The sequence below is a fragment of the Haloferax gibbonsii ATCC 33959 genome (assembly GCF_000336775.1).
Taxonomy (GTDB): domain Archaea; phylum Halobacteriota; class Halobacteria; order Halobacteriales; family Haloferacaceae; genus Haloferax; species Haloferax gibbonsii.
The window spans coordinates 1-57,424 of sequence record NZ_AOLJ01000017.1 but is presented as its reverse complement, the minus strand read 5'-3'; the positions used below and the strand labels follow the sequence as shown (position 1 = coordinate 57,424).

The window sequence follows — 57,424 nt, the reverse complement described above, 5'->3', positions numbered from 1 at the left end:
CTCGAAATCGGCGGTGAGGGGGCCTCGGATGCGGAGTTTCCGGGAACACATCACGTCGCCGACGTAAATTCGCTTCAGCGAATCTTTAGGAATTATCGTGTCGAACGTGTGCACATGGCATCCGAAGACCGCTTTCGCCCCGCCGTCGACCTCGCGGACCTCCGCGAGTCCGGCCGCGAACTGGTCGCGCTGGACGGACGCTCTATCGCCCTCTTCGACCACGAGGGGTCCGTCAGAGCCGTCGACAATGCTTGCCCGCACATGGGTTTCCCGCTCGCTCGCGGCTCCGTGGACGAGGGCGTGCTGACCTGTCACTGGCACCACGCCCGGTTCGAACTCTCCTGCGGCGACACCTTCGACCCGTGGGCCGACGACGTGCGGACCTACCCCGTGGAGGTGCGCGACGGGACGGTTTACGTCGACCCGAACCCCGACCCGGACGAACCGCCGGCGGTCCGCTGGTCGAACCGACTGGAAGATGGCCTCGAACAGAACCTCCGACTGGTCGTCGCGAAGTCCGTCATCGGCCTCCTCGACGCCGACGTCGAGCCGACGGAGCCGCTTTCGACCGGCGTCCGGTTCGGCTGTCGCTACCGGCGCGACGGCTGGGGGTCGGGTCTCACTATCCTGACCGCGATGGCGAACGTCCTCCCCGACCTCGACCCCGACGACCGAAAGCGCGCGCTCTATCAGGGACTCGTCCACGTCGCGGGCGACGCCTCCGGCGAACCGCCGCAGTTCGAACAGGACGCCCTCGGCGCGACCGACACCGACTTCGACCGCCTGCGGTCGTGGTTCCGCGAGAACGTCGAGGTCCGCGACCCCGACGGGGCGGAGCGCGTCCTCCGGACCGCAATCGCGGCCGGCCGCGACGACGCCGAACTCGCCGGCATGGTCGCCGCCGCGGCCACCGACCACCGATACCTCGACACGGGGCACGTCCTCGACTTCGTCAACAAGGCCTGCGAGGCGCTCGACCACGTCGGCTGGGACCGCGCCGACGAGGTCCTCCCGGGCCTCGTTCGCGGACTCGCCCGCGCCGACCGGGCCGAGGAGTCCGCCGAGTGGCGTCGCCCAATCGACCTCGCGGGAACGCTCGACGACGTGTTCGACGACCTCGACGACCACGCCGACGCCGGCGCGGGCGAGACGTGGTCCCGACCGGACGGCCTGCTCGACACCCTCCTCGGCGACGACCCGCACGCCGTCGTCGACGCGCTGACCGAGGCGATTCGGAGCGGCGCGACGCCCGCCCAACTCGCCGATGTCGTCGCCTTCGCCGCCGGCACGCGGGTCGCGCGCTTCTCGACCACCAACGAGTTCGGCGACTGGAACACGGTCCACCACACGTTCACCTACGCCAACGCGGTCCACCGGCTCGCCGAGCGGACGGGCGCGAGAGAACTCTACCGCGGCGCGTTCGACGCCGCCGTCAACGTCTACCTCGACCGGTTCCTGAACACGCCCCCGGCCCCGCTTCCCGACCCGACGCCCGACGCCGACCCGGCGGAAGCACTCGAAACGCTGTCCGCGGCCTTCGACGCCGAGGGGCGGGTGAACGACGCCGGACGGGCGACCGCGGGGTTCCTCGACGGCGGCGGCGACCCGGCGAGGCTCCGCCGCGAACTCGGGGGCGCGCTGCTCCGCGAGGACGCCGGCTTCCACACCTACCAGGCGCTCGAAGCCGGGTTCAGGCAGGCGGCGACGCGGCCGCCCGAGGAGGCGCGGACGCTCCTCGTCGGCGTCGCGCGCTACCTCGCGGCGCACTCGCCGACGCGCCGGGAGCGAGAACAGACGTTCGGCATCGCCGCGCGGCTCCAGCGCGGCGAGTCGGTGTACGGCGAAGACGTCGACATCTGAGGCCGCGTCGGGGTCGTCGCGTCGACCTCTGACGTCGTCGGCGAGGTCGTCGCAGCCGGCTCTTTTCGACTACTGCTCGGCGATTCGCTCGCCCGCGTCGACGCCGCTCCAGAGGGCGGCGTGGACCCGGCCCTCGCCGACCGTCCAGTCGCCGGCGAAGTAGAGGCCGTGGGGCTCCCCGCGGCGGAGTATCTCGCGGTCGGCGACGCCGTCGGGGAGGGCGTACCGCCAGCCCTGGTCGTCCACCCAGTCGGGGTCGCGCAGGCGCTCGTCGTCGAGGAGTTCGGCGACCATCCCGGCGACCTCGTCGGCCGCGTCGTCGAGGGGGTCGTCGTAGTGCGCCTCGGACCACTCGGGGCTCGGTTGGACGACGAGCAGGCTCTCGCCGTCGGGGACGTGGCCCTCCTTGCACTCCTCGCGGGCGACCCAGCCGACGGGATGGGTCTTGTCGGGGTTGACGAGGGCGTACCACGGCTCCTCGCGCTCGAAGGGGTAGTGGAGGACGACGGTTCGAACCGTCCGGTACTCGACGCTCCCGATGGCCTCGCGGAGCGCGACCATGCACTGGTCGCCCCAGCCCATCTCGGTCAGAATCGCGGCCGTCTGCGGGGCCGGCGGCGTCAGCAGCACCGAGTCGAACGGGCCGTGGCGCGTCCCCGACTCGTCGACGACGGACCAGTAGCCGCTGTCGGGGTTGTGGTCGATGGCGGCGACGCGCGTCTCGCGCTCGACGGTCGCCTCCGTCTCCGCGAGCAGGCGCTTCGCCAGTTGGGTGATGCCCTCGGTCCACGTCCACTTGTGTTGGTCCCGGTGGTCGCCCTCCGAGATGACGCCGTCGCCGTCGAACGTCCAGACCGGCTCGTCGATGTTGACCAACCCGTCCGCGCCCAGTCCGCGGACGAGCTGCGCCGTTCGGCGGTCGTAGTCTTTCACGTAGTTCGCGCCGTGGTCGTACCGACAGCCCTGTCGGCGGCGCGTCGCGGCGCGACCGCACACCCCGCGGCTCTTCTCGAGAATCGTGACGTTCGCGTTCGCGTCGCGGAGCGCGTAGGCCGCGCCAGCCCCAGCGGCCCCGGCTCCGACGATGCACACGTCGCGAGTCATCTCGCCACCCCGCGTGTGAGTCCAGCCAGCATTGGTCAGACGTGAGGCTTCGAGGCGCTAAAAGACTCGCAACGCGGCGGGATTGGGGACCGTGTTCGCGCTCGCGGCCGCGGCCGGAGGCGAAAACGATTCACGTCGCGCCGCCGGAGTCCGGGTATGTACGACTCGGTCATCTTCGACCACGACGGCGTGTTGACCACGCTCGTCGAACTCTCGCCCCTCCGCGACGCGACGTGGGACGCCTTCGCCGAACTCGGCGTCACCGACCCCGACCCGGACCACGTCGAGCAGGTGGTCATCCACGTCTCTCCCGAGGACGTGCGCGCCGCCGCCGAGCCCTACGACCTCGACCCCGAGACGCTGTTCCGCGTCCGCGACGAACGCCAGTCGGCCGCCCAACGGCGGGCCATCGCCGACGGCCGGAAAGTCCCCTACGACGACTTCGACGCGCTCCGCCGCATCGACGCGCCGATGGGCATCGTCTCCAGCAACCAGCAGGCCACCATCGACTTCGTCGTCGACCACCTCGACGCCGCGGACCTGTTCGGCACCGCCTACGGCCGCGAGCCCTCGATGACGAGCCTCCACCGCAAGAAGCCCGAACCCTACTACCTCGAACGCGCCATGGCCGACCTCGGCGTCGACTCGCCGCTGTTCGTCGGCGACAGCGACAGCGACATCGCCGCCGCGGAGGCCGCGGGCGTCGACTCCGCGTTCATCCGCCGGGGCCACCGCGCCGACCACACGCCGACGCCCGACCCGACCCACGAAATCGCCGGCCTCGACGACCTGCTCGAACTCGACGGCGTACCCGTCGTCGGCGACGCGTCCGCCGCGTCTGGTCCCGCGGCCGACGGCGGCCGCGAGGGCGGTGAGTCGTCTCGATGACCCGGTCGCTCCCCCGCATCGGTCTCGGGACGATGGGCCTCGACACGCCCGACGAGGCCGCCGCCGTGACGACGGCGCTGGAGCTTGGTTATCGCCACGTCGACACCGCACAGATTTACGGCAACGAGGCGGTCGTCGGCGACGCGCTCGCGGCCGCCGACGTGCCCCGCGAGGACGTGACGCTCGCCACCAAGGTCTGGGCGGACAGCCTCGCGCCCGCCGACGTTCGCCGGACGACCCGCGAGAGCCTCGACCGGCTCGGCGTCGACGACGTCGACCTCCTGTACGTCCACCGCCCCGTCGACACCTACGACGCCGAGGCGACGCTTGCGGCCTTCGACGAACTCGTCGACGACGGCCTCGTCCGCGGCGTCGGCGTGAGCAACTTCACCGTCGCCGAGTTGGACGAGGCGCTCGACCTGCTCGACGCGCCGCTCGTCGCCCACCAGACGGAGTACCACCCGCTGTTTCAGCGCCCCGAACTCCTCGACCACGCCGAGGAACGCGGTTACGACGTGGTCGCGTACTCGCCGCTTTCGGGGGGCCGCGTCCGCGACGTGGACGAAGTCGTCGCGGTCGCGGAGAAACACGACGCGACGCCCGAGGCGGTGAGCCTCGCGTGGCTGGCCGAAAAGGGGCTGTGTCCCATCCCGAAAGCGTCCAGCGAGCGCCACCTCCGGGCGAACCTCGACGCCGTCTCGCTGGAACTCGACGCGGCCGACGTGGCGGCCATCGACAGTATCGAATCTGAAGTCGAACTGTTCCCCGAGTGACGAGTCGTCCGCCGGCGCCGTCTCGAAGTCTCAATTTCGATACTAGTCCCGGAACGATTATAATAAGACGGGCGAGTGTCCGACCATGCGGATTCCGAGTGGGGTAAGCGGGTTCGACGAGCTCATCCAGGGTGGCTTCCTCCCGCGCCGACTGTACGTACTGAGCGGACCGCCGGGGAGCGGGAAGACGACGTTCACGGCGCAGTTCATGGCCGAGGGGCTTCGTAACGGCGAGAAGTGCATGTACATCACCATGCACGAGACCGAAGACGAGCTGATAAACGACATGTCGAGTTTCGACTTCGGCTTCGAGACGCTCGCCAGTTCCGAGGGCTTTCGCTTCATCAACCTCGTGAGCCCGAAGGGGAAACACATCCTCAACCAGTTCTCCCAGACCGGGGGGTCGTCGAGCGTCCAGAGCCTCACCGACAAAATCGTCGCGTTCGTCAACTCCCGGCAGGTCGACCGCCTCGTCATCGACTCGACGATGTTGCTCCGGCTGTTTTTCGCCAACGGCTCCGAGGAGATGACGCGGTTTCTGACGGCGCTCAAGCAGGGCGACGCCACGACGCTTCTCATCTCCGAGATGACCGACCCCTCGTCGTACTCCGACGAGCACTTCCTCGCTCACGGCGTGGTGTTCTTCCACAACTATCTGGAGGCGACGGGGATGACGCGCGGCATTCAGGTCATCAAGATGCGCGGGACGAACATCGACTGCGACATCCGGTCGCTCGACTTCACCGACAACGGACTGGTCGTCGACCCCCGGTCGAAGGTCGACCTCTGAGGTAACCACAACAATGTACGAACGGGTCTTCGGAACGGACTGGCGGACGATTTCGGACGAGGAGGCCATCCGCCGGATGTACGCCCTCGGCGTCTCCAGCGCGCTCGGTCACCCGAACCGCGGCGAGTTCGAGCGCATCCGCCGGCAGGCCGGCACGGCCTACGGCCGGAGCGTCCTCCAACTCGCCTTCGAGGAGGGGAAACAGCGGGTCGCCCGCAACGAGTCGGAGTACGACTCGAAACAGGACGTCTGGGAGGCGCTCGTCGACGAGGAGACATCGCCCTCCACGGCGGGGCGCGCCGACGTGACGATGCAGAAGCCGACGGACAAACAGGGCATTCCCAAAGCCGTCGGCCGAGCGTCCGTCCTCGACGGCGGCGGCGACGACTTCTCTCGGATTCGGCTGCCGGAGTTCCTCCGACGCGGGTAGCCGACCGACCTCCGACGCGGGTAGCCGACTGACCTCCGACGCGGGTAGCCGACGAGCCTTTGGGCGTTCGAACCCTCTTTCGACGTATGAGCGATAGCGAATTCAGCCTCTCGGAGTCAGAGTGGCGCGAGCGACTCTCGGAGGACGCCTACCGCGTCCTCCGCGAGCAGGGGACCGAGCCGCGGTTCTCCGGCGAGCACGTCGACCGGAGTGACGACGGCGTCTACCGCTGTGCCGGCTGTGGAACGGAGCTGTTCGACTCGGAGACGAAGTACGACTCGAACTGCGGGTGGCCGAGCTTCTACGCCGCCGAGGACTCGAACATCGAGCTTCGACGCGACCTGAGCCACGGGATGGACCGCACCGAGGTCGTCTGTTCGACCTGCGGCGGCCACCTCGGCCACGTCTTCGACGACGGCCCGGAGCCGACCGGCAAGCGCTTCTGTATCAACTCGGTCGCGCTCGATTTCGAGTCGGACGAGGAGTAAGACTCGGCGGTTCGGAGACCGGACCGACGCACTCGCCGCCGCCCTCACGCCGCCCTCACGCCGACCGCCGATGTGCGTCTGTCGGGGTCTGTTCTCTGTTTTCCTCGTCGCCCGGGGACAGAAGAGCCGGTTCCGAACCAGACCGCGGCTTCGCGGTGCATCCGCCCGAGGTTAGGCTCGACTTAGGCCGAAAACCGCCCGACCGTCGGGTGCGAGCCGACGGTGCCCGCGCCACGTCGAGAATCGCGGTATCACGGCGGTAGGGCGGGTCTAACGCTCGTCTCCTGCGAGTAGCCGACACGTACCAAATTAGGATGGCGACGTACGAGAGGTATGTCTCGCAGCTACCCGGTCCGCCGCCACCCGACTCGGCGGAGTCCCCCGTTCACGCCCTACGCCCTCGTCGTCGCCGGCCTCGTAACGTTCTGTATCGCCGTCCTCGCCCCCGTCGCCGACCTCTCGGCGGGCATGTCGGTGATGAACGTCGCCGCCAGCGGGACGACCCCGACGCTCGACGGCGGCACGCTCGTCCTCAGCGGCGGCCTGCTTCTCATCAGCGCCGCCTCGACGTTCTTCGGCGTCCTCCTGTTGCTCCTGCGACTCTGAATCGAGGGGTCCGGGCCCGGGCCGGAAACGCGACGAGAATCGGGGATTGACCGACCCCGGCGAGAATCGGGGACAGACGCGAGACACGGGACCACGGAACCCGCTTTACGGTTGCGACGCACTCGCTCGCCCGGCGCGGGCGGATTACCGCCGCTCGATGGGGGTGGCGAGCACGGGAATCTTCGACTGGACGACGACCGACCGCGAGACGCTTCCGAGGATGTTGTCCTCGAAGCGCGCGTGGGTGCCCATCGAGATGAGCGCCGCGTCTATCTCCTCGGCGAACGCGAGAATCTCCTCGGCCGGGTCGCCGCGGCGGAGTTCCGTGGCGGCGTCGACGCCGTACTCGGCCATCGTCTCGGCGGCCTCGGCGAGCGCGGCTTCGCCCTGCGACCTGAGTTCCTCGTACACCTCGTCGACGCGCTCGTCGGCGAGCGTCAGGAAGGCGCGTTCGTCGACGACGTAGAGCAGGGAGACGGCGGCGTCGCGCTCTGCGGCGAGTTCCGCGGCGTCTTCGACGACCGGCTGCATCGAGTCGCTCCCGTCTATCGGCACGAGGATTGTGTCGTACATCAACTGGGAGTTAGGCGGGGACAGTATCACCCTCTTCGCCAGTTCCCGCGCGATGGGAACTACGCGGGACGAGGGACGGACCTCGCGGGGAGACGCGGCTCCGGAAACGGAAGCGGTGCGGGCGGCTACTCGTCACCGGTCGCGTCGTCGGCGTCGGTCTCGTTTTCGGTGCGCGCGTCACTCTCCGGTTCGGGGTCGCTTTCCGACGCCAGTCGCTCGGCGTACCGCTCGGCCCGCCGTTTCCAGTCGGTAACCCGTCGGGCCGACACGTCCGCGGCCGCGGCGAGTTCCTCGTCAGACGCCTCGCGGAGCGCCGACACGGTGTCGATGCCCGCCGCCCGGAGCCGAGTCGCGTACGCCTCGCCGATGCCGCGGATGTTCCGCGGGTCCTCGGGGTCCCGCGCTTCCTCGTCGGCGGCTTCGGCACCCACGCCGCCCGCCGAGACGACCGTCGCCAACTGTTCGGTCATCGCGTCCACGCGACCGTCGAGGCCGTCCACTCGGCCTTCGACCTCGTCGATGCGCGCCGCGAGGTCTTCGTGGGTGTGTTCGTTCTTCCCGTCGGCGACGGCGCTCACGCCCGCGACGTCCGGGTCGACGCCGGCTTCGGCGATGGTCGGGTCGGCGTCGTCGTCGCGGTCGGCCGTCTCGCTGTCTCCGGTGTCGTGTCCGTCGCCGTCGGCATCGACTTCCCCTTCACCCTCGTCGTCTCCGGACGCGTCGTCCGCGTCGTCGGTGTCGTCGTCTCGGTCTCCGACGCCACCTTCGGCGAGCGAGTCGCCCGGCTCCACGTCGTCGGGGAGGACGTACACCAGCGCGTCCGCCGGCACGTAGCCGACGACCTGTTTTCGCTTCTTGTCGGCCGTGAGGACGACCCCGCCGGAGTCGAGCGCCTTGTAGCCGCCGCACTCGAAGCTCGTCCCGTCAGTGAGATATACCTTCATAATCGATTATTCGCTTTGCGGCGAGATGAGTGTTGTCGCCCCGCAGTCGGGGGTTTATCACCGTTCGCAGCGCCTCACGACGCATGGACGTGTTCGTCATCGGCGGAACCGGACTGCTCGGCACGGGAATCGTTCGGCGACTCGTCGCCGCCGGCCACGACGTGACCAGCCTCCAGCGGGGCGAGACCGACGACGACCTCCCGTCGGGCGTCGAACGGGTCGCCGGCGACCGCGACGACCCGTCGGTGCTTCGCGGCGCGATTCGGGACGCGAGCCCCGAAGTCGTCGTCGACATGGCGTGTTTCGACGCCGAGACCGCCCGCGAGGCAATCGAAATCTGCCGAAGCGTCGTCGACCGCTACGTCTTCTGCAGCACCATCGACGTGTATCACCGGCCGCCGCCGAGAAACCCCGTCACCGAATCGAGCCCGCGGAACCCGCCGGTCAGCGACTACGCGGCCGGGAAAATCGCCGCCGAAGACGCGTTCTTCGACGCGCACGACCCCGACGGGTTCGAGGTGGTCGTCCTCCGCCCGTGGAACACCTACGGCGAGGGCGGGACGCTCGTCCACACGCTCGGCACGGACTCGTCGTACATCGACCGAATCCGTGAGGGGAAGCCGGTCATCGTCCACGGCGACGGCACCTCGCTGTGGGGGCCGTGTCACCGTGACGACGTGGCGCGGGCGTTCGTCGGCGCGGTCGAGCGTCCGGGCGTCGGCGGCCGCGCCTACAACGTCACGAGCGAGGAGACGATGACGTGGAACCAGTACCACGAGCGCGTCGCGGCCGCGCTCGACGCGCCCGAACCCGACCTCGTCCACGTCCCGACCGAGGTGCTCCGCGCGGTCGCGCCCGACCGGACGCGGATGCTCCGGGACCACTTCCGGTACAGCACCGTCTTCGACAACAGCCGGGCGCAGGCCGACCTCGGATTCCGCTACACGGTCGCGTTCGAGGACGGTGTCCGCGAGGTGGTGTCGTGGCTGGACGACCACGATGAGGTCGAGCCCTGGGACGCCGACCCGCTCTCGGACGACCTCGCGGCCGCGTGGCGGGATTCGACCGACGCGTTCGTCGCGGGGTTCGAGTCTGGCGAGTAGGCCCGTCGGTCGTCGCGGTGGCAAGCCGAGAACGGGGGAGGCCATCGCTCCCGCGTCGTAGGAACGAGCGTCGCCTTTTCACCGATTCCGCCCCGATATGTGGATATGCTCCGAGCTCTGCTGGCGGCGTTCGGTCTGGTTGAACTGCTCGTTCCGGACAAACTAATCGCCGTGTTGACGCGCCTCGCCTACGAGGACGGCGGCGAGATGACGGTGAAGCCGTGGGTGGTGACGGCGGCGCGAGTAGAGGGAGCGGTGTTCCTCCTCGTCGCGCTGTTCGGCCTCCGCGGTCGGTGCGGCGGTGAGGCCGGTGAGAGCGGCGAGGCCGGCGAAGACGAATAACTGCGTCTCGCGGGCGTCGCCGACGTCGGTGAACCGGCCCGCGAAAGAAGCGACCGCGGCGAGAGAATATGAGACTGTGCGCGGAAATCGGTCGCCGAGCGACTCGTGTTCCGCCGCGTCGGTGCGACGCGTGCGTCCGGCTCAGGCGAGTCGCGCGAACGCGAGCGACCCGCTCGTGTTCTTGATGTAGACGCGGACGGTCTGTCCTTCCTGCGCGCCGGGCACGAAGATGGTGTACTTCCCGCGCTGGGCGACGCCGTCGCCCTTGCGGCCGGTCCCGGTGATTTCGACCTCGTAGGTGCGACCCTCTTCGACGGCCTCGCGCTGGCGCTTGTTGCTCACGCTGGAGCGCTTCTGGACCGGGCGGAACGCACCACAGGCCTCACAGCGAAGCATGTCGACGCCGTCCTCGGTGACGAGGCGGGTGTCCGGCAGGCCACACTCCGAGCAGATGACGTACTCCTCGACGTAGCCGTCGATGGCCTCCTCGAAGTCGTTGATGGAGAACGACCCGCTGTAGCGGGCGCGGTCGCCTTCCAGCTGACCGCTCGTCCCGAGCGTGCGCTGGATGGCGCTGTGGAGGTGTGCGGGCGTCCGCGAGAGCGCGTCCGCGATCTCCCCGAGGTTGGTGAGGCGGGTGAACGCGCCGTCGGTCTCGCCGGACGGGTCCGGCACTTTGAGGCGTTCCTGTTCGACGTTTCGTTCCGGTAGGACGTTGAGCGCTCGGTCGAGCGCAGTCTGATACTCCATAGGGGTTCGAGTGTCTGGCGACGTATAGCCGTTCCGTGACCGTCCTCCCCGCGGCACCGACGCGTCGGCGTTCGTTTCACCTCCTTCGACGGCGGAACCGAGCGCCACGCCTTCGCCGCTGGCTCTCCAACGCTCCTCCATGGGCTACACGTGGCAGTACTACGACCTCGTACTCCTCGGCATCCTCGGGAGCCTCGTCGCCGGCGTCGTCGCCGGCCGACTCACCTCGATGGAGCCGCAGACGACGCTCGTCGGCTTCAGCGCCCTCGCGGCCGTCGTGATGGCGCACGGCCTGTTCGTCAACGGTCCCGTGGACGAGCCGGGCGACCTCACGGACGAGGTCGAGGCGCTGAACTGAGCCGGGCGACCTGACGACCGTCGGTCGTCCGCTCACACCTCGTCGTCTCGCCGCGCGCCTCCTTACTCGCCGTCGACGACGCTGTTCGTGAGCGTTCCGACGCCCTCGTACCAGATTTCCACGTCGTCGCCGGCCTCGACCAGTCCGGGGTTCGCCGGGCTGCCGAACGAGATCACGTCGCCCGGCTGGAAGGTGTAGCGCTCCGAGAGGAACGAGACGACCTCGGCGGGCGAAAAGAGCATCCGCTCGGTGTTCGCTTCCTGCCGGAGTTCACCGCCGACGTGGGTCGTCATGTCGATGTTCGCGGGCTCCACGTCGGTCTCTATCCACGGGCCGAGCGGCCCGGAGCCGTCGAAGGCCTTCCGGGCGGTCCGGCCGGGCTGGTCGAGCGCGTCGAGGTCGTTGAGAATCGTGTAGCCGCGGACCACGTCGGACACGTCTTCCTCGGCCACGTCCGAGCACTCGCGGTCGATGACGGCCGCCAGTTCGCCGGCGTAGGTCAGTTCGTCGGTCCAGTCGGGGTACTCGATGTCCGCGCCGGGGTCGAGCACCGACACCGGCGGCTTGATGAACCAGTCCGGCTGGTCGGGAATATCGTAGTCCATCTGGTCGACCGTCGCCGCGTAGTTCCGACCCACGCAGTAGAGCGCGGTCGGCTCGCAGGGCGCGAGCAACTCGGCGTCGACGCCGACTTCGTACTCCTCGCCGTCGGCCGTTACGACGCCGTCGTCGTACCGACCCGACACCACTCCGTCGTCGGTTCGAATCCGTGCCAATCGCATCGCTCTCCCGTCGGTCGGCCACTCACTTCAAGCGACGTGTCTCCGCAAGTGAACGGAGACGGGAACGGCCACGGATGCGCCGCCGACGCACCTCAGTCGGACGCGGACTCCCGGTTCATCCGGGGCATCGACCGGTTCTCGCGGTCGACGAGGTTGTGGATGCGCTCGGTGCGCGTCGATTCGAACTGGCGCTGACACCGGGCGACGCCCGACGCGGGGTCGGTGCGGTCGGCGTTGGGGCGAGTCTCGCCCTCGGTGGTCGGGTCGCGGTCTGTTCGCAGGGTCGGTTCGTAGGTCGGGGTGGCGTTTGTGCTCACGATTTTGGATGGTTCGGGTCGGTCGGACGGCTGTGCGGCGACGAGAAGAGTTAGCGAAGTACGCGTACGACCGACATTGTTGTACCCGGCAGTACAGACCAATCTGTAATAAATATTCATGTTCGAACAGCGGCGGCGGTTCGACCCGCGGTTGTGACCGCGTCGCGGCCGCGTTCGTTCACCCGCGAGTCGTACTCACTCCCGCGAGTCGTACTCCTGATAGATGACGTGGCCGCAGGACTTGCAGTGGGAGGCGTCGGCGTCGTGGTAGGCCAGCCCGCAGTTCTGGCAGGTGACGTTGACCTTGTCGCGGTGGCCCCACTCCTTGACGATTTTGCTCGCCTGCCACGGGATGAGGATGACGCCCGCGAGGATGGCGGCGACCGTCACCCACCGCCCCGCCTCGGTCACCGGGACGATGTCGCCGAAGCCGACCGTCGAGAGCGCGACGACGATGAAGTAAAACGCGTCGCCGAACGTCCCGATGCCGGGGTTCACTCGGTGTTCGAACGAGTAGAACATCCCCGCGGCGACGAAGAAGATGGTGAGCACCGTCAACAGCAGTTTCATCACGCGGAGCGTGCCGACCGAGACGGTGCCGAAGAAGAACTCCTCGTCGCGCGTGAAGCGGTAGAACCGGAGGACGCGGACCACGCGAATCGCCCGCAGGAAGCCGATGTTGGCGGCGACCGACGAGATGGGAAGCGCGAGCACCGCCAGCGTCGGCAAGATAGCCAGCAGGTCGACGAACGAGTAGACGTTGAACAGTTCGGCGGTCCGGTCCCGCGCGCCGTAGAGTCGGAGGAGGTACTCCGCGAGGAACACGAGAGAGACGGCGGCCTCGACGGACCAGAGCGTCGACTGGAGCGACGCCGAAAGCGGGTAGGTCTCTACGACGAACACCCCGACGAAAAGCAGGTTGAGTGCGAGGAGCGCGATGTCGATGGCCTTGCCGACCGCGGTCCGGTGGTCGAGAAGATAGAATCTGACCACGTCTCGCGGCGTCTCGCGACGCGACCCCCGCGCGTGACCGTCCATGGCTCGTCTTCGGCGGTGAGATACTTATACCGTTGCTCGCGGGATACTCCGCTCGTTTTCGATTTTGAAACTATATACTCTGAAAATCGATATCGCCGAAGACATCCGGACGAGTCTCTCACCCATCGCTCGAATCGGGCTAGTGCTATCGAAGCAACAACGGGAAAAAGCAGATATAGGGCGTTTATTCTCGCGTCTCGTCTCCGGTTATGCTCGACTTCGGCCGGCGATTTGGGTGTTCTATCCATGTGGATATTTGCTCAATTATATCTATATAGTAGACGAATTTATCACAGATGAAACGAAACTCCCGCTCGATGGGAGAACGCTGGTCACGCCTTCGGGACGCGCTTCCCGACGGCCTATCAGACAGACTCGGCGACCGATTCCCGCGGCCGTCCGTCTCGGCGGCGGTCCCGCGGGCGATTCGCCGCACCTACGCCCGGAAGTTCTTCGCCGCCGTCCTCGTCGCCATGGTGGTGATGGCGGGCGCCGGCGCAGTCACCTACACGCAGGTCCACGACACGCTCGACGCGCAGGTCGAACAACAGCTCACGGCGACCGCGGACCTGCAGGCCGACGGGCTCGAATCGTGGCTCGCCAGCAAGCGTCTCCAGACCCGCACCACGTCTTCGACGTGGCAGTTCCAACTCGGCAACTCGCAGGCGGCCAGTAGCTATCTCTTTCAGCGGAGCGGCGAACTCGGTCAGTCCGACGTGACGGCCATCCACTACGTCGACTACGCAACCGGCGAAATCAAAGAGAGCACCGCCAGTTCGCTGGAGGGCGAGTCGGCCGCCGCGGTCGGCCTCCCGTGGGACGACCTCGAACGGAATGTCAACCCCGAGCCCGAGCGGGTGTACGTCTCCTCGTCGACCTTCCGGTCGCCGGTCGACGACGAGGTGTCGTTCGTCCTCGCGAGCAAGCCACCGGAGAACGCCGAGTCGGTCGTCCTCGTCACCGTCAGCCTCCCGGCCCGGCTCGCGGCGACCGAGCAGACGATGGCCGGAAGCGAGAGCACGCTCTACGGCGCAGACGGGACGACCATCGTCACGACGGCCGAAAACGGGAGTGTTGCACCCCCCGACGACGGCCTGCTTGCGAACGGGGATGCGGCCACCTTCCGAACCTCCGGCGGGGACGTCGTCGCGTACACCGAACTCGACGGCGTGGACTGGACGCTCTCGACGGCGGTCCCTGCCGCCAGCGCCTACGGCGTCCGCGACCGCGTCGGCGGCGGCCTCCTCGCGACGATACTCGTCGCGCTCGGCTCGCTGGGTGCCGTGGCGGTCGTCGTCGGCCGGCGAACCACGCGGACGCTCGACGAACTGACCGCACGCGCCGAGGAGATGTCGGACGGCGACCTCGACGTGGACCTCGAAACCGACCGCATCGACGAGTTCGGAACGCTGTACGACTCCTTCGACGAGATGCGTGCGTCCCTGCGAACGAGTCTGAACGAGGCAGAGACCCTCAACGACCACCTCGAAGCGAAGGCGGAGGAGTACCGCGCAGTCATGGAGCGCTGTGCCGACGGCGACGTCGCCTGCCGGATGGACCCCGACTCCGAGAGCGCCGCGATGGGCGACATCGCGCGGGCGTACAACCGGACGATGGACGAACTCGGGGCGGTCATCGCCGACGCGCAGACCTTCAGCCGGGCGGTGGCGGAGTCGAGCGCGGCGACGAGCACGGGCGTCGCCGAGGTGAACGACGCCGGCGAGGCGGTCGCCGAGTCGATGACCGACATCCTCGACGACGCGGTCCGACAGGACGAACACCTCGACGACGTGGCCGAGCGCGTCAACGACTTCTCGGCGACGATTCAGCAGGTGAGCGCCTCGGCCGCGTCGGTCGCCGACAACGCCGAGGCCGCCGTCTCCCGCGGCGAACGCGGCCGCGACGCGGCCGACGAGGCGATTTTGGAGCTCCGTGCTATCGAGACGGCGACCGACCGCACGGTCGAGCAGGTCGAGGAACTGGCGTCCGCCGTCACCGACATCGAGGACGTGGTGGCGTTCATCGACGGACTCGCCTCGCAGACGCACATCCTCGCGCTCAACGCCTCCATCGAGGCGGCTCACGCGGGCGAGGCGGGTGACGGCTTCGCCGTCGTCGCCGACGAGGTGAAGGGACTCGCCGAGGAGACGCAGGAGGCGACCGGGCGAATCGGCGCCTCAATCGACCGCGTGCGCGAGCAGGCCGAGGCGACAGCCGCGGACATCAGACAGACGCGGATGCGGGTCGGTGAGGGCTCCGAGACCATCGAGGAGGCCGTCGAGGCCATCGACACCATCGTTGACGACGCGACCGACACCTCGGAGGGAGTTCGGGAGATTCGCCGCGCGACCGACCGGCAGGCCGAGGCGACGACCGAGGTCGCCGCCATGGTCGAAGACGTGTCCGCCATCAGCGACCGGACCAGCGCCGGCGCACGCGAGGCCGCGGCGGCGACCGAAGAACAGACGGCGGCGCTCGCATCGGTCGCGGAGCGGGTGGACAGACTCGCCGAGCGCGCCGGTGACCTCCAGGTCGCGCTCGACTGCTTCGACGTTGCGGACGACGGGGCGGCCCCAGCCGTGGAGGCGCTCCCGAGCGCGACGGAAGCGCGGGTCGACGGCGGCGACTCGGCGGCGACCGCCTCAGAGGACGATAGCACCCTCGGGGAGTAGCTCACGCTCGGTTCGCCGCGCCTCCTCGCCCTCCTCGACGAGCGTCGGCTCGTCGACCGGCTCGGAAAACCGGTTCGGGTCCGGTTCGACCCGTTTGAGCATCCGACGAGAACACCGGTCCCTTGCGGCCGCCGGCCGAGGTGATGCCGCCGTACTTCCGCTCCTCGAACGTGGACTCGTCGGGACTGGGGAACTCCTCGCGAATTATCTGTGCGGTGTCTCTGATGTACTCGGCGGCCTCCTTCTGCGAGTAGAGGCTCTCGTTGTAGTAGCGCTCGGCGTACTCGTCGTCGAGCTCCTCGGTGGAGTGCTCCGGCGACTCGTAGAGGACGGACTCCGTGGTCGTGTGGCCGCTGGCGAAGCGGATGTTGACCGTAAAGCAGTCGGGATACCGCAGGATGATGGGGAAAAACAGCATGTCGGTGACGGTGATTCGCTGTTGCATCCGCCAGAGTCCCTCGAAGTAGTAGGCCGTGAGCGCACCGACGCGGTCGTCTCGCTCCCCGCGGTTGTACGCCATCGCTATCTCCTCGTAGTCGTCGCCGGCGATGTGGCGACAGCGCCGCTTGTAACTCTTCGCAATGCCTTCGAGTTGCGTCTCGTAGGCTTCGAGCAGGGGGATGTCGGGGTCGGCGAGCATGTCCGCCTTCCGCTCTTGGGCGTCAGCGATGTTCATCATGTTCTCGTGGAACAGCCGCTCGGCGTCCTCGTCCGGCAGGGGCGTTCTAACCGCCTGCCGGTACAGTACCCGCGTATCCCCGTTGAATGTGACCCGCTGCTCGCTCATCTCGTGAAGATGTAATGCGGCGAGAAGAAATGAATTCGTTGGTAATCCGGACGGTTTCCCGACAGTCGTGAGACATGAAATATAAACCGCCTATTGAAACCGGAACCAGTTGCTATCTGTTCGATGCGTATCAGTCGTCGGTTGACGTGCGACCGTCCGCGGCGACCGACTCGTCCGCCGCGTCGAAAAGCGGGCTCTGGTCGCCCGGCGCGAGCGTGTTGAGCACGAGCGCCGTCAGCGCAGTCACGATGACCGGCTGACTGAAGAACGTCGCGGCGGCCTGCGGGAGCCCCGAAAGCGCGTCGGGTCGCGTGGCGACGCCCAGACCGAGGCCGAGCGAGGCGGCGACGACGACCATGTTCCGCCGGTTGAGGTTCGTGTGGAGGAAGACGAGACGGACGCCGCTGGCGGCGACCATCCCGGCCATGAGCAGGACCGCGCCGCCGAAGACGGCGCTCGGGATGGTCGCGACCGCCGCGCCGACCTTCGGGCTGAGCCCGAGAATGGCGAGGGCGACGCCCGCGATGCCGACGACGTACCGGCTCATCACGCCGGTGAAGTTGACGATGCCGACGTTCTGCGAGAACGAGGTGACCGGGAACGCGCCGAACACCGACGCGATAGAGCTCATGAAGCCGTCGGTGAACAGGCCGCCGCGGAACTCCTCGTCGGTCGGGTTGCGGCCCTCGGCGGCGGTGATGCCGGACATGTCGCCGACGGTCTCCATCGCGGAGACGAGAAACAGGAACGCGAAGGTGACGATGGGGACCGGTTCGAAGCTGACGCCGAACGCGCCGGGGCGGGGAATCGCGAACCACGCCGCGTCGGCGATGGGAGAGAAGTCGACCACGCCGAGCGGGACGGCGACGGCGTAGCCGACGGCGATACCGACGAGCGTGCTCAGGAGTCGCGTGATGCCGTCGGTAAAGAGGTTGAGCGCGATAGCGACGCCGAGGACGAGCGCCGCGAGACCGATGTTGTGCGCCGCGCCGTAGTCGGCGGCGCCGACCCCGCCGGCGGCGTAGTCCATGCCGACCGGGACGAGGTAGAGCCCGATGATGACGACGACGAGCCCCGTCACCAGCGGCGGGAAGAACGGTTTGATGCGGTCGAACTGCCAGCCGATGAGCCCCTCGACGAGGAAGCCGGTGACGAGAATCGCGCCGAACACCGCGCTCAGGCCGTAGTCGACGCCGATAGTCGTCGCCGCGCCGACGAAGGTGAAGCTCGTCCCCATCACGATGGGGAGCCGCGAGCCGACCGGCCCGACGGCGTACGCCTGTACCACGGTCGCGAGCCCCGAAAACAGGAGCACCATCTGGACCACGTAGGCCGTGTCGGCGACGCCGAGGCCGACCGCGCCCGCGACGATGAACGCCACGGCGGTCGCCGGGACGATCATCACCGAGACGTGCTGTATCCCGAGGAGAATCGACTCCAGCAACGGCGGCCGGTCGTCGATTTCGTATTCGAGGCCGAGTTCACCGCTGTCGTCTGCCATCTGTACTCGCCACGAGCGACCCCCGTTCAATAATAGTTTCGCGTTCGAGCGTATTTCACGGATTCTGACACACCATATTAGCCATGTTCGTGCATACTTTTCGAACGGGAGCGGAGAGCGGGCATCGTCCGCGCGCCCGACCGTGAGCGTTGCCCGTTCAGTGAATCTCGACGCCGTGCTCGTCGACGCTGATGTCGATGAGGCTCGTCGCCTCGTAGTCGGTGTCGTCGAGGGCGGTTTCGCCGACCTTCCGGATGGCGACGACGATGTCGGAGATGTCCGCGCCGATGTCGTCGAGCGCGCCGCAGATTGCCGCGAGCGTCCCGCCGGTCGAAAGCAGGTCGTCCACGACGAGCACGCGGTCCCCGTCTTCGATGTCGTTGATGAACATCTCCGACTCGGAGTAACCGGTCGTCTGGTGGAGCGCGACCTCGCCGTCGAGGCCGTACTCGCGCTTGCGGATGACGACGAGCGGGATGTCCGTCTGGAGGGACAGCGCGGTGGCGATGTGGATGCCCATCGCCTCGGGCGCGACGATTTTGTCCACGTCGAGGTCGGCGGCACGGGTGATGCCGACGACGACCTCGCGCAGGAGCTGGGGGTCGAGCATCGGCACGCCGTTGCTGATGGGGTGGACGAGGTAGGAGTAGCCGTCCTTGTCGATGATGGGCGCTTCGTGTAGGGACTCCTCGAGTCGCTGCATGGGGTCCGTTTCACGAATCGACCCAAAAGTGGTTCGCTCTCCGGGAGCGCCTCGTGCCCGCCCCCCGCGAGCGATTCGACCCACAAAAGTTTCAATTGGTTGCTATGATTCGTGTAGTAATGACAACACTATCGGTTGTCGTCCCCGCGTACGAAGAGCCCGCGAACCTCCAGCGATGTCTCTCGGCGCTCGACGGTCAGCCCGCAGAGGTGGTCGTCGTCGCCGCCGGTTCGGACCACACCGACGAGGTGGCTCGCGACCACCCCGCCTGCGATATGGTCGTCCGCGACGACGGGCGCGGCCCCGGTGCCGCGCGCAACCTCGGCGTCGACGCCGCCTCCGGCGAGGTCGTCCTCTTTACCGACGCCGACACGGTCGTTCCCGCCGCGTGGGTCCGCGCGCACCGCCGACACTACGACGACCCGAACGTCGTCGGCGTCGGCGGCCCCGCGCGCCCCCTCGAGGACTCCCTCCGGCACCGCGTCCTGTTCAAACTCCTCTCGGACTACTGGTACCGCGTCTCGTGGCCCGTGGGGTTCGTCCAACAGCCGACGTTCAACTGCAGTTACCGCCGCGACGTGTTCGAGACCCACGGCGGCTTCGACGAGACGCTCCCGTTCATGGAGGACACCGAACTCTCCTTGCGGCTGAAGGACCGCGGTGAGGTCGTCTACGACCCGGAGACCGAGGTCGCGACCTCCGCCCGCCGCGAGCGCGACGAGGGATACCTGTCACTGTTCCTGACGTATGCCCGCGCGTACGTCAGCCACTACGTCCGCGACCGGCGAGTTCGCGGTCGCTACTTCGACTCACAATAACCCCGGTCAAGCCGCTCGGACTCGACGGTCTCCTCCACCGTCGGACCTTCTGAGAAGTGGCCTCGGCACTCAAAGCAGTCCGCTCCATGCGTAGTTATAAAAATACTGATCATTACTAGGACTAGCAGTAGCCACCAGTTTGGAGGGCGATGAAATGGCAGACGAAACATGGAGAGACAAACTCAAGTTAAAAGATGGAATGGACAGAGTCGTCGTATACTGTCCGAAAACCGATATAGAACAATGGGACGAAGAAGTCGAGGAAAACGGGGTGCGCAGCAGGTCCACCTACCTCTACGAACTCATCCAAGAAGCACGGGCATACCGCAACGAAGGCTTCCTCTCACACCACCAAGCAGAAAACCGGATAGAAGAACTCGAAGCAGAAGTCCAGAAACTCCACCGCGAACTCAAAGAAAACAACTCCCACCGTGGAAAGTCGAGTAGGTTAGACGACGTCGAGTTCCTACAACAGTTCCTCAAACCCGAATACCAACCCCTCGAAGAACTGCTTAAACGAGTTGTTGCCAGCGGAGCAGTCGACCGACAACTTCGGAGACCCATCGAGAACCAACTCTACTACCTCGCAGAACAAAACATCGCAGAGTACGAACGTGGACACGGCTGGAGACTCACCCAGAAAGGAGGTGAGAACTGATGGGCGAACAATGGGAACGACAGATACAGGAGAACAAACACGAGGAGATCAACGACTTCCTCCGACGCAAACAAATCACAGGCCGCAGCCTCCGAACACTCAACGCCTACAGCCGCATCCTCAGAAAATTCTACCACGAACAGTTCCCCGAGCTCACACCGGGAGAAACACAGGTCTACCACATCGAAGAGTACGTCGCACGCCTCACAGAACGCGGACTCACACAAAACAGTAAGAGAAGGTACCTCGAAAGCCTCTCAGCGTTTTTCAGTTACGCGATGAAACGACCACGCTTCGAAAACATCACCGGCAACCCCGCAGCCGTCGTCCTCGAGGAAATACCCAAACAAATCCACGACCGACCTGATTGTGCGACCTGGGAAAACGGAAAACAAATCATCCACAACATCTCGGATCCCCGAAACAAAACCGTAGCAATACTCCTCGCCAAAACAGGGTGCAGACTCAGCGAAGCACTCGAAATCGAAATGGAGGACCTCAACCTCGAAGACGGATTCATCCGCCTCCGCAAAAGAAAAGGCGGAAAACAAACCGTCGTACCCATCGACGAGGAAACCATCCAAGCTATCCAACGCTTCAAATTCACCCGCAAAAAAGACGCCTCAAACTACCTCTTCATCTCCATACGCGGCACACGCGTCGGCAGAGAACAACTCCGCCGCAGCATACGCAAAGCCGCAGTCCAAGCCCAAATTATGGAACAAGGCGAAACCCGGTTCCACAAAAAATTCACACCACACACCTACAGAACCGTCTTCACCACCCTCATGCGAAACCAAGGAATGCCCGACCACATCCTCCGCTACATCAGAGGCGACAGCAACGACGAAACAATGGACATCTACACCCGCGTCGACAGAAACCAAGCACGCCAACACTACCTACAAGCCATCAAACCACTACACCTCTAAGCCTCACTCCTCGATCTCTTCGCGAAGTTCCTCAAACGCTCTGGGTAGATGCTGGATTCGGTAGTATCTTAGCATCAATTGAAACACCCATACGGCGTTGAATACCGCTAATATGTGGAATACCTTGTTTTGGAATTCTGAGTAATTGAGTTCTGCTACAAGCTCTTCCCTGTCGTAGAACTCGATTTCTTTCTTGATTGGGTTGATCTTGAAGTCACGGTGAGCGATAGAGTTTCTAAGTTTCCGATCGATGCCGTTTGCAAGGTCGTTGAATCTCTCGTATTTTTTACTCTCAAGTTTTTGAAGGAGATTATTCAAGCTCATCTGATTCAACTTATCGTATGTGTTCTCACGGCCATGCACAATCTGGAGAACAGCGATGAAATGAGGAAGATACTTTTTCGTCAACTCAGCTAATTCGTAATACATCTCAGCGTATTTTCTGGCCTCGCTATCGTCCGTAATCTCCGGGTGATCCTCTATATACTCGTGATAATCTGTGAAAACAGGATTCATCAACCTCTGAAGAATCATTTCCTGAGACCCATCTGCTTGACTATCTAAGAACGACTTTACTTCGCTTAATTTCCCCTCTTCAACGATCTCTCTGGCAAACTCATCCATCAAATCATAGTACTTGGCATAGCCAATCTCCTCGAGACCCTTTCGGTTTCCTTCCAGAACATCACGAATCTGTCCAACTAAGACTTCAACACCGCTATCAAACTCCCCCTCGTCTTCAGGAGCCATGAAATTCTGAGTTAAGAATTCATCATATAGTTCATACATAGCGATAGCTCGCTCTTCTTCCGAATCCTTGCTCATAGCCTCGCGATACTTCAGTAGGAGATTTTCAATCTGAGATCCAAGGTCTTCTTTCTCATTTTCATCTATGTCGCCGAATACATCGCTACCAAATGCAATACCTACTGCCTCACGCATTCCTTCTACAAAATCATCCGATAACTCACTTATCTCCTCATCAGACAATTCTGTGAAGTCCTTCTCGTCTTCGGTCATGTCAATAGCTTAGTCTTCAACGCTGATTAGTGACCCCCCTCGTTCACATCTGAAATTTAGAAACCAAGCCAGAGAAGAATCTATAGTTGAGGTGCGAATTGAGCCAGCCTTAGCATTACTGAAGAGACCACTAAGAACAGCGAATACAAGACTAGTATCATCTCGAAGAAAGGGAATGCTACTTCTTTCACATGAGGTTTTGATAATCTACTGTATGCGGGTGGACGCACATCTGGATCAATACTGTCGGGTAAATGTTTCTTTACGCCCTCAGAATGGCTCTCACCAACGATTGCTAACACACTATCCCCTTCTTCGGCGGCATCAGCGATCTTGTCCGCGATTATCTTATCCCGGTTCTTGTCTCCCTTCGACCTCTGGGTATTGTATATCCTGATTCCAAGCACTGGAAGTGCAAATCCACAGAAGAGAATCACTGCACCCCAAAGCTTTGGAAATATAATCCCTGCTGCAACACTCCCCGGGACCAAAGTGTAGAACACAAGCGCCGAAAACACCTGCATAAAAAACGGAGTATTCTCTAAAAGATCTGAATCAGCATCTCGCGTAAAGACAAGGCCTGTCTCCTGAACTTCGGCTAAATCTCGTAGAATATCTTTTGACACATAGACACGACCGATTATCCAGAACAAAGCCGAAATCGAGATCTGGAACCAACCATCACTCCAACCGTACTCCGACTCGGATGCCTGACCCTCCAAAACAAGCGTATCAAAACCTTCTTTCACTAATTCTTTCTCCTCTTCTAAATCACCCATACTGGTGTGCAACTCGCCCTTCAAAACAACATCAGACATCTTTCCATCCTAAAATGAGGCAGAAAACAATAATTAAACTATCCCCTGGCTTCACTGCTAAGCCCAGTTGAATATCCGCGTTTGAGACAGATTTTTATGTTTTTTAGAATACAGTTCAAAATGTAGAAATGGGAAGTGCTTCTGCTTCGTCGTCGGCTGCTTCTGGTCTCGGGTATCAGGACGCAAAGAGAGGAATGAATCAGGCCTTAGAATCGGATAAAACAAGGATTGCAGTTGATATTGCTGTGACCGGTGCATTGGCAGTTCAACCAAATGGCCCGGCAAAGGTCACCACCTACTCATATCTCAAACACACGAACACATTCGTTCAAACAACCAGTCAAGACGGACTCCAGGCAGGTCTTCAGGCAACTGGAAAGAGCGTGATACAAAGCGAGATCGCTGGGCACACTGCAGGAGGGATCGTAAATACTTCACAACAAGCAGTCTCCGTCGCTGCAGAAAACGACACCGTAGGACGTGGAGTTGAGGAGGTCAACAACAACTTCGGAGCACCATCTGAACAAGCAGCCAAAGACACGCTGGGCGCAGTCATTTCCAACGGAGCAGACGCCTTGATGGACGGAGGTTCGAAAAAAGATGACTGAAAACCCATTCGTCGACTCAGAAGAGGCAGAAGAGAACATCCAAGAATTCATTGAACAACACGGCACAGAAGGCCTCTTCGTACTCTACTTCCGCCAATTCCTGTTCCGATTCATAATGCAGGAGCTGAAATCAGACGATGACGAGGTCTCCGATATCGGGACACAACTCCACCTTAGCACCAACGGAGACCAGCTCCTGAAAAACCAACGCGAGGCAATGCTTGAGCGGTGTGAATACTGGGCCAGAGACCTAGTTGAATACCTGAAATCTGACGACGTCGTCTCGGAAGTCATCGAATCCGGGGACCTGCAACGATTAGAAGACGAAGACGTCGAAGAACGAGTTGAGGAAGCCATCGACGACAAATTCGGAGAGTGGGAAACCCAACTCGAAGAATTCCTGGAGGAGTTAGAATGACCACGAACAAATTCTTCGTATCGCGGCACCCAGAATTCCAGGACCGGATCTCCAACGAAATAAGAGAATCTGACGAGACCGACTTCGACCAAATCATCGAAATCATTCCTTACGCCTCAAGAAAACCTGCAGGCTCAGACGAATTCATCAAATACGACCACTCTCTTGTAGACGATGCCTTTGACGGTGAAGTCCCAAACGTAATTTTAGACATCGTTGAGATCGCGGTCGCGACTTTTGCAGCAGACAAAGCAGTATCCAGAGACATCGATATCCAAGACGACGTCGACGACAGCAGACTTGAAACAAGGAACATCAAGCTACAAATCTCGGTTCTCTCTGCTGAGATGGCCACCACGGAGATGGAAGAGCTCTACTCTGAGATGGTCTCCCACATGACCCGCGACATCATCGAATATGACCTCCAAAAGGTCGAAACCCAGAGAGAAATCCAGACCTCCACAACCCACAGCGAGAACGAGGCCATCAGTCTACTATCCGACGGCCTGGACAGCACTGGAGGAATCTACTACAACCTCTCACGAGGCATAGAATCCGACCACGTCACAGTAAACTACGGCCACGGCATCGGATCTAAAGCAGAGAAAATAGCAGACGAAATCGGAGTAACACACCAAACCTACCGAACCAAATACACTGGACGGGGAGAATCAACCCAGTTCTCACGCGGTCTCTTACACCTTAGCTTCGCAGTAGCAGCCGCCTCAGCACAAGACATAACCAAAGTCCAGTGCTTTGAGAACGGAATCATGGCCAGATTCCTAATCCTCTCAGACGGATGGATGACTACACGAACAGTATCCCCGCTGTTCCTCACCTACTTCAACAAAATACTGGAACTGGCACTCGACAAACCAATACAAGTAGAAAACCCGTTTGAAAACAGAACCAAGACCGAGATCGTAAACGAAATCGAAGACACAGAAATCATTCCAAAAACAGTCTCTTGCCCACACACCGCCCGGTTCGGCGGAGAGAATTGCGGCTTCTGTGTACCCTGCATCATCCGTAACACCGGGATAATCGCAAGCGAGCACAAAATCCCGATCAAGAACCTATCCAAATACGACCCCCTTCTGGACTCTGATTTCGCCAACCAAGATTTCAACAAAGAAGTCACCGAAATCACAAACACCTCCGCAAACACACCGGAGATCTTCTTCAAAGGCATCACCGAAATCGCATACTTCTGCAGACGCATCCTAGAAGAAACCCCACGAGAACTAGCGGATGAATACCCAGACCTACTCAGCAAACCAATCTACGAACAGCACCACACGTTCGCAGAAAACTTCACACAAGCACTATCCACAGCATACGAACAAAACGAATCAATCCGACACCTCCTCCCAGCAAAACCAATAGACAACAGATAGTCGTTCAAAATCTCGAGGCTGATTATTGGCTGTTTTAACTTCACTGGAAGTTTGAAGAATAGTTATTTATGAATAAAGTCATGACTTACTGACTAATGCCTGAAAGTTGGAGTATTGAACCTTTGTTGACTATCGGGGCAGTAATTGTAGTCACAGGTTTTGCACTCCTAGTTCTCTACTTTCTGATTCGACCTTCTCTCCGGAAATTCTACGACAGGAACCCTTGGATCTTGTATCCTAAAAAATCTCTACGTTGGAAGACGTTCCGAAGAGAAATTGATTCAAATGGCTACCGTTGGTTCCTTTACTACTTTTTCCGAAGTAAGAGGTCACTACTCACTCATTGGAGCATTCTTTGGGTGCTCCCACTTGGCATACTAGTCTCATTCTCATTGGCGTATTTGACTATACCATTTGGTGGATTGATACAAACAGGTTCGATTGAAACAGGTTGGCAGGCCCAGTTGACGATTACTAGTCTCAGCTTTATTGTTCTGATATTTCTTCTTGACCAGGTGTATCGCAGTCGGTACCGTAAAGGAGTAATTGAGGAGTTTTTAGCTTCCTCAAGAGCAATGCCGGTGATTTACTTCTCGCTCTTATCGTCTGGAGTGGTCTCATACCTTTACTTCTATCATGCTCCCGAAAATATCAATCCAATTTTTGTTGATGTCACTTTCTTCCTGTTTGCAGGCACTGTAACCGGAATTGCGTACGTATACTACCGAGTTGCCAAGTTGGTTTTCTCCGACCCACTTGACGAGATGACCCTTGATCAGGTTCGCCATGGGATCAAGTTACAGCTCCGAGATGGTGAGCGAAAAAGTATTTCTCAATCAATCCTCGCAGACAGTCTGCCTGATTTCGTGGTAGTTGGTCGAAACAGAGAGGGACGTGTATTCACCGCAGACGAACTGGATTTGAATGGGTACATCTCTGACATCAATCTTGAAAAGCTACGACGAGCCTGCGAACATGCTGAAGAGTCGCTTTCTCATGATGAGATTCTGTACGTTGATTTTGAGTTAGGCAGGGAGCTACAATCTGGTCAAGATGTCGTGTTTATCGGTTCAGAGAGAAACCGCTGGTTGGAGCTGCCTGATGCGTTTGCAGATGAACTAAGCAGTGCAATTTACTGTGTTGATGAGCGCCCGTGGCTAAGTGGTGACCAATCGGTCAACCGGAATCTGGCTCAGATTGGTGAGAGCACCAGAAAAGCAATTAACGACCTTAACCCAGCAGGATTAGAAGCATATCTGAATTTGTATACAAGTTTGCTTGATTATGCAACCAACCTGAACCGAAAAGTCATCTCTGATTATGGTAGTACTCCTCAGCCAGTATCTACGCTTGTAGATCGCATTTTCCGCGAATTCTATCGTATATTTGAGGCAGCAGGAGCGACCGGCAACTCTGAACTGATAAACCTGATTCGAGGAGAGATATTTAGAATTTCACTTCACAACCACCGTCAAGGAGAATCACACTTATTCGACAAATCAGTAGCGTTGTATGGATATTACTATCGTGCGTTAGCCTCAAGCGATCCTCATAATCAAAATTTGATTCATGGACTTCTATCTTCTTTCCAGAACCTTCAGACGATGTTGGTTGCTACCTTGGAACGTGCTAGATCAATAGATGAAGTGGAGGGAGCAGTATCCGACCTCGACAGTTTCTATGATACATTAGAGAACATTTTGCAAGGCTCCGTTGAGTATGAGGATGCTTCAACTTTCAACAACGCCTGGAATCTTGGCGATGGCGCATTCTTTACTATCAATCCTGAGATGGATATTCACGAGTTAGAGTGGCAGCTCCAGGAATCTGAAAATGAAGAAGAACGGGAGCGTCTTAAAAAAGAGATTGAGTATAAACAGCGCCAGAAGGAGGCGATTGAAATACTGCAAGCAGAGTTTGATGGGACAAGGTTCGTAGCTGCGGCTTGGGCATACCAGTCAGCCAAGGAGGGGGGGTTGAGTGAGGAAGTTTTCAACACTATGTACAGCGAGTCTGTCAGACCCCGTTACTCCTCTTTTGATGTGTTGACGGAAGAGTACTTTAGACTGCTTGAGGAACCCCGTCTAGATTTCTTCCGATGGGAATCCGATGATTCGGATATTTTCAAGGGAGTTCAAATGCGTAGTCTTGCTGTTGATGATTGGATAAAAGAGTTCTTCTGTGCGATGGGTCTGCTCTTGTTAGACCCAAGAGAGTTTGATACAGACAATCTAACTGAAGGCAACAATCCGCTTGCCCAGCTTGATATTGATCGACTTGAATATCCTGATTTAGAAGAAGGAATCAATAGAGTTTCAAAAGAAAACCTGGAACGATTTGAGATTCCTGACGAGGTCATAGATAGCTTTGAGGAGAGGAAAGAGCTATTCATTGCACTCCATCATCATATGGAAGATGTATTGGAACGGAGAGAAGAGGACTTCATCATTGAGGCGGACTTAGACCCTGAGAAGGTTGAAAACTTTGAGGAAAATTATATTGAGGAGTTCACAAACCAGTTTGCTCTCCGTCAGGTGTTTTCTGACCTTGGCTGGTTAGGTATCGAAGAGTACAGTGGGGATATAGATGTGGAGGCTTCAGGATACAATCAGTTGTTCCCAAAAGGCGCCTTGATAGAAAATTCGCCTACTGAATATGTCCATTACTTGGACCAAAAGGCCAGAAATCATATTCGGACTATCTTAGACACCTGGTTAGAGGACGGTGTTTCAGAAACGAAAATTGAGTCTCATGATGAGCTTTTAGACGTCTTGGAAGAGGTCTGTGAGGACAACGTAGTAAAGGCAATAGTCATATCGGGATATAGAGCCAGACGTAGCCTTCTCAATGATTCCCGGTTTGATGACGAATTTGGGGATTCCGAAAACGCCATTGGCGGTTATAAAACCAACTCGACAACGATCCCAGTTTACAAAGACAACTCACGTGACTTCTCTGTCTTAGTACTGTTTGATGTTGACCAACCTCCTGAAATCAAAGAATACCAAGTGGAGAATGACATTGTTAATGTCAAAATTGAGGAAACAACGCGTGATTTCCTCCGAGAACAATTCGACAACTTTGATAGAATGGATGAAGATGAAATTAGAGAAAAGCTGCAAACGGTTTGGCTACGAATCTTCTACTACGGAACTCTGGAGTTCGATGAGGTCTTCGGAACAAAAATAATCACCAAATAGAATCTAGCTCTCTGAGAAGACTTAATCAAATGTTCTTCTGGAACCTTTCTCTCAGCATTTCAACTGCAGTCTCCAATCGTTCAATTCGTTGCTCTTGCCGTCGAACCAACTGGATAATTTCTTCTTGACTGATATACTCGAACCAATGTATTTCGGATTCTTGGCGTTTTTCGAGATGTTGTTTCCCGCTTTTTGTGAGTTCTGCTCTTTTTGGCGCTTTGAAAGTGCGTTTCTGACCGTTGACAATCCGGGTGGTGTAGCCATCTGTGCGGCGTATTTTGAGTAGTCCGTGCTTTTCGAGTTTGGTGAAGCAGTAGTTGACTTCGTGGTTTTCTAGGGTGGTTGCAGAGGTGATTTTCTGGATGTCATCTTTGCCCTCGCTGATGCACTGGAGTACGGTCAGGTCTTTGTCCCGGAGGGGTAGTTCGTCGGTCATTACTGTGTGAGTACGCAGTTGATTTGGAGTTTGGTGCAGTGCTTGTCGGAGCGGTATAGGCAGAAGTTCTGGAGATCATTAGAGGAGTGGTGTTCGAGTTCGGGGCACTCCGGTTTGTCGTATTTGACGTCGATTTCTATGATGCGGTAGTCTGCGTTTTTCAGGTTTTGAACATCGGTGACGAGGTGTCCATTGGAGTCGGTGTAGTGACTGTAGCTTCCATTCTCGTCTTGGTGGTCGTCGCCATTCCGGTTGACGGGATCTTCGAGGATGTTCGCGAGTTTGTCTTTGTTCCCGGTTTGGACGGCGAAGATGACCTCTTTGCCCTTCTTTTGTCCTCGCCGGAGGTTTTCCAGTACTTTGCTGGGTTTGGACAGTGTCGAGTGTTCTGCCTCCAAGTGTGCAATCTCTCCACTGGGGAGTTTTACGATGGCGTCGGGACGGTCTGCACCACTGTATTGGTATAAGATTTCTACGTCGCACTCGGAGTCTTCCAGTCGAGCCTTGGCCTCAGTGAGCAGTTCTCTGTGGTGTTTCCCTCCGGCGTTGTTTCCCTGTCCAATGGAGATCAGACTTAGCTCTTCTATGGGTGTGCCTTCGGGGGTTGCTCGCTTCTTGATTTTCCCGAGGTCTCTGTCTTCTCTGGGTTTCCAGGGTGGTAGGGTTGTGGTGAAGACTGCTGCTCGCTCACTGCGACCTTCTGCAGGTGTTTGGATTGCTGCTCTGAATCGGCCTAATCGGTTGAGTTCTTTCGTGTTGATGCCGTTGAGCCACTTTGAGAGGTGTGCTTTGTTGCTGCCATCGGGGTTGAAGACTATCTTGGTACGGCAGTTAGTAGAGACTGCTTTCTGCATTTCACGGGGTAGTTGGTCGAGGTACTGTGTGATGAGCCAGCAGCCGAGACGGTACTCACGTGCTTCGGATAGGATTTTGACGAAGTTGCCGTCTTCTCCACCGAAGTTCTGCAGTTCATCGATGTAGAGGTAGAACGGTGTGCGTCGATTGGGTGGTTGGGTGATTCGGCTTTGTGTTGCTGCCCAGATTTGGGTGATGACGATGCTGCCGATGAGTTGTGTGACTTTGTCTCCGAGTTCGCCTTTCTGGATGTCGACGAGTATGATCTTGCCTTGGTTGACTGCCTCTCGTACGTTGAAGCTGCTCTTTTGGGAGACGAACCGTCGTAGTGTGGGGTTGATGAGGAAGTCGTTTAATCGGCGTTGGAGTGGTTCGAGTTCGTAGCTGCTCAAATCCTCGTGGACACGGACCAGTTGCTCACGTACAACGACGTCACGGGTTCCATCGATTAGTGCTATCAGTTTCTCGGAGTCGGTGATTGACTCGAAGACATCAAGTAGGGTTTTGCTCTCGGAGTTTCGGATGTTGGCCTCGATGTGTGCGTGTAGTAGGGTTTCGAGTATGCGTCCGAAGCGGTCTCCCCAGTTCTCACTCTGTCTTCGGAACAAGTCGATGAGGTCGGAGACGATGATCTCCTTTTGACGTGTTTTCTGGGCTTCCGACATCCCCGGTGTGATATGCGGCTCTAACACGTTGATCGCTGCAGAACCAGCAGCCGGGTTGATGTAGACGACGTCATCCAGCCTCTCTTCAGGTATCTTCCTTAGGAGTTCGTCGACCGCGTTCCCTTTCGGAACTATCACGGCGATGCCCTTGCCTTTGAAACAATCCTGTAACGCCGTGTTCACCATCTGCGCTGTCTTTCCTTCCCCAGTCTCGCCTTGTACGAGGACGTGGAGCAAACGATGGCTGTCACGAACCACGACCTGTTCTTCAACACCGAGGAGACTAGTCCGAGTACCCAGAACTGTCCTACTCCTCCTCCCACTGTTTTCTATGAGTTTTCTGCTGTCTTCGGGATTCATGGCTGTGCGTACCTGATATTCTGCTGTCTCCGGTCGGGTATTGAAGTGAAGGCTGCGAGTTCGTCAATCGAAGTTTGGAACTTGAGACTGTATCCTGCGAACCGTCGATCGCACACCGCGTGTGTGAACTCTAAGAACGGTTTCTGTCGGAAGCTTCGGAGTTTGTATAGCCCTAAGTACTGACCGTTGACCGGATTCTCGTACAGGTTGAAAGCGCCAGCAAGTTCCTTCTCTCGGCTTATCGTGTAGTCTCCTGCTCCGATTACTAAGAAGCGGATTGATGTCCAGAACCGTCGATTGCCAACCTTCTCGTCTATCATGTTGGCCTGTCTTCGCTCCCGAGGTGATGGGGCCCGCGAACCAGTCAGCGTCTCTTTGTCGCCTCTGAGGTATTTGGAGTGTTTACGTGCTCGTCGACGCCACCACCACTGTCTGACTGGCTCTCCGATAACGGGTTGGAACAGAACTTGTACAACGAACCGGGTGTCCCGCATCGCATGAGGATGTAAGGTCCCTGTGATCGCGTTTATCGGCGGTGAACGGAACTCAGTGTGGAACGGCTGGTAGTCGCTTAACCCTGGGGTCAAGAGACCCCCGCCAATTGAATCCTCTGCCGTGATTGGTAATCCGTTTACTCCCTTGCTGAAGCTGATGGCGGGTATCTCTGCTTGGAGATTGGTNCCCCCGCCAATTGAATCCTCTGCCGTGATTGGTAATCCGTTTACTCCCTTGCTGAAGCTGATGGCGGGTATCTCTGCTTGGAGATTGGTCCGAAGCTTGCGCTCCAAACGCTTACTTGGAACTACAAACTGGAACACGAGATTGTCCGGTGAGGACCGTCTGATTTCGTAGGCGACCGTTGGCGAGGCATTCGTTGTTCGTAGCAACCGGGTCTGTATCTCGGTGACGCCTCTGATGAAGTTGTAGAGGCTGGCAGGACAGTCCTCGTCGAACGGCGGATGAACTTCAACAGGGATGAAATTCGTTCTGGGCTTTGCCAGTATTTCCGCTTGTTCCTCATTCACCGAGGTGTAGGAGGGGATGTGCCAGCTAACGGGCTTCACGGCGAATCCTCTGCTTAGATTTCTTCTTCTGCCGGACACGCAGAGATGGTTCAATCAGACGGTGTTCGAGCGATGTAGCCTCGAACCGTACTTTCGCGTTAATTTGGTCTGAGACTTCCAGTATCCCTTCTCCGTGTTTTGAGGATCGGCCTGTCCGCAGCTTTAGCAGTCGCTGTTGTTTGCGTTCTGAGAGACGGAAGAAGTCGATCATTGACTGGCTGACCCGTTCGTGTCGCATGAACAACTTGGCGTGAGCGTTGTCGAGGATGATACGTCCTTCATGCCAGTCGGTCAGGTGTGCCGCACTCTGAACCAAGAGTGAGATAGCGGTGTTGGTGTCCCGTGCTTCGAGGACGAACTGTTCAAGGACTTTCCTGCCCTCCTCGTCGTTCATCAACAGCTTTGCCTCATCGATGATGACGAGCGTCTTACCAGGATACCTCGAGACGTCCGAGTAAATCTGTTCTACCAAGTCAACGATGAGCGGTATGTTCTCGAGTTTCCCACGTTCGAGGACCTGGAAACACTGGATTCGATCATCGAACTCGTATTCACGGTCTTCCGTGATAGCATAGGTTTCTCCACAGATGGCTTCGACTGTAGAACCGTACTCCTGTTTCGGATCGACGATGATAACTCGGAGATCGGGGACCGCCAGCAGCATCCGAAGCAGATCCAACTTCGTAGCATAGGTTTTCCCAGAGCCGGTGATTCCCATGACCACCATCGCGTATGAACGCCACGAGAACCGATCTAAGAACACGGGCGTACCGTCCTCGGTTTCGATTCCATAGATCACACCGCGTTGATCACCGAAGTCCTGATTGACGAACGGTATGCCACTTGCCGCTGACACCGAGGGCATCAACATCTTCTCATCCAATCAGTCAACAGCCAATGGAGAATCTGCAGAGTAGGCAAGGTCACTCCTGAATACGGGAACCCTGTAGTCAATACGGAGACTACGGAGCAGAGTCAAGACTTGTTCAAAGGCTCTCTCGACACGCTTCCATGACCGGCCGTGGACAGTAATGTAGGCTCCGTAACTGACAGCCGTACACTCTCTATCTGCCAGTAAGTCAAGGAACCACTCGACGTCGTCGCTAACCGATTCCAGCTTGTTGACCCCTCTGTAATCTTCTGGGTGACCGATGTTGAGCTCGGTCTGTGACTTCTTCCTGAGGTAATCCAGTTGTTTTGTAGCCTTCGTGGTGTCCACAGGTTCGATAGCCTGAGTTATGTCTACAAGGCCATTGACTCGGAGAATCTCTGCTACCCATCCCAGTCCGATGTTTGCTGGGAACTCATGGACGTATACCGTCTTTCGGTAATCCGACCCAGTTCTGAGTGGGAGTCTGATGTGGTCTTTGTAGGCCAGAAGCTTTCGGCGACCGAACCGACGTCCCAGTCTTTCTAGCTCCTTTCCAGTGACTCCTCTAACTGCGAATTCATCGGTCGATAGGGCTTGCTTGATGCGTTTGAGCCGACTGATGAGCTCGCGGACACAGTTCTCGCGACGAATATCAACGCGGACCACGATGTAGTGTGTCGTCGTGGTGATCCCCCGTTTTTCGAGGTTCCTACAGTAATTGAGGTAGGACTTTTTGTGTCGTCGCTCACTGCTTTTCTGACCGATTAGCCACTCACGATATTCTTTGAGGGACCGCCTACGTTGAGTTGAGTGAATCTCAATAGGGTACGTGAGTTCGTCTAACAGCTCTCGGTATATCTCGTGGATTGCACTTTGATGGCTCTCTGAGAGCATCTCTAGGTTGATTGGATCAACCTGTAGGACTCCGACGAGCTGGTTTTCAGAGGTCACCAGAAAGTGCCTCTTTGCCTTTTTGACGTGGACGCCGGGTACTGTGGATTTGGTTGTGTTGAACATTGGTCTAATCAGTTTGAACCGCTCAGGAACCACCGGATGAGGTGATACAGTTGGTAATCGAGTGTGTAGCCGTTCGGCCGAATACCGTACCAGATGACACCGAGCCATCCGCCGATTCCGACGGTGATCAGCCACATTATGTGATTTCTCTCGATTGGAGGAGCCACTAGTAACGCGAGGGCTACAGGGAGGCAGAGGCGGATCAGGTCCTTCCAGGTGAATCTGCCGAAGAATTGGACGTTGGTTTCCAGTCTCCGAGTCATCGGGATTTTCTCAACCACTCTGATCACCTCGGACCTCGGCGTCGACGGTTGCGGGAATTCTGAGATTGGTCTCTTTGGTTTTGCCCAGACGATCCTTTGTTGCGGAGACGGGTTACACCCTGGCTGAGACCTCGTGTTAGCCGGAATCCTTGGCCGACAATCGCCTGTGATGTTCTGTATAGTTGGAGGGGTATCCAGAGGAGCAGTGTGAATGCTGCAACTCCCAAGACCCAATTTGAGGCCCCGGTGATAGAGAATCCTGCAGAGCCTTCGGTCATAGCCAGGATGAACCGAAGTGCAAGTGCATCCAGTGGAACCATCGCAAGGACAGCGAACCACCCCGAGATGAACGACTGGGCGTACCTGTTGGTATTCGGCAGCGCCCACGCAAGTGCCAGTAGCGGCGAGATCGAGGCTACGAACAGGAGGTAAACGTTCCTCAAAATGAAGACGACTACTAACGCGAGAAGCAGCAAGTAGTTGATCAGGATCGCCAGTAATCCGCCTGCGCTGATGCCTAGGTACTCACCGATTGTGGCCGGATCGGTAGGTTGGAAGGCTTTCACCAATGCGTCGCTGAAATCAACACCGTACTGTAGCATGGGTAAGGCGATGAACCCGAAGATGACAGCTATGAGCAAACGAGGTAATACTGTGCGCGTGTCGAGGGAGAGTGGTTCTCTTCCGATGTACAGTAAGCCCACGTAAGCTATGGCAAGGACCAACAGCAGGTATGTGACAGATAGAGACATCTGGTAGACCTCTTGGACAGCGGGGTTCGGGTGGAGAGTCGCTGTGTTGAACAGAGCCTCAATCAACAGATTCCACAGCTCTCGCTGCGAGTCACCCAATTGAGCCAAGATTCCACCACCTGATGTCGGTGAAGGTTCCGGTGTGGACTGTGCAACGATCATGGGCTGCCTCCGCATCCGGACATTGACGAGATGATGAACGAGATGATCGACGGCGCAGCGACCAAGATGACCGTGCCAATGAAGATGTCCTTGAAGTACTGTTTCGCTCTCCGGCGGGTCTCAAGACCACCAATGATGAACATCACTCCGACCACCGCAAAGCCGAGAGCTCCAAGCATGAGCCCGGCGGCAATCGTGAACTGAAGAAGGCTCTGAATCAACTGAACCAATGGTTCAGGACCAGACGTTGGACAAGGCGGTTCATACTGCAACACCCAGCCAAAGGCCGGGTACAGCGTTTCCACTGACGAGGGGATTTCATACATTCTCACCACTTCCAGGCAAACCCGATTCAGCCTTCAATCAGCATCTCAAGCAGCCTACAAACAGCATAGAAGCAGGGCAACGGGATATTGTTAATCTGAATAACCATTATGCCCTAGAAAATGACACACTAGTCACTATGAGTGAGTCAAGTATCGTCGCTCGAAAATGCAGCTACCACCCCGAAGAGGTTCAAGTCACGGACAGGGACGAACACAGGATATACCTCCCTGAGGAAATTGCCAACATTGACCTTGAGGAAGGAGACTGCGTCCGACTCGACAAGCTCACAGACTCCTATGGCAATAAGGAGGTGACGTATCTGCGTGGAGAGTTCGATTCAGGGTCGAGATGTGATGACGATTATAGAACCTATGGGCCGGATGTTGATTTTAAGAAAATTATCACACAGGGCTCATCCCGGTGTCGAATAACCGTGGCTAAGAAATGGGTTGGCGACATCATCGGGGGAGACACTGACCAAATATTCGTGGTCGAGATCAACTCGGTGGAAGACAAGCCCCATTTTCGCATCTACAATAACTATGATTTCAACGAGTACCGGCATGAAGAAATCAAAAAAGCAGAGCACATCCTAGAACTTGGAAAGCCAGTCATAGTCCCAATATTAGCAGTTAACGGGATACAGGAAGCCTCGGATACTGAATGGGTAGACGTCGCTGAGTCAACACCCTATGATGGCCAGAAATTCGAGATCATCCCTGTTGAACCAGATTGGCCGCCTGTCGTTGAGGAGGTGGGGAGCCCTGATGATCGGATAATAACAGTACTTTCCACCCACTTTACTAGGGCTGCTGAAGGACGCGAGGTTCCTGCTAAGGAGGCTAATCGAATTGCAGTCGCTTGGAATCCTGATGATAGTGAACATTCTCGTCCTTTCTATGATTCTCTCGAGGAGGTTGATTCACTCGCTGAAAACGCAGTTTACACAGATTATCTTACAAGCAGCACCAAGGTCATTCTCCCTAAGAAAGGAAGCTTCACAGTCTACGGGTACGACTCCGAGGGAATCGGTCGGACATGGATCTCATTTACAGAAGGCGAGCCTGGCGATGACGTTTCAATCGGAGGAAGACAAGCCACTGATGACTGGCGTGGAATGTTCGTCAAACAAGGAGAAGACTGCATCCAAGTCTATGTCCCGGTTCCCGGTGCCGTCAAAAGAGATGGTCAAACCATCAAATGGCACTTCTAAAGACCCCACTCTCCAGATAAATTTCCATACGAAGTGAGGTGTTCCTGTTGTGTACTATTGAGTTGGTGGTCCTTTGGTTTGGTAAGGTGATGCCAGTATCCAAGAACAGGTGTATACATTCGAAGATTTAGACGAGTTGTACGAAACCGCAGAACAACTACCAACAGTAGATAGACACGACGTCTACGCGCGTAACGAGGTAATCGATGAGTGGACGAAGATTCAGTATAAGAATTCTCTCTGGACCGATGATGGTCGAGCCACAGGGGTAGTCTCTTCCTCAAAGGACTTCTACAACGTCATCCAGTACGGAGACATCCTCGAATCAGCAGGTAAAGCAATCGAGAGACACAGAGACAAAGACCTCGAAGTCGACGGGTACATCTCACTCTCACCGTCCGCTCACAAGATGAGTGGATACCTCAACTTCAACGAGGCAACCACAGTCTATGCCAGCGAAGACGACCCAATCAACCTGGGATTGAAGATCAGATCAGGACACAGTGGTTTCCACGCACTCAAATACGACGTCGGAGCACTGAGACAAATCTGCAGTAACGGAATGATGGCATTCAGCTCAGACCTACACTTCCAGCAGACCCACAACGAGCCATTCCAGCCCGGACTTGCATACAACGCTGTCGACGCCGTCATAGAAAGCCCAGAAGAAATCGAGAGACGACTAGAAACAGCACAGAGCCAGAGCTTCCTGAACCAAGATGAAGCACTGATTGTCCTCATGGAACTCGGTATCGATGAGTACCTGGAACAACCGCTACCCGACCTACTCAACGCACTATACGATGAAGTCGAGGACCCTGAGAACCCGACACTCTGGGAGACCTACAACGCTGCAACACGCGCACTCACACATTATACAGAAGACGTCCCCGACTACGAGCTGGACCGGGGATTCGAAAAAGCAGCCACACTCCTCGAAAACAACTATTCAGAAGTCCCCGATGCCAACACACTTGGAAGACAAGTTGTCAACCAGAGAATCAACACACTCGTAGAAAATCCCGACCTCGAACCACACTGGGAACACGAATGGGACGCCATCCAACAACTCACAAAATCACACCACTAAACCTCGATTTTCTTTTCCCCTTCATCTTTCTTCTATAGTTGACCTCAACTGAAGTGTAGTCTCTCGTTTCCTACTACCTGCTTGACGCCCTGTGTATGGTATATGAGGTGAACATTGTATTTCAGAATATGAAGACGAAGACGAGTATGAGGAGCCGTTAGCGGCTTGGGAAGCACTCCTACTGCCGGATTGGAAGTGGGAAGCCTACGATACCGAAGAAGACGGACTGTACTTTGGCCGGGTTAAATCCCCTAACACCTACGACCGATGGGAATGGGGTTACTTCTCCAGAGAACAATTAGAGAAGGCAGTCGCCTACAGAACCGATATCGAGACCGGTGAGCCCTATCCAGACGGCGGAGAACTGCTCGATGAAGAGCTTACCAAGTTCTATGAAACCGAACTTGAGAGGATTCAAAACTACAAACCCAACGAAGAGGACGAGAATGAGGGGTGAGAATAACCGATTTCAGATGCAGAGATGCCTATCCATGAACGGGAGTACCAACAGCTCAAAGCCGCATACATAGAGGCAGAAACACTCTACAACTCCAGCAGTCCAGAAGATCGATTGTATCTCACTCAGGACCGTGGGAAGACCAGGTACGAGATCTTCGATTACTTTCCTCACGGTCACTATGAGATGGCGCTTGAAGGATATGAACGACTACTGAATGGTCCTCGATTGAGTGATATCGATGAACTGTTCGAGAAGTGGTGAACGCGGTCATCGACGAGAAACTCATTCAGCTGCTTCAAAACACAGAGTTCGAACCAGAGCCACAGCTGCTCAAACTCGTAAAGGCAGCCACAATCACAGAGAACACGCATCTGCAGAAACAGGTCAGAAAACTCCTCGAAGCAAAGATTGCAGAGTACCACGAAAACCCGTTCAACACAACCCCTTCTTCATCTTCTTTTTCCCCCAGAGACGGTATCGCGCTTGGAGAGTGCAACGGCAGGAGAGCCACTTTAGAGGAGGATCAGCTCACTCGGCACTTACTCGCAGTGGGTCAGTCTGGATCGGGTAAGACTACGCTCTTTTACAACCTTGTTAGCCAGCTTGACAAGCCGTTCTGGGCCTTCGACCTCAAACAGGACTACAGACACTTACTGGAGGAAGATGGGGAACTCTTGGTTTTGCCGTGGAGTGAGCTGAAGTTCAACCCGTTGAAGCCACCGCCTGGAGTCATGCCTCGGCGTTGGGCACAGGTATTTGTCGAGATGTTCGGTCACTCAACGAGCTTGCTCTCTGCATCCAAGAACTACCTGCTCAAACAAACCGTGTTCCTCTACAAACTGTATGGCTTGTTCGTGGAAACCGGTGAGCCGTATCCAAGCCTCCACGAACTAGAGACACTCATCAAGAAAGACCGACTCAATCCCACAAGCAAGACTGCGAACTACCGCGACACCGTCCTCAACAGAATCGAGGCGATGAACCTCGTTGCTGGAACCATATTCGATTGCAGTGAAGGCTATCCCATCGAGGAACTGCTGCAGAGAAATGTTGTCTTCGAGTTCGACGGACTCAGCAGAGACATTCAAAACTTCCTCATGGAAACACTGTTCGCCTACGTCTATACCTACCGCGTAGCCCAAAACCACCGAAACCAAGGACTCCAACACGTCTTCCTCTTAGACGAAGGAAAGCGAGTCTTCTCCGTCTACAAAGAGCGTCAGGATGCAGCAGGCCTACCAGAGATCGACGAACTCACCGCCAAAATGAGGGAGTTCGGCGAAGGACTCATCGTAGGCGATCAAGAAGCCACGAAACTCACTGATTCGATCAAGGCCAACACCTACACCAAGTTTCTCTTGCCGAGTGGTGACTACAAACAGTTCCAGGCAATCGCCCAATCACTCAACCTCACCACCCAACAGAAACAAGCTGCCTACAACCTCGATATCGGAGAAGCCGTCCTACAAACCGGGAATCAACCACCGGTCCGACTCCAACTCGATAACTTCCACTTGAACAAGGACGTCTCTGATAAGGAACTACAGAGGCTTCAAGCAGAGAACTGGGAAGATCTGGATTCGAGGTCAAGGGAAACTACGCCCGAGTACACTCAGGTCGTTGCACCTGGCCGCTCAGAGAAACTCGAGGAACCAGAGATACTCGAAGACCCCACAAACGAAACTGGACTTTCCAGCGACGGCAAACAATTCCTAGAAGACCTTGTTGAGAACCCATTCACGCAGCTCACAGAACGCTACGAGCAGTTCCCGAGCACCTACAAAGGAAACAAGGCGAAAAACGAGGTCGTCGACGCCGGCCTCGCAATCGAACGCAACGTCAAAACAGGTCAAGGCAAACGAAAACTCCTCCAACTCACCAAGAAAGGCCGGAAACACGCAGAGAACACTCTAGGTCTGGATACGAACAGTAGGGGTCGTGGTGGCATCGTCCACCAATACTGGCAACACCACATCAAACACCTCTTCAAAGAAGCAGGTTGGGCAGCAGAACTCGAAACCTACGACGCAGATGTCTACGTCCAACTCGGGTTCATGGAACTCGTAATCGAGATCGCCATGGGAAACAACCCAAGAGAAATCGAACACGTAGAAAAACACCTGGAACGAGGCTTCGACACGATCTGGATTCTCACCCAAACAAAGGAGATTCAGGACGGACTACGCCAAAGACTCGAAGACAAAGACCTGCTCAGTGATCGGGTTGTGTTTCGACTGCTTCGGGACCTCAACACAGACGAGATTGCTCCGAAGTAGGGTGTTCGGCGGTTTCGACACACCGGAATATACATCTTTCAGGTCTGGAATCTCGTCTTTGCACGATCTTTGTTTTGCAGTTCGATACCTTTCAGAACTTCAAACTGGTCAACGTTCTTTAGTGTAAGGTCTGCTTCTGTACTTCCAATAGAAATCAACACATTCTGGTCATCATCGTGCTTGACCAGTCCCATTCTCCGAATGGTCTTCTGTCCGATATTTGCTACAGAATCACTTGAGAGGACACACCTCAATCCCGGCTTACTGTGGTTTTTAGAATAGGTGATATTTGATAACGTATGCGAATTCTGCCAAGGAGAGCTAGTCAGTGTCTCCCCCGAATCAAGTGGAGAACTGTCACTTGAAATTTTGACTTCAAGCTCTTTCTCATTGGTAATCCAAGAAGTCACGAATTCGAACCCAGAGTGAGTCATCCCCCCAGACCCTCGATGGATATTCAGTTCATTCCGAATTATTTTCACCACTATCGAAGTCAGACTTTCAAACGCTTCCTGAACGTGTTCCCTGTCTTTTTCGTCATGCGGGAGAAGTTTTGAACGTCCTTTTTTTGAATGAAATAGCTTGACTCGAGTGTCCTTGTATTGTTGTTGGACAATAGAATCGACTGGGTTCTGTGGGTTCGGTGCAAATTTCGAAAGGTCAAACTGCTGGTGAGCACTTCCCAGAGCTCTCTTGAACCAAGCTTTTTCACCTTCATTCTGTTGAGGATCTCGGTGACTTAGAATCATCTCCAAAGCGAGGTAGACATTTCTGTAGGCATCAAAAAGATCGTCTGTCGTTTGTGCAAGGCGGAAATACCTCAAGCACTCGTGCCAAGTGGCCTGACTTGATGTTTGTTGATTTGACTGCTGGTTTGAACCGCCGGTAGTCGCTATAGCTGCTGAGGTAGAGACTCCTAGTGGGCTAATGTTGACTGCGCGGATATGTTGCTTAGAATTTTCTCTCCACCAGATGAGCCGCTGTCTGTCGACGTCTTTGCATGAGAAATCCCCCTCGTTTTGAAAGCTGAAGATGTCTAGGGCTTTCTGTATTGCTTCATGAGCGTGTAGAAGGACATCGTCTACAGAGTAGTTTGTCTGCCCTCGTGCTACTGCATAGGGGTTACCTTGTTCAAGCTCTACTTCCCAGTCCGAGCCAATCTGGATCGTATTGTCTTCTGAAGGCTCTTGATTCAAAAGCAGAGCTGCACCCGACTTATGTGATGCCGTAGAATCCGCAACCTCGATATCTCCTAATTTCCCCATGAATCATTTTCAACGATTGTGATTATAGTCTTTATCCAATATTAGCAACTAACTATGTATTTGTTATAAAAAAATTCTAGACCAAGTTTCTCTTGAAACCTCAAACGAAGTGAGGAGAGCAAAGGAAACGATGAGTAACGACCACAGAATGCTTAATAGCCTGGTCCACCCGCCCGGTATAACGGCCGTCTAGTGGTCTACAACCGAAATGAGGTCATTTGAGGCCAAGAGAAACGCTGTGAAAACCAAAAGAAACAGCCACTGCACTCAGAGTAAAGTACTCTAACAGACCACTGAACCCCTGATTTCGGTTCAACCACGCCTCATCTGAACCATCGTCTCCCCACTCTCTCCTTCAAATTTCACAGGAGAACAATCGCTATGACATCTACCCAATACATCAATGTATCAAAAACACTTCAAAACCTGAAAGACGAAGTAAGCGAGGAAAACTACCAAGCAATACTCCACTTCATCAACGAAGTCTCAGCCGAGGGCATAGGAGAAAGCCAACAACAACGCCAGATCTACTCCCTGAAAACCATTCTCAACAAGTTCGCACCGCCAGGATTCAAACTAACACAGGCAAGCGAATCCGACCTGAAAACCATCGTTGCAGAAGTCAACCGCAGCGACTATGCAGAAAACACCAAGGCCAAATTCCGAGCCTCACTCAAAAAGTTCTACAAAATGGAAAACGGCGGAGACGAACACCCGGATAAAGTCAATTTCTTCTCAGTCCATATCTCAAGGAAGGAAAAAACCGTCTCACGAGACGACCTCTTCACAAAAACAGAACTGAAATCCCTGTTGAAGCAACTGCAGAATACTCGCGATAGAGCCTTCACGCTCACCCTCTACGAGACCGCTGCAAGACCTGGCGAACTACTGAATTGCAGCATAGGTGATTTCACCAGTAACGGGAAAGGCGATTTCATCTTCCTCGAAGGTCTCAAAGGAACTCCTGACAGGACGAACCAGTTAGTCCGTGCCGGAAGAACTCTTCGTGAATGGATTGCTCACCACCCCTTCGGCGGAGAAATCGGAGACATCGAGGACACAAGTGCCCCTCTCTGGGTCAAAAGAGAACAACACCAGTGTTTGAAATGCGGGAAAATACCGGTGAGGCACTCAGATAACTGCGAATACGAACCCGATATACGGGATGAGATGAGCTACCAGGCTTACCGGAGCAGATTCAAAGACGCGTGTGAAAGAGCCGGGATCTCAAAAAACAAGCGCCGGCCGTATAACCTTCGTCACACTCGTTTAACAGAGGTAGCGACCTTCATGGGCTATGAACAGCTCAACAAGTTCGCCGGCTGGGTACCCGGATCAGGACGAGCCAAAGTCTATGTCCACCTAAACAACGACGACGTCAACAAAGCCATCCGAGAACAATACGGACTCGACACCGAAGAAAACGAAGATCAAAACATCGTCTGTCATTTCTGTGGCAGCGAAAACCAGCCCGAGTTCAGTGAATGTCGAACTTGCGGGCGCTTGCTCAGTTTGAAACGAAAATCAGAGAATGAGGCGAAACAGAAGGTGCTAGAGCGTCTTTCAGATCTCGAGGACAACGGGATACTCGATAAGCTTCAAAGACTGGACTTGGATTGAACACTGACGCGCATCTCCTCGAGTTCAGTATCTCGTACTGGCACCGGTCCTTCATCTGTCCATATCAGCGAGGTATCGCACCGAACACACGTCAACAAACCAAATTCGATTCTGCATCGGCAACTAGGACATGAGTACTCGGGTTCAAGAGGCACGTGTTTTTGAGGTGGTTCCGTCCACAGGTTGCGATCGTCTGGTTCCTCCCAGGAACGAGCAGGAGAGGTACCATCTACGTATGTTGTTTGGTTTGATGGTCTCCAAGGTACAGGACAGTATGGTTCTGGGATGTTCCCCTCTTCACACTCTTGTTTTACCAGCTTCACCGTGCTCAGGGCGCAACTGGAACCATCAAATGCTACTTGTAACTCTGATTTTCCCCCCGTCATAACTGCCTTCCCACAGTTTTTGAGAAAAGAAGCTCGTGTTCTGAACTTGGTGAAACGGGAGGGCATCATACCCCACCCTATATATCTGAAGATTAAAAGTTTGTCTGTCATTTGAAACAAGGTGAGGCAGGTCTTCTATCTCTATTCACTGCGGAGTTAGATTCTATGTCCCAATTCTCACTGATTCAAGAAGCAGAAAGATTGCTTTCCGTAGTTAGTGATTGGTCTGAAGAAGAGGTAGAGGGTTTGCCGAAATTCTATAGAGTGAAAGCAAAGGAATACCGGCGGCTAACGCAACACGGCCCGGAATAACACCAATCACTCCCTTTTCCCAATTCTCTTCTCTGATGGAGTACCCTGACTACAGCGACGTCGAACTCTTCCTCGAAGACCAGGAACCCGAATGGACACGCCTCCTCGAAAGATCCCAGCAGAGACACGAACAACGACTGGAAGACGAACTCGATAGGATAGACGACCAACTCCAACAACGAGACAAGATCCACGAAGACGCGATCGAGGAACTCAAATCCAAGCTTGATTGGTACAAACAACGCCTCAAAGACCTCTACCACCACTCCTTCGGCCAACAAGAAAAGAAACAACGATTGAAAAACCAGATCGACCGCTTCTACAAAGAACTACGAACAGAGAAACGACAACACTGGCGGGATATACAGGAATTAGAGTCAGAGAGAAGACAACTACTCGTTGAAATCGATGAACACGACGATACTAACTCATGGTTCAAAACACTATATGATTAACAGGTTTATTTATAATTAGAGTACAGATTCGTGTCTAATGACCTCCTCTGATGAACGTCGGATGTATCTAACAGACAACCCAATCAAATCTGAGGAAGATGACAGTTTTGGTCATATCGAATACGTCGACACTCTCTCTGAGATAATTCATAACGTCACACCTCCGTGGCATGTGGGTATATTTGGCGAATGGGGTTCCGGAAAAAGCTCGATAATCAACTTACTCTACAACCGCATCCGAGATAATGAGGAGTTCGAAAACGTACTTTGTATCCAATTTGATGCATGGGCTCACGCCGAGGACTCAATCCGAACAGAACTACTTCTCGAACTGGACCAAAAAATCGGAGAAGCAGTAAACGGCGAAGGAAGCGAAGGAATCCTGGGCGAAGACGAAATCACAGGAAGACTCTACGACGTTCAAGAAGAAGAGGAGATCTCAAAGCAAGGCAACCCAGTAGATGTCATCAAGAATTTCTGGAACGATAGTCCACTACTCGCAATCAGCTTCATCGCGATTGCCGGGGCAGCCGCTCTATTAGAATATGGTGGATACTCAGCGGTTGCTTCTGTTTTTGTAACCGGACTATTGCTTCCAATTTTAGGATACGTCCTACAACAATTGGATACTGTCGCTCAGACAATTCAGAGAAAGTTTCTGTACCCACGAAAGGAATGGACAGGAGCATACCAGCGAATCTTTGATTCTATTATCCAGGAAACAGAGGCTGAAAAAGTCATCATCACTGTAGACAATTTAGATAGGTGTGAGAGCAGCACAGTCTATGATGTACTCGTATCTCTGAAAACGTTCCTTGAAGACGAACGCTGTATCTATCTCATCCCATGCGATGATGAGGCATTAGAAAGTCATCTCAAAGCGATAAATGAGGACGACTTTTTCGGTGATACGAGAAATGAGCGGGAGTTCCTGAGAAAGTTCTTCCAGACTCACCTTCGAATTCCCCCTTTCCAAAAAGAGGACGTCGAAAAATATGCTCACGAACAGAATGAGGAACTATCTGACACTCTTGATGAAGAAGCAGTTGACATAATTGTAAACGCCTACTTCGAGAACCCTAGACGGATAAAACACGCAATCAACCGGTTAGTCACACTCCGAAGTATTGCGCGTGAGCGAGAAAATGGCGGGATCTTGACTGAGGGACGAATTACCAGTGATATGCCCTTCCTCGCTAAAATATCGATTATAGAGGAAGAGTATCCTGAATTCCACAAGCAACTTGTTGAGGATCCTTACCTGCTAGACGACATCAATTCATATTTCAAGAAGGAATTGACGGACGACGAGAAGGAAAAACGAGTAGAAGATATCCTGGAAGTGGATGAGAACGAGCCAAAGGAATCTCGTCTCAAGTCTTTCCTCAGTTCTACACAGCGCGTCACAACTGCAAATATCCGTCCGTTTCTGAATCTTTCTGATCAGTCATACTCGTCAGGGCTGGAAGACTTCGACGAGGTAATGAGGTTCCTGAAGACGGGTCAGCAATCAGAGTTACTTGACCGAATCAAGGACATCCGTGAAAAGGGAGGATCCTTCGACCAATATTGTGATGCAATCGACGACGAGCTTCAAACTTACCAGTCGATTAGCAGAGACCAACCGATGTATGCTATCATCAATAGTTTGGTCAATGTGTTCGACAGGCTTGAGGAAGAGGAGCAAAATGAGGTATCACGTGTTGTCGGGCGGTACCTGACAAGAGAACCAGGAAGACAATTCCTCAAATATCTTGATGCTAGCTCTGTCTCTTATACACATCTCTGAGCGGGCNATGTGTATAAGAGACAGCTTCGAGAGGTTTGCCGATCTAATCAAATCTGAAGGCGGGTTCAACAAGGGTGTACTGCAGGCATTCATCGACCACGCAAAGGAGATACCCCGTAGAACAATCGATACGTTGTCTAATAACATCACAGAGTTGCGTGATGAATCATTGACCGAGGCCCTGAAGATGCTCGCTGATTCCGATGTGGCACAGGAAGTTCTAGTGACTACAGAAATCATCGAAATTTCGACTTCTATAGTTGAAATTGATGACTCGAACAACGAATATGCGAACACCGAACATTATACTCAGTTTGATCGGAAGGCAAGTCCTGAAGAACGGAGTATCTACGTGGAGAAACTCCTCGAACTTCGAGAGGGATACAGCGGCAACCAGAGTAACCAAATCGATCAGTCATTAGCGGAGAGTCTCGATACTCTGAAGCCAGAATTGACAGAGGAATCTGCTGAGAATCTACACGGCAGAATCTACCATCTGGTTGATTCTAAGAGTAACGAGGACTTGACTCTCGTCAAATCCTGTATCCGGTTCTATGGTTCGTTCTCAGAGAATACACGCTCGGATTTCGGACACTGGATCTCGGATCTGTTCAAAAATTGGAACGCAAATAATACCCGGGAGATCTTTGATTTTGCCGTTAAAAATGAGGTTCCCGTCTTTGACACAGAGGAAGAGGTTGACGCGTTCTTCTCACGGATCCCCGGACACATCAACGACGACTCATTCATAGTGAATGAAGTAATTCCACAAGTCCCAGCAGAATTCAATTCAAAAATTGTAGAGAAGACTGCAAGCTTGGCACGAAATAATAACAATAACCGAAGACAGATTGGGTTGAGAGTCATCGAAGAGTGCCCCGACAGGTTGGAAGGTGAATTTGGGAAAGTGATCGATGCCTGTGGACACAAAGCAAGGAACGAAACGAACAAGAACGTAAAACGAACGCTCTTGATGCCCATTGCCCAAGAGTTCTCAAGGCTCACTGCCTCAGAACAAGAAAGTTTCATCGGAGAGGTGGAGAATCTTCTCCGCGGAAATGCAGGATATTACGAGCTCTACAAAGAACTCTGGGACGAATTTGCTGAAGAAGCCGACTCGGACCGAAGAGCTGCCGTAGTGGCCGATGTTCGCGAAGAGGTAATGCAGAGACTCAGTGACAACCAAGAACCGGAACATCTGACACCACTAATCGAAATTCTACAATCGCTACCTGATGAATTGGATAAAAATCAGGGATCTCGACTTATGGAGCGGTTGAGCAACCGTCTCACCGAGAACCTAAATGCAAAGCAGCAAAAAACGGTTATCGAACAAATCACGGGCTTCAAACAGTACTACGGCAAAGAAGACCAGATCCTGGCTCGAGTAGAAGGCGTCCTCGATCGTTCAGGTAATAATGCAGTAGAAAATGCTGCGAGGGACTTGATCAACCGATTTGAAGAGCTTGATAGTGTAGAGGAAGATCGGATAGAAAGTATCAGAGCGGCACACTTCGATTAGATAAACGAATCTCTCTGGATTTTCCCTTTCGTCCGCCGTAGTGGTACTTTGCCTGTATGAGATCGAGTTTTTCGAGTTGTTTGAGGTGGTCGCTGATACGCCGATCGCTCAACGGTTTTTTGGATTGTGCTTTGCAGAGTTGTTGGTATTGTTTGTAGACCTTCCCGGAGCTGGTCGTAGTTTCTTCTTTGGATAATTCTTCGATGGCCTGATACAGCAGTTTGTGGTGCTCGGAGAAGTGCTCCAGTTGTTCGTACACATAGCTTTGGAGTCCGCTCTCGTAGCAGGCTTTGACGTCTTCTGCGTGTATCGCGTCCTCAACGTGCTCTGCGGTAATCTTCAGCCAGTATAGTCCTATTGCTGGATTTCGGATTGTTTCTGAGATGTAGCTTAGTGCTTCGTGTTGCAGGGAACGTGGTTTGAGAGACAGCCGGGCTCTCTCCGCCAGAATCTGGTATACTTCTTCGGTGCTATATGGTTCGAGTTCGAGTGTTTCTGGGTAGAGTGTGCTGTAGGTTCGTTCTTCGACGAGTTCCGAGAACTCCTGAGAACTGGAGTACGTCAATGCCACGCTCAGTTTATCGGGGTTGGTTCGTGAGAGGTAGTACAGCAGGTCGTTCCCGTTGTTCAGTAAGAGGAATTCAATCTCATCCAATACAACAAGGGTCTGAACCTGTGTTGTTCGCTCCTGAATCGTGCGCTGGTATTCTGAGGTATGAAGACCTGTCTTAGTATTCTTGCCAGTAACTGCCTCTGAAATCTGTTTCAACACCTTATATTGGGTGTCGTGGACTCTGCATGAGACCCAGACCAGGTTCACAGATTCAAGTTGTGAGACAGTCTTCCGGAGTAACAATGTCTTTCCCGTACCTCTTGAGCCATGTAACAACAGGTTCTGACTTTCCCCGGCAGAAACCATTTCCACGAACGAGTTCAGAAGTCTATATTCCTTTTTGCGGTTTACCACTACCTCAGGTCTATAGTCAAGTTGCAGCGGTTCAGTATCCTTGATCACGTTTAGCTTCATCACAGTTCACCGGTCGGTCTTTGGAGGGTTACACTATTTTCTGAGCAGGGTGTTTCGGATGAAGAGATATACTAGTATCGCCCTATACAAACTCTCTAACTATAGTATTCGGTTCCATCTGAAATCCAGTTCTACCATACCTAGTATAACTGTTAACGAACATTCAAATCAGGTACAAAATCTGAGAACTCTCATTCGAAGAGAAGACTATTGATGAGGCCTATTATCAAATGTTCGACCGCAATAAAAAAGACAACGGCATACTACGCTCTGAAACCTATCTAACCGCAGACCACCAGCCGGACAAGCCAATTGAAAGAGAATATGAGCTGCGACGAATCGCAGATGCAGTCCGACCGCTCACACATAGAAAAACTGGAGAAAACCTTCTCATTCACGGACCATCTGGAGTCGGTAAATCCACACTCGTACAACACGTCTTCGGTCAACTCGAACAGGAAACACGAGTCAAACCAGTCTACATCAACTGCTGGCAGTATAACACCAGACCCAGCCTACTCACAGAACTACTGATCCAACTCGGATATCCCGCACCACGGAAAGGCAAACCTGTAGACGAACTCCTCTCGAAAATCCGTGAATGGCTCGATAAAAACTACTCAGTAGCCATCGCGCTCGATGAGTTCGACCAGCTCAAAGACGGAACCGAAGTCATCTACGACCTCCAACTGCTCAACGAACAAGCAGCCCACAAAATCGGCATCATCATGGTCTCCAACCAACACCCCTCCCAAATCCATCTCGACCCCAGAAGCCAAAGTCGACTCTCCTGTCAAACACTCCAATACAAACCCTACAACCAGAACCAACTCGAAAATATCCTTCAAAAAAGAGTCGAACAAGCATTCCGGCCCGGATCAGTCTCCCAAGAAGTCATAGAACAAATCGCCCGCAACGTAGCCGAAACCTCAGGAGACTGCCGCCAAGCACTCCACACACTCCTCCAAGCCGGACGCAAAGCAGACCGGGAGGGCGATCTTAAGCTAAACAATCAGCATATCCAGTAGCAAACTGCTTCTCGGCATAATCTATTTCAGCATGAGGTCATGTTTGTTTTGTAAGATGAGTGAGAAGGACGACAAAATAAAGAGAGAAATCCTGAAGCTCCTCTACGAGGCTTTTGAAGAGAGTCCCTATAGAGGTCAGGACGGTAACACGCTCTTTGAGGAACTAAGCCAATTCAAGGAGAACGATATTGTATACAATGTCCAGAGGATGGACAGCGATTATGTCGATAACAATGCTGCGATTGGGAGGAAGATCTCTACAGTTCAGATAACTGCTAAAGGCATCGAGGAAATTTCTGGACAAGGCCATCCCACGATTTTGGATTCAAATATCCGGTATAACGTATTAGACGCGTTGTATAATGCAGATCGACAGAACCCAGGACATGCTTATCTAACCCGTGACAACTTGCTTGACGAAGTAGGCAGTGACGAAGACGAAGTTGATCTGAATGTTTGGTACTTGAAAGAGAAGAGGTTAGTCGATACACTCGGTGGTGGAGGTGGCCTATTCTACCATGATACCAAAATCACGGACCAGGGTATCAAAAGGTACGAGCAGTACGTGGATGACGGAGTTGAAATACCGAGGTCTGGAGCTAAGAAAACATTCAGACAGGCGTCGATAGGACCTAATGAATCAGGTAAGGCTGAAAACCTATTTCGGGACTTCGTAGAACTATCTCGGAATGAAATCATAATCATCGACCGATATGCCCGAAAACCACTATACGACCTTCTGAAGCACGTTCCGTCTGGTGTTGAAATCAAGGTAGTCACCTCAGGCCGAGTGACTGGTCAAGGCTATCAACAACGGGTTAATCAGTTTGCTAATCAACATCCAGAAATCGAAGTTAGGGAAGTTTCAGACAGTGATTGGCCGTTCCACGATAGATACATAATCAGGGACAGAGAGGACGGCTGGGCATGGGGTCATTCGTTCCACGATGCAGGAGACACTCAACACACTGCATCCGAGCTTAGACCCATCAACCGGGATAACATTGTTAATCAGTTCAACAATATCTGGCAGAAGGGAGGTGTGATAGTATGACTGAAAAAGAAGTGAGTATAGATTTGCCGAGCGATGAGAACGGAATGTTCCCCAGACAATGCCCGAACTGTGATGGGAAATTCGCCATCCACTCAGATACTTACCAAGACGAGCATTATCTAAATCTACGCTGTCCATACTGCGGTTGGATTGAGGAGTTTGATCAATTTCTCACCGACGAGCAGGCGGATTACAGCCACTCTGTGGCAGAAGGAGAACTCCGTCGAATGGCGGAAAAAGAATTGAGTGACGCGTTGGAAGATGCATTTGGCGGAATCTCATCAAATAGCTCTATCAATCTCGAGACAGACTCCAGCGAGATTGACTTCGGCGAACCTGAGACACCATCACCTCATCTTTCAATTGAGACAAAGCGGATTACTTGCCCAGACTGTGGATTCAATTTCTTAGTGAAGCAAGATGCTGAAGAGGAGCAAGTCAGCTGCCCTGTTTGTAGATAATCTTCTGAGAGTGCGCAATTTTTGAAGGAGATAGTATTACTGCGCAGCCACCGAGGGCGATATTATTCCGTTCATCAAACGAACCCTATGTCTGTACTCTCGATCTCTCGTCCGCTGAACTCATCAATCAGAATTTTAAATCTACAAACCAAGTCGATAGTATCGCTAGGTCTTTGTACGATTAGATAGAAGATTCTAACGTTAGTTATGTGGCCTCGGCACTCATAGGGCTCCGCATCACCGAGTGCCTAGTTCGGTTCGGAACGGTGCCGTCGTCATCGGCCACCTCGCTCTCGCCCCGCAACCGAGTAATCACCATCGGTCTCACCCGACCACCGACCCGCTCACGCCTTCTCCAACACGGACACGTCGATACGGGGGTACTGCACGCCACCCGAAATCGAGCCCTCGCCGGCGACGACGCCCCAGAGCCGGACGCGCTCGTCGGCGAGCAGTCGAAAGCCGATGTCGTCCTCGAAGAAGCGCCCCGCGGGCCATCGAGCGACCACGTCGCCGCTCGGTCGCCCTCGGTCGTCCTCGACGGCGACGAGCGCCAGTCGGACCCCGTCGCGCTCCAACGTCTCCTCGACGCGGCCGGTGTACGTGACGGCAGTCCCCGCGTACGACTCCGGGTTCCGCCGGAGGTCGGCGTACGGAATCGCCGTCGCGTTCGCCGGCGTCGATACCGTAGCCGTTCGGTTCGGGAGGGTCGATTCCTCCGAGAGCGGTTGGGGCGTCGGAATCGACCACTCGACGGTCGGGAGCGCCACGTCGGGGAGGCGGTCGTCGACCCACGCCGCGCGGCGGGCGACCGCGGCGCGGAGCTTCGGCGAGCGCTGGACGAAATCCGAGACTTGCTCGACGGCGAGATACGTGACGAGGCCACCGGCGACGTAGGCTCCTGCCCTTTTGAGCGCCTCGCGACGGGTGATTCGCCCGGCGTCGTCGTTCTCGGACTCGTCGCGCTCGGCTTCTGTGCCGTCGTCGCCATCGCCTCCGCGGCCTTCGATTCGCTCGCCCAGCCAGTTCGTCGCCGGCCGTTCCTCTCGGGCGGCGAGGTCGCGGACGAACGATTCGACGCCGGTCTCGCGGATTTCGACGGCGAGCGCCGGCGCGTCGAGAACGACGAGCCCTCGGCGGTGGGCGTCGGGGGCGACGCGGCCGCCTCCGACCGCCGCCACGTAGGGTTCGATGCCGGCGCGCTCGCACCGCCGGACGAACGCGCTCGTCTTGTCCGCGGTGACGGTTCCGGAGGTCGTAATCCAGATTCGGAGTTCGCGCGTCGCGCCCTCGGGCGTCTCCCCGGCGGCTTCGACGTGCACGTCCGGGCCGCGGAACCGGACGCGCGTCTCGTAGCCCCGCGCCTCCCAGACGCGCTCGAAGACGGCGGCGAGTTCGACGTCGGTGCGGGCCGAAACGACCGACGTGAGCGGGGGCGCTGTCATTGTGTCCGAGGTACCGGGCGGGGCTGTTAGGTGTTTGCGCCCGGTTCTCGGCGCTGAGAACGCGCGGCCTCGGGGGCGGGAACGAACGCCGCGTCAGCCGAGGTACCGAACGGCGGCGTCGGCGACGATGTCGGCCACTTGGACCACGTCGTCGGTGAAGACGAACTCGCCGGCGGCGTGGATGTTCTCGCCGTCGGGACCGATGATGACCGTCGGGAGGTCGGCGCGGTCGCCGAGGTAGTTGAAGTCGCCGACGCTGGAGAAGTAGCCGTAGGCGGGGTCGGTGTCGGCGACGGCGCGGGTCGAGTCCGCGAGCGCGCCCACGAGCGGGTGGTCCTCGTCGGTCACGTAGGGGCCGTATCGGATGCCTTCGTCGGGGGCTTCGCGGAATCCCACGTCGACCTCGCTCTCCAAGCCGAGTTCCTCGACGGCGCGCTCGGCGTCGTCGCGGGCGTCTTCGAGGGTCTCGCCGACGACGACGTGACGGTCGACCATGAGGCGAGCGCGCTCGGGGACGGAAAGCGTCTGGCTTCCGCCCTCGATTTTCAGCGGGCAGGTCGACCCCGAGCCGAGTTTCGGGTGGTCGCCCACGTCGAGGTCGTCGAGCGCGGCCGCGAGTCTGCCGGCCTCGACGACCGCGTTGACGCCGGTGTCCGGTTTCGACCCGTGTGCGGCCTGCCCGCGCACTTCGATGTCGTAGAAGTAGCGGCCGCGCGCGCCGAGCAGGAGCGCCGGGTTCTCGATGTCCTCCTGTGCGAGAATCGGGCCGGGTTCGGTGACGATGGCTGCGTCGCAGTCGTCGACGACGCCGTCTCGGATGAGTCGGTCGGTGCCGAGTCCGTAGGGGCCCTCCTCGTCCACGACGGCCGTGAGGAGCACGTCCCCCGCGAGGTCGGCGTCGGCGAGCGCGTCGAAGGCGACCATGACGGCCGCGAGGCCACCTTTCATGTCGCACGCGCCCTGTCCGTACAGTTTCCCGTCCTCGATGCGGCCCGAACACGGGTCTTCGTCCCAGTCTTCGACCAGTTTCACGGTGTCCACGTGGGCGTTCAACAGGAGCGTCGGCGCGTCCGGGTCAGAGCCCGCCAGCCGGGCGACGACGTTGTCGCCCTCGTACTCCGTGATGTCCGGTTCGCTCACGTGGTGGTACTCGGGGTCGTGCCCGCGGGCGTCCAACCAGTCGTAGACGAACTCGCTTATCTCGGCCTCCTCGAAGTACGGACTCGGAATCCGCACGAGCGCTTGCAAGAGGTCGATGGTCTCGTCGGGGTCGACGCGAGGGGCGGAGTCGAGGCCGAAGTCGGAGTCGTCCGAGCGGTCACCGCGCGGTGTCGCGTCGTCAGTCATCGCTCACTCCGCGAACCGAGGGGTTGTACTCGTCGGAGGGCACGCCGGGCAGCGTCCCAAGGATGGCCTCGACGTCGTGGTCCTTCTGTTGGCCGCGGTACCAGTAGACGCCGAAGACGACGAGGCCGACGGCGACCCACGGGACGTAAATCGACAGCGAACCCTTGTACGCCTCGGTCAGGAGCCCGACCGCGCCGAGCGACCCGACGAGTCCCGTCACCGTGAGCAGCGACGGGCGCGAAAAGCCCGCCTCCGAGCGGAGGTCGGTGCGGCTGTAGAGCACGTACAGCACCGTTATCGACACCGCGGCGTAGGCGATGAGGTAGCTGAACGTCGCGATGGCGATGGCCTGACTGAGGCCCGTACTCCAGAAGGTGAGGCCGGCGGCGACGACGTAGAGCGTCAACAGCGACCAGTGGGGCGTCCCGAAGCGGTCGGAGACCGCCGAGAACTTCTTGGGGAACACCTCGTCCCACGCCCACGAGTAGGGCATCTTGATGCCCGCGGCCATGACCGCGTGGACCGACGACGCCGTCGCGAGCAGGCCGCCGACGCCGACGATGGCCGTGCCGATGTCGCCGAGGAACACTTCGGCGGCCGTCGACAGCGGTCGCGCCGAGTTCGCGAGGACCGTGTAGTCGCCGACGACGCCGTAGATGACGGCGGCGGTCAGCACGTACAGGAAGATGAGGATGGCCGTCCCGCCGGCCATCGCCAACGGGAGGTTCCGCGAGGGATTCTTCACCTCCGCGCCCATCTGCCCGGCGACGGCGATACCGATGTAGGCGTAGAACAGCGGGACCGCGGCGGCGACGAAGCCGTCGAAGCCGCCGGTGAAAAACGGCTGATAGTTCGCGGCGTCGACGTTCAGCAGGCCGGGGCCGACGAGCACGAGTATCGACAGGATGAGGAAGCCGAAGATGGCGTTCTGCGAGACGCTGTAGCTCTTTGACCCGACGAGGTTGACCAGAAACAGAGCCGTCAACAGGCCGAACCCGGCCAGCGTCGGGTCGACCGAGGGGTAAAACACCTGTAAGTAGCTCCCGAAGCCGATGGCGAGGACCGCGTCGGCGGCCATGTAGCCGAGCCACTTCGACCACGTCACCACGAACCCGGGGAGGCGGCTGTCGAACGTCCGGGAGACGTAGGCGTACGACCCCGCCGCGCCGGGGAAGATGGTCGCCATCCAGCCGTAGTTGAGCGCGATACTCATCGCGAGCAGCCCCGAGAGGACGACGACGAGGATGACGCTCGGCCCCGTCGTGGAACTCGCCGTGCCGAGGGTGACGAACAGCCCCGCGCCGAGGGTACCCGCCACCACGGTACTCACCGCGCCGAACAGTCCGATGTCCCGCGAGAGGCTCCGCCCGTCGTTCACGTCTACCGATGACATACTGTCACATGGTTCGATTATCGGGTAAAGTACCCCTCCCTCTCATGAGTGGGGTGAGCGCCGACCCGCCGGATTTCGTCCCCGAGAACCCGAAGAACGGGGTCAGTAGTCGCCGAGCAGTTTCGATTCGGCTTTCCGGAGGTGTTCGAGGAGCGTCGCCTTCGAGATGTCCAACTCGGCCGCCAGCGACGCGGCGCTCACCTCGCGGGGCCACGTGTAGTAGTCGCGGCGGCGGGCCAGTTCGTACACCTCGCGCTGGCGCTCGGAGAGCGCGTCGGTCCGGAACATGCCGCCGCCGTCTTCGGGGGCGGTGATGAGTTCCACGTCGATGTCGGCGTTTCGCTCCGCTCGTATCTCCGCTAGCCGCTCGTGGACGGTCTGTCGCGTCTCGTGGACGAGCACGGTCCAGCGCTCGCGGCCGCCCTGCATCCGAACCGGCTCGTCGGGGATGAACCCCCGGGAGACGAGGGCGTCGTTGATGGAGTTCCTGAGGTCGTAGCGAACGACGATGCCGCGGGCCGCGCTCCCCGGGACCCCGACGTCGCCGTCGTGCTCGTCGGTCTCCCACACCGACTCGGTCAGGGGGGACGCGCGGACGGCCGCGAGCAGTTCGTCGACCTCCTCGGCCGTGTCGGCGTAGGCGGTGAAACGCCCGTTGGCGAGGCCGTCTATCTCGTGGACGCCGTGGCCGAGCAGGCCGCCGCTCGTCTCCCTCGTCACCTGTAGCGTCCAGCAGTCCGGGTGCCAGATGTCGAGGCAGACGCGAACGCCCTGTGCACCCTCTCGTGCCATTCGTTGGCATGGAAGGGTGCTCGCCGGGCAAAAAAGTATCCCACCTGACGCGATGTGACGCGACGGCCGGTGGTGCGGACTGCCGCGGCCGTCAGCGGGCTTCGCGGCGTTACTCGATTCGCTCGCGCGCCGCGGCGACGAGCAGCGGGAGCATGATAGTCGCGTCGCCGAGGACCGTCGTGTTGCGGGCGTCCTTCTCCAGTTTGCCCCACGAGCGCGCCTCGTCGAGCGTCGCGCCCGAGAGACCGCCGGTCGCGGACGGGTCCATCGTGATTTGGACGCCGTAGTCGTACGCGCCGGGGGTGACGAGCATCGTCTGGAGCGTGAAGTTCTTCGGGACGCCGCCGCCGACGAGGAGACAGCCTGCCGTGTCGGCGTCGTACGCGAGGTCAGTCAGCGGCGTCATGTCGGCCAGCGCGTCCAGCGAGAACGACGAGGTCTGCGAGTACATCCACGCCTGCAGGCCGAGGACGGAGTCCTGTACCGCGGGGCAGTAGATGGGCACGTCGGCCTCGTAGGCCGCGGCGGCGACGCCGGCGTCTTCCTCGATTCCCTCGCGGTCGTTGACCTCGCTGTTGGCGCGGCCGAGTTCGCGGCAGAGGTCCGCGATGCTGACGGTCCCCTCTTCCTCCAGCGCCGGGAACACCTCGCTTCGGAGGTGCGACTCGAACAGCGCGAAGTGTTCTTGCGGGAGGTAGACGTTGTAGATGCGGTCGACCTCCTCGTCGCGGAGCGTCTCGTCGTGTTCGCGTTCGGTCTTCTCGCCGTGGTTCTGAGACCCATGATGGTGTTTTCCGCCGACGGCCTCGATGGCGTCGTGGGTGAGGTTCGCGCCCGTCGTCACGAGGGCGTCCACGTAGCCGTCGCGGATGAGGTCGGAGACGACCTTTCGCATCCCGGTCGGGACCATCGCGCCGGCCAGCGACATGAACACCGTGCAGTCGTCGTCGGCCAGCATCTCGGCGTAGATGTCGGCGGCCTCGTGCACGTCGGCCGCGCCGATGCCCGCGTGGCCGTACTGCTCGACTAACTCGCCGAC

The 57,424-nt window shown here is 57.0% G+C and carries 53 protein-coding genes and 1 pseudogene; 28 read left to right on the top strand and 26 right to left on the bottom strand.

What is annotated here, in order from left to right; genetic code table 11:
- The first annotated feature begins 114 nt into the window (after positions 1-114).
- Complete coding sequence (locus C454_RS11085) at positions 115-1,860, top strand: Rieske (2Fe-2S) protein (protein ID WP_004975585.1); 1,746 nt, start codon at positions 115-117, stop codon at positions 1,858-1,860.
- A 69-nt stretch (positions 1,861-1,929) separates the two neighbouring features.
- Here C454_RS11085 and C454_RS11080 read toward each other — a convergent pair whose 3' ends face one another.
- A complete protein-coding gene (locus tag C454_RS11080) occupies positions 1,930-2,964 on the bottom strand; it encodes an NAD(P)/FAD-dependent oxidoreductase (RefSeq protein WP_004975584.1) in 1,035 nt (344 codons plus the stop codon).
- Positions 2,965-3,120: 156 nt separating this feature from the next.
- On the opposite strand from C454_RS11080, the gene C454_RS11075 reads away from it, so the two are divergent.
- The 6 genes from C454_RS11075 (at position 3,121) to C454_RS11050 (ending at position 6,939) form a co-directional block, all read left to right on the top strand.
- Positions 3,121-3,852 carry an HAD family hydrolase gene (locus tag C454_RS11075; RefSeq protein WP_004975583.1) on the top strand — a complete coding sequence of 244 codons (732 nt, stop codon included), beginning with the start codon at positions 3,121-3,123 and terminating at the stop codon, positions 3,850-3,852.
- A complete protein-coding gene (locus C454_RS11070; RefSeq protein WP_004975582.1) occupies positions 3,849-4,625 on the top strand; it encodes an aldo/keto reductase in 777 nt (258 codons plus the stop codon). Before C454_RS11075 ends, C454_RS11070 begins: the two co-directional genes overlap by 4 nt.
- An 85-nt stretch (positions 4,626-4,710) precedes the next feature.
- A complete protein-coding gene (locus tag C454_RS11065) occupies positions 4,711-5,415 on the top strand; it encodes an RAD55 family ATPase (protein WP_004975581.1) in 705 nt (234 codons plus the stop codon).
- A 13-nt stretch (positions 5,416-5,428) separates the two neighbouring features.
- A complete protein-coding gene (locus C454_RS11060) occupies positions 5,429-5,845 on the top strand; it encodes a hypothetical protein (RefSeq protein WP_004975580.1) in 417 nt (138 codons plus the stop codon).
- An 86-nt stretch (positions 5,846-5,931) separates the two neighbouring features.
- A complete protein-coding gene (msrB, locus tag C454_RS11055) occupies positions 5,932-6,333 on the top strand; it encodes a peptide-methionine (R)-S-oxide reductase MsrB (RefSeq protein WP_004975579.1) in 402 nt (133 codons plus the stop codon).
- A gap of 333 nt (positions 6,334-6,666) precedes the next feature.
- Entirely contained in the window at positions 6,667-6,939 is a 273-nt protein-coding gene (locus C454_RS11050) for a hypothetical protein (RefSeq protein ID WP_004975578.1), read from the top strand.
- Between the two features lie 144 nt (positions 6,940-7,083).
- Here C454_RS11050 and C454_RS11045 read toward each other — a convergent pair whose 3' ends face one another.
- Together C454_RS11045 and C454_RS11040 are read right to left on the bottom strand one after the other, a co-directional pair.
- A complete protein-coding gene (locus C454_RS11045) occupies positions 7,084-7,512 on the bottom strand; it encodes a universal stress protein (RefSeq protein ID WP_004975577.1) in 429 nt (142 codons plus the stop codon).
- Positions 7,513-7,637: 125 nt separating this feature from the next.
- Positions 7,638-8,456 (bottom strand): helix-hairpin-helix domain-containing protein, encoded by an 819-nt coding sequence (locus C454_RS11040; RefSeq protein ID WP_004975576.1) that lies wholly within the window; start codon positions 8,454-8,456, stop codon positions 7,638-7,640.
- A gap of 83 nt (positions 8,457-8,539) precedes the next feature.
- On the opposite strand from C454_RS11040, the gene C454_RS11035 reads away from it, so the two are divergent.
- Together C454_RS11035 and C454_RS11030 are read left to right on the top strand one after the other, a co-directional pair.
- Complete coding sequence (locus C454_RS11035) at positions 8,540-9,559, top strand: NAD-dependent epimerase/dehydratase family protein (protein WP_004975574.1); 1,020 nt, start codon at positions 8,540-8,542, stop codon at positions 9,557-9,559.
- A 105-nt stretch (positions 9,560-9,664) separates the two neighbouring features.
- A complete protein-coding gene (locus tag C454_RS11030) occupies positions 9,665-9,901 on the top strand; it encodes a hypothetical protein (RefSeq protein WP_004975573.1) in 237 nt (78 codons plus the stop codon).
- Positions 9,902-10,042: 141 nt separating this feature from the next.
- On the opposite strand, the gene C454_RS11025 is transcribed toward C454_RS11030, so the two are convergent.
- Complete coding sequence (locus C454_RS11025) at positions 10,043-10,651, bottom strand: translation initiation factor IF-2 subunit beta (RefSeq protein ID WP_004975572.1); 609 nt, start codon at positions 10,649-10,651, stop codon at positions 10,043-10,045.
- A gap of 139 nt (positions 10,652-10,790) precedes the next feature.
- Between C454_RS11025 and C454_RS11020 the strand changes: the two genes are divergently transcribed.
- Positions 10,791-11,009 (top strand): hypothetical protein, encoded by a 219-nt coding sequence (locus tag C454_RS11020; RefSeq protein WP_004975571.1) that lies wholly within the window; start codon positions 10,791-10,793, stop codon positions 11,007-11,009.
- 62 nt (positions 11,010-11,071) lie between these two features.
- Here C454_RS11020 and C454_RS11015 read toward each other — a convergent pair whose 3' ends face one another.
- From C454_RS11015 to C454_RS11005, 3 genes are all read right to left on the bottom strand, one after another.
- Complete coding sequence (locus C454_RS11015) at positions 11,072-11,791, bottom strand: fumarylacetoacetate hydrolase family protein (protein WP_049905113.1); 720 nt, start codon at positions 11,789-11,791, stop codon at positions 11,072-11,074.
- A 92-nt stretch (positions 11,792-11,883) separates the two neighbouring features.
- Entirely contained in the window at positions 11,884-12,108 is a 225-nt protein-coding gene (locus C454_RS11010; protein ID WP_004975568.1) for a hypothetical protein, read from the bottom strand.
- Positions 12,109-12,303: 195 nt separating this feature from the next.
- The gene (locus tag C454_RS11005; RefSeq protein WP_004975567.1) at positions 12,304-13,146 is read right to left on the bottom strand and encodes an ion transporter; all 843 of its coding nucleotides are present in this window, start codon (positions 13,144-13,146) and stop codon (positions 12,304-12,306) included.
- A 317-nt stretch (positions 13,147-13,463) separates the two neighbouring features.
- Between C454_RS11005 and C454_RS11000 the strand changes: the two genes are divergently transcribed.
- A complete protein-coding gene (locus tag C454_RS11000) occupies positions 13,464-15,818 on the top strand; it encodes a methyl-accepting chemotaxis protein (protein ID WP_049905112.1) in 2,355 nt (784 codons plus the stop codon).
- On the opposite strand, the pseudogene C454_RS10995 reads toward C454_RS11000, so the two are convergent.
- The 3 genes and pseudogenes from C454_RS10995 to hpt form a co-directional block, all read right to left on the bottom strand.
- Positions 15,789-16,605, bottom strand: a pseudogene (locus C454_RS10995) (hypothetical protein). The gene C454_RS11000 and the pseudogene C454_RS10995 sit on opposite strands and share 30 nt — an antisense overlap.
- Positions 16,606-16,735: 130 nt before the next feature.
- On the bottom strand, positions 16,736-18,106 hold the full coding sequence (locus C454_RS10990; RefSeq protein ID WP_004975563.1) for a uracil-xanthine permease family protein: 1,371 nt from the start codon (positions 18,104-18,106) through the stop codon (positions 16,736-16,738).
- Between the two features lie 157 nt (positions 18,107-18,263).
- Positions 18,264-18,809: a hypoxanthine/guanine phosphoribosyltransferase gene (gene hpt / locus C454_RS10985; RefSeq protein WP_004975562.1), complete on the bottom strand. Its 546-nt coding sequence runs from the start codon at positions 18,807-18,809 to the stop codon at positions 18,264-18,266.
- A gap of 119 nt (positions 18,810-18,928) precedes the next feature.
- On the opposite strand from hpt, the gene C454_RS10980 reads away from it, so the two are divergent.
- The 3 genes from C454_RS10980 (at position 18,929) to C454_RS10970 (ending at position 21,217) form a co-directional block, all read left to right on the top strand.
- Positions 18,929-19,627 (top strand): glycosyltransferase, encoded by a 699-nt coding sequence (locus C454_RS10980; protein WP_049905111.1) that lies wholly within the window; start codon positions 18,929-18,931, stop codon positions 19,625-19,627.
- A 154-nt stretch (positions 19,628-19,781) separates the two neighbouring features.
- Complete coding sequence (locus tag C454_RS10975) at positions 19,782-20,285, top strand: hypothetical protein (RefSeq protein WP_152421535.1); 504 nt, start codon at positions 19,782-19,784, stop codon at positions 20,283-20,285.
- Positions 20,285-21,217 (top strand): tyrosine-type recombinase/integrase, encoded by a 933-nt coding sequence (locus C454_RS10970; RefSeq protein ID WP_004975559.1) that lies wholly within the window; start codon positions 20,285-20,287, stop codon positions 21,215-21,217. Before C454_RS10975 ends, C454_RS10970 begins: the two co-directional genes overlap by 1 nt.
- Before the next feature lie 3 nt (positions 21,218-21,220).
- Here the strand turns inward: C454_RS10970 and C454_RS10965 are convergent, their stop codons facing one another.
- Together C454_RS10965 and C454_RS20360 are read right to left on the bottom strand one after the other, a co-directional pair.
- Positions 21,221-22,237, bottom strand: a complete 1,017-nt coding sequence (locus C454_RS10965; protein WP_004975558.1) for a hypothetical protein — start codon at positions 22,235-22,237, stop codon at positions 21,221-21,223.
- 80 nt (positions 22,238-22,317) lie between these two features.
- Complete coding sequence (locus C454_RS20360; RefSeq protein WP_152421534.1) at positions 22,318-23,055, bottom strand: hypothetical protein; 738 nt, start codon at positions 23,053-23,055, stop codon at positions 22,318-22,320.
- 128 nt (positions 23,056-23,183) lie between these two features.
- Here C454_RS20360 and C454_RS20355 point away from each other — a divergent pair, with 128 nt between their 5' ends.
- From C454_RS20355 to C454_RS20350, 4 genes are all read left to right on the top strand, one after another.
- Positions 23,184-23,663 (top strand): hypothetical protein, encoded by a 480-nt coding sequence (locus C454_RS20355; protein ID WP_152421533.1) that lies wholly within the window; start codon positions 23,184-23,186, stop codon positions 23,661-23,663.
- Complete coding sequence (locus C454_RS10960) at positions 23,656-24,081, top strand: hypothetical protein (RefSeq protein ID WP_004975557.1); 426 nt, start codon at positions 23,656-23,658, stop codon at positions 24,079-24,081. The genes C454_RS20355 and C454_RS10960 overlap by 8 nt, the downstream gene beginning before the upstream one ends.
- Positions 24,078-25,478, top strand: a complete 1,401-nt coding sequence (locus C454_RS10955; RefSeq protein WP_004975556.1) for a 7-cyano-7-deazaguanine synthase — start codon at positions 24,078-24,080, stop codon at positions 25,476-25,478. Before C454_RS10960 ends, C454_RS10955 begins: the two co-directional genes overlap by 4 nt.
- A 95-nt stretch (positions 25,479-25,573) precedes the next feature.
- Positions 25,574-28,678 (top strand): hypothetical protein, encoded by a 3,105-nt coding sequence (locus C454_RS20350; protein WP_152421532.1) that lies wholly within the window; start codon positions 25,574-25,576, stop codon positions 28,676-28,678.
- A 25-nt stretch (positions 28,679-28,703) separates the two neighbouring features.
- On the opposite strand, the gene C454_RS10945 is transcribed toward C454_RS20350, so the two are convergent.
- From C454_RS10945 to C454_RS20345, 7 genes are all read right to left on the bottom strand, one after another.
- Positions 28,704-29,114 (bottom strand): hypothetical protein, encoded by a 411-nt coding sequence (locus tag C454_RS10945; RefSeq protein WP_004975554.1) that lies wholly within the window; start codon positions 29,112-29,114, stop codon positions 28,704-28,706.
- Positions 29,114-30,994: a type IV secretory system conjugative DNA transfer family protein gene (locus C454_RS10940; protein ID WP_049905109.1), complete on the bottom strand. Its 1,881-nt coding sequence runs from the start codon at positions 30,992-30,994 to the stop codon at positions 29,114-29,116. Before C454_RS10940 ends, C454_RS10945 begins: the two co-directional genes overlap by 1 nt.
- A gap of 1,050 nt (positions 30,995-32,044) precedes the next feature.
- Entirely contained in the window at positions 32,045-32,923 is an 879-nt protein-coding gene (locus tag C454_RS10935; protein WP_160163081.1) for a type IV secretory system conjugative DNA transfer family protein, read from the bottom strand.
- An 18-nt stretch (positions 32,924-32,941) separates the two neighbouring features.
- Complete coding sequence (locus C454_RS10930) at positions 32,942-33,946, bottom strand: hypothetical protein (protein ID WP_049905107.1); 1,005 nt, start codon at positions 33,944-33,946, stop codon at positions 32,942-32,944.
- An 8-nt stretch (positions 33,947-33,954) separates the two neighbouring features.
- A complete protein-coding gene (locus C454_RS10925; RefSeq protein ID WP_239639915.1) occupies positions 33,955-34,227 on the bottom strand; it encodes a hypothetical protein in 273 nt (90 codons plus the stop codon).
- 5 nt (positions 34,228-34,232) lie between these two features.
- Positions 34,233-35,123 (bottom strand): hypothetical protein, encoded by an 891-nt coding sequence (locus tag C454_RS10920; protein ID WP_152421530.1) that lies wholly within the window; start codon positions 35,121-35,123, stop codon positions 34,233-34,235.
- On the bottom strand, positions 35,120-35,449 hold the full coding sequence (locus C454_RS20345) for a TrbC/VirB2 family protein (protein WP_152421529.1): 330 nt from the start codon (positions 35,447-35,449) through the stop codon (positions 35,120-35,122). The genes C454_RS10920 and C454_RS20345 overlap by 4 nt, the downstream gene beginning before the upstream one ends.
- 137 nt (positions 35,450-35,586) lie before the next feature.
- Here C454_RS20345 and C454_RS20340 point away from each other — a divergent pair, with 137 nt between their 5' ends.
- The 3 genes from C454_RS20340 to C454_RS10900 all read left to right on the top strand — a co-directional run bounded on the left by C454_RS20340 (position 35,587) and on the right by C454_RS10900 (position 40,489).
- The gene (locus C454_RS20340) at positions 35,587-36,663 is read left to right on the top strand and encodes a hypothetical protein (protein ID WP_152421528.1); all 1,077 of its coding nucleotides are present in this window, start codon (positions 35,587-35,589) and stop codon (positions 36,661-36,663) included.
- 109 nt (positions 36,664-36,772) lie between these two features.
- Positions 36,773-37,753 (top strand): DUF932 domain-containing protein, encoded by a 981-nt coding sequence (locus C454_RS10910; RefSeq protein WP_004975549.1) that lies wholly within the window; start codon positions 36,773-36,775, stop codon positions 37,751-37,753.
- A gap of 717 nt (positions 37,754-38,470) precedes the next feature.
- Positions 38,471-40,489 (top strand): ATP-binding protein, encoded by a 2,019-nt coding sequence (locus C454_RS10900; RefSeq protein WP_239639913.1) that lies wholly within the window; start codon positions 38,471-38,473, stop codon positions 40,487-40,489.
- A 38-nt stretch (positions 40,490-40,527) separates the two neighbouring features.
- On the opposite strand, the gene mauJ is transcribed toward C454_RS10900, so the two are convergent.
- Positions 40,528-41,754, bottom strand: a complete 1,227-nt coding sequence (mauJ, locus tag C454_RS20335) for a methylamine utilization protein MauJ (RefSeq protein ID WP_152421527.1) — start codon at positions 41,752-41,754, stop codon at positions 40,528-40,530.
- A gap of 381 nt (positions 41,755-42,135) precedes the next feature.
- Here mauJ and C454_RS19845 point away from each other — a divergent pair, with 381 nt between their 5' ends.
- The 4 genes from C454_RS19845 to C454_RS20325 all read left to right on the top strand — a co-directional run bounded on the left by C454_RS19845 (position 42,136) and on the right by C454_RS20325 (position 47,838).
- Complete coding sequence (locus C454_RS19845) at positions 42,136-43,374, top strand: tyrosine-type recombinase/integrase (RefSeq protein WP_004975543.1); 1,239 nt, start codon at positions 42,136-42,138, stop codon at positions 43,372-43,374.
- Positions 43,375-44,107: 733 nt separating this feature from the next.
- Complete coding sequence (locus tag C454_RS20330) at positions 44,108-44,527, top strand: hypothetical protein (RefSeq protein ID WP_004975542.1); 420 nt, start codon at positions 44,108-44,110, stop codon at positions 44,525-44,527.
- Positions 44,528-44,564: 37 nt separating this feature from the next.
- A complete protein-coding gene (locus tag C454_RS19840) occupies positions 44,565-46,316 on the top strand; it encodes a KAP family P-loop NTPase fold protein (protein ID WP_081605212.1) in 1,752 nt (583 codons plus the stop codon).
- Between the two features lie 7 nt (positions 46,317-46,323).
- Complete coding sequence (locus tag C454_RS20325) at positions 46,324-47,838, top strand: hypothetical protein (RefSeq protein WP_152421526.1); 1,515 nt, start codon at positions 46,324-46,326, stop codon at positions 47,836-47,838.
- Here C454_RS20325 and C454_RS19835 read toward each other — a convergent pair.
- Positions 47,816-48,865 carry a Cdc6/Cdc18 family protein gene (locus C454_RS19835; RefSeq protein WP_004975539.1) on the bottom strand — a complete coding sequence of 350 codons (1,050 nt, stop codon included), beginning with the start codon at positions 48,863-48,865 and terminating at the stop codon, positions 47,816-47,818. The genes C454_RS20325 and C454_RS19835 overlap by 23 nt on opposite strands.
- Positions 48,866-49,095: 230 nt before the next feature.
- Between C454_RS19835 and C454_RS19830 the strand changes: the two genes are divergently transcribed.
- Genes C454_RS19830 through C454_RS19820 form a run of 3 tightly spaced genes read left to right on the top strand, consistent with a single transcriptional unit; the run spans position 49,096 to position 51,408 of the window.
- Positions 49,096-49,893, top strand: a complete 798-nt coding sequence (locus C454_RS19830; protein WP_004975538.1) for a Cdc6/Cdc18 family protein — start codon at positions 49,096-49,098, stop codon at positions 49,891-49,893.
- Positions 49,894-49,948: 55 nt separating this feature from the next.
- Positions 49,949-50,947 carry a phospholipase D-like domain-containing protein gene (locus C454_RS19825; protein ID WP_204365851.1) on the top strand — a complete coding sequence of 333 codons (999 nt, stop codon included), beginning with the start codon at positions 49,949-49,951 and terminating at the stop codon, positions 50,945-50,947.
- Positions 50,944-51,408 carry a hypothetical protein gene (locus C454_RS19820; RefSeq protein WP_004975536.1) on the top strand — a complete coding sequence of 155 codons (465 nt, stop codon included), beginning with the start codon at positions 50,944-50,946 and terminating at the stop codon, positions 51,406-51,408. The genes C454_RS19825 and C454_RS19820 overlap by 4 nt, the downstream gene beginning before the upstream one ends.
- Positions 51,409-51,752: 344 nt before the next feature.
- Here the strand turns inward: C454_RS19820 and C454_RS10870 are convergent, their stop codons facing one another.
- From C454_RS10870 to C454_RS10850, 5 genes are all read right to left on the bottom strand, one after another.
- On the bottom strand, positions 51,753-52,853 hold the full coding sequence (locus C454_RS10870) for a hypothetical protein (RefSeq protein WP_004975535.1): 1,101 nt from the start codon (positions 52,851-52,853) through the stop codon (positions 51,753-51,755).
- A gap of 93 nt (positions 52,854-52,946) precedes the next feature.
- A complete protein-coding gene (locus C454_RS10865) occupies positions 52,947-54,200 on the bottom strand; it encodes a M20 family metallopeptidase (RefSeq protein ID WP_004975534.1) in 1,254 nt (417 codons plus the stop codon).
- Positions 54,193-55,593, bottom strand: a complete 1,401-nt coding sequence (locus C454_RS10860) for an APC family permease (RefSeq protein WP_004975533.1) — start codon at positions 55,591-55,593, stop codon at positions 54,193-54,195. Before C454_RS10860 ends, C454_RS10865 begins: the two co-directional genes overlap by 8 nt.
- Before the next feature lie 102 nt (positions 55,594-55,695).
- Positions 55,696-56,385: a helix-turn-helix domain-containing protein gene (locus C454_RS10855; RefSeq protein WP_004975532.1), complete on the bottom strand. Its 690-nt coding sequence runs from the start codon at positions 56,383-56,385 to the stop codon at positions 55,696-55,698.
- 109 nt (positions 56,386-56,494) lie between these two features.
- Positions 56,495-57,424, bottom strand: a 930-nt coding sequence (locus C454_RS10850) for a deoxyhypusine synthase (protein ID WP_004975531.1), incomplete at its 5' end; no start/stop codon positions are given.

What these genes read in the sequence shown, in the direction of transcription:
- C454_RS11085 (WP_004975585.1), top strand. Translation starts at nt 115, where the DNA reads ATGGCATCCGAAGACCGCTTTCGCCCCGCCGTCGACCTCGCGGACCTC.
- C454_RS11080 (WP_004975584.1), bottom strand. Translation starts at nt 2,964, where the DNA reads ATGACTCGCGACGTGTGCATCGTCGGAGCCGGGGCCGCTGGGGCTGGC.
- C454_RS11075 (WP_004975583.1), top strand. Translation starts at nt 3,121, where the DNA reads ATGTACGACTCGGTCATCTTCGACCACGACGGCGTGTTGACCACGCTC.
- C454_RS11070 (WP_004975582.1), top strand. Translation starts at nt 3,849, where the DNA reads ATGACCCGGTCGCTCCCCCGCATCGGTCTCGGGACGATGGGCCTCGAC.
- C454_RS11065 (WP_004975581.1), top strand. Translation starts at nt 4,711, where the DNA reads ATGCGGATTCCGAGTGGGGTAAGCGGGTTCGACGAGCTCATCCAGGGT.
- C454_RS11060 (WP_004975580.1), top strand. Translation starts at nt 5,429, where the DNA reads ATGTACGAACGGGTCTTCGGAACGGACTGGCGGACGATTTCGGACGAG.
- msrB (WP_004975579.1), top strand. Translation starts at nt 5,932, where the DNA reads ATGAGCGATAGCGAATTCAGCCTCTCGGAGTCAGAGTGGCGCGAGCGA.
- C454_RS11050 (WP_004975578.1), top strand. Translation starts at nt 6,667, where the DNA reads ATGTCTCGCAGCTACCCGGTCCGCCGCCACCCGACTCGGCGGAGTCCC.
- C454_RS11045 (WP_004975577.1), bottom strand. Translation starts at nt 7,512, where the DNA reads ATGTACGACACAATCCTCGTGCCGATAGACGGGAGCGACTCGATGCAG.
- C454_RS11040 (WP_004975576.1), bottom strand. Translation starts at nt 8,456, where the DNA reads ATGAAGGTATATCTCACTGACGGGACGAGCTTCGAGTGCGGCGGCTAC.
- C454_RS11035 (WP_004975574.1), top strand. Translation starts at nt 8,540, where the DNA reads ATGGACGTGTTCGTCATCGGCGGAACCGGACTGCTCGGCACGGGAATC.
- C454_RS11030 (WP_004975573.1), top strand. Translation starts at nt 9,665, where the DNA reads ATGCTCCGAGCTCTGCTGGCGGCGTTCGGTCTGGTTGAACTGCTCGTT.
- C454_RS11025 (WP_004975572.1), bottom strand. Translation starts at nt 10,651, where the DNA reads ATGGAGTATCAGACTGCGCTCGACCGAGCGCTCAACGTCCTACCGGAA.
- C454_RS11020 (WP_004975571.1), top strand. Translation starts at nt 10,791, where the DNA reads ATGGGCTACACGTGGCAGTACTACGACCTCGTACTCCTCGGCATCCTC.
- C454_RS11015 (WP_049905113.1), bottom strand. Translation starts at nt 11,791, where the DNA reads ATGCGATTGGCACGGATTCGAACCGACGACGGAGTGGTGTCGGGTCGG.
- C454_RS11005 (WP_004975567.1), bottom strand. Translation starts at nt 13,146, where the DNA reads ATGGACGGTCACGCGCGGGGGTCGCGTCGCGAGACGCCGCGAGACGTG.
- C454_RS11000 (WP_049905112.1), top strand. Translation starts at nt 13,464, where the DNA reads ATGGGAGAACGCTGGTCACGCCTTCGGGACGCGCTTCCCGACGGCCTA.
- C454_RS10990 (WP_004975563.1), bottom strand. Translation starts at nt 18,106, where the DNA reads ATGGCAGACGACAGCGGTGAACTCGGCCTCGAATACGAAATCGACGAC.
- hpt (WP_004975562.1), bottom strand. Translation starts at nt 18,809, where the DNA reads ATGCAGCGACTCGAGGAGTCCCTACACGAAGCGCCCATCATCGACAAG.
- C454_RS10980 (WP_049905111.1), top strand. Translation starts at nt 18,929, where the DNA reads ATGACAACACTATCGGTTGTCGTCCCCGCGTACGAAGAGCCCGCGAAC.
- C454_RS10975 (WP_152421535.1), top strand. Translation starts at nt 19,782, where the DNA reads ATGGCAGACGAAACATGGAGAGACAAACTCAAGTTAAAAGATGGAATG.
- C454_RS10970 (WP_004975559.1), top strand. Translation starts at nt 20,285, where the DNA reads ATGGGCGAACAATGGGAACGACAGATACAGGAGAACAAACACGAGGAG.
- C454_RS10965 (WP_004975558.1), bottom strand. Translation starts at nt 22,237, where the DNA reads ATGACCGAAGACGAGAAGGACTTCACAGAATTGTCTGATGAGGAGATA.
- C454_RS20360 (WP_152421534.1), bottom strand. Translation starts at nt 23,055, where the DNA reads ATGTCTGATGTTGTTTTGAAGGGCGAGTTGCACACCAGTATGGGTGAT.
- C454_RS20355 (WP_152421533.1), top strand. Translation starts at nt 23,184, where the DNA reads ATGGGAAGTGCTTCTGCTTCGTCGTCGGCTGCTTCTGGTCTCGGGTAT.
- C454_RS10960 (WP_004975557.1), top strand. Translation starts at nt 23,656, where the DNA reads ATGACTGAAAACCCATTCGTCGACTCAGAAGAGGCAGAAGAGAACATC.
- C454_RS10955 (WP_004975556.1), top strand. Translation starts at nt 24,078, where the DNA reads ATGACCACGAACAAATTCTTCGTATCGCGGCACCCAGAATTCCAGGAC.
- C454_RS20350 (WP_152421532.1), top strand. Translation starts at nt 25,574, where the DNA reads ATGCCTGAAAGTTGGAGTATTGAACCTTTGTTGACTATCGGGGCAGTA.
- C454_RS10945 (WP_004975554.1), bottom strand. Translation starts at nt 29,114, where the DNA reads ATGACCGACGAACTACCCCTCCGGGACAAAGACCTGACCGTACTCCAG.
- C454_RS10940 (WP_049905109.1), bottom strand. Translation starts at nt 30,994, where the DNA reads ATGAATCCCGAAGACAGCAGAAAACTCATAGAAAACAGTGGGAGGAGG.
- C454_RS10935 (WP_160163081.1), bottom strand. Translation starts at nt 32,923, where the DNA reads ATGCCCTCGGTGTCAGCGGCAAGTGGCATACCGTTCGTCAATCAGGAC.
- C454_RS10930 (WP_049905107.1), bottom strand. Translation starts at nt 33,946, where the DNA reads ATGTTCAACACAACCAAATCCACAGTACCCGGCGTCCACGTCAAAAAG.
- C454_RS10920 (WP_152421530.1), bottom strand. Translation starts at nt 35,123, where the DNA reads ATGATCGTTGCACAGTCCACACCGGAACCTTCACCGACATCAGGTGGT.
- C454_RS20345 (WP_152421529.1), bottom strand. Translation starts at nt 35,449, where the DNA reads ATGTATGAAATCCCCTCGTCAGTGGAAACGCTGTACCCGGCCTTTGGC.
- C454_RS20340 (WP_152421528.1), top strand. Translation starts at nt 35,587, where the DNA reads ATGAGTGAGTCAAGTATCGTCGCTCGAAAATGCAGCTACCACCCCGAA.
- mauJ (WP_152421527.1), bottom strand. Translation starts at nt 41,754, where the DNA reads ATGGGGAAATTAGGAGATATCGAGGTTGCGGATTCTACGGCATCACAT.
- C454_RS19845 (WP_004975543.1), top strand. Translation starts at nt 42,136, where the DNA reads ATGACATCTACCCAATACATCAATGTATCAAAAACACTTCAAAACCTG.
- C454_RS20330 (WP_004975542.1), top strand. Translation starts at nt 44,108, where the DNA reads ATGGAGTACCCTGACTACAGCGACGTCGAACTCTTCCTCGAAGACCAG.
- C454_RS19840 (WP_081605212.1), top strand. Translation starts at nt 44,565, where the DNA reads ATGACCTCCTCTGATGAACGTCGGATGTATCTAACAGACAACCCAATC.
- C454_RS20325 (WP_152421526.1), top strand. Translation starts at nt 46,324, where the DNA reads ATGTGTATAAGAGACAGCTTCGAGAGGTTTGCCGATCTAATCAAATCT.
- C454_RS19835 (WP_004975539.1), bottom strand. Translation starts at nt 48,865, where the DNA reads ATGAAGCTAAACGTGATCAAGGATACTGAACCGCTGCAACTTGACTAT.
- C454_RS19830 (WP_004975538.1), top strand. Translation starts at nt 49,096, where the DNA reads ATGTTCGACCGCAATAAAAAAGACAACGGCATACTACGCTCTGAAACC.
- C454_RS19825 (WP_204365851.1), top strand. Translation starts at nt 49,949, where the DNA reads ATGAGTGAGAAGGACGACAAAATAAAGAGAGAAATCCTGAAGCTCCTC.
- C454_RS19820 (WP_004975536.1), top strand. Translation starts at nt 50,944, where the DNA reads ATGACTGAAAAAGAAGTGAGTATAGATTTGCCGAGCGATGAGAACGGA.
- C454_RS10870 (WP_004975535.1), bottom strand. Translation starts at nt 52,853, where the DNA reads ATGACAGCGCCCCCGCTCACGTCGGTCGTTTCGGCCCGCACCGACGTC.
- C454_RS10865 (WP_004975534.1), bottom strand. Translation starts at nt 54,200, where the DNA reads ATGACTGACGACGCGACACCGCGCGGTGACCGCTCGGACGACTCCGAC.
- C454_RS10860 (WP_004975533.1), bottom strand. Translation starts at nt 55,593, where the DNA reads ATGTCATCGGTAGACGTGAACGACGGGCGGAGCCTCTCGCGGGACATC.
- C454_RS10855 (WP_004975532.1), bottom strand. Translation starts at nt 56,385, where the DNA reads ATGGCACGAGAGGGTGCACAGGGCGTTCGCGTCTGCCTCGACATCTGG.